This is a genomic window from Streptosporangium minutum, assembly GCF_002149035.1.
GTDB lineage: Bacteria > Actinomycetota > Actinomycetes > Streptosporangiales > Streptosporangiaceae > Streptosporangium > Streptosporangium minutum.
This window is the reverse complement of record NZ_NGFP01000019.1, coordinates 1-54,656: the sequence shown is the minus strand read 5'-3', so window position 1 is coordinate 54,656 and position 54,656 is coordinate 1. Positions and strand designations below refer to the sequence as shown.

At 70.6% G+C, this 54,656-nt stretch carries 56 protein-coding genes, 1 tRNA gene and 2 pseudogenes (1 of these 59 running past the window's edge); 29 read left to right on the top strand and 30 right to left on the bottom strand.

What is annotated here, in order from left to right:
* A protein-coding gene (locus tag CA984_RS06805; RefSeq protein ID WP_086569358.1) for an endonuclease Q family protein crosses the window boundary here: on the top strand, positions 1-1,136 show its 3' portion. It extends 151 nt beyond the left edge of the window; only the last 1,136 of its 1,287 coding nucleotides appear in the window; its start codon lies off the left edge, out of view; its stop codon occupies positions 1,134-1,136.
* Between the two features lie 120 nt (positions 1,137-1,256).
* Positions 1,257-2,369 (top strand): STM4015 family protein, encoded by a 1,113-nt coding sequence (locus tag CA984_RS06800; RefSeq protein ID WP_242675788.1) that lies wholly within the window; start codon positions 1,257-1,259, stop codon positions 2,367-2,369.
* A gap of 63 nt (positions 2,370-2,432) precedes the next feature.
* On the opposite strand, the gene CA984_RS06795 is transcribed toward CA984_RS06800, so the two are convergent.
* From CA984_RS06795 to CA984_RS06785, 3 genes are all read right to left on the bottom strand, one after another.
* Positions 2,433-2,660, bottom strand: coding sequence for a hypothetical protein (locus tag CA984_RS06795; RefSeq protein ID WP_133061568.1), 228 nt, complete (start codon positions 2,658-2,660; stop codon positions 2,433-2,435).
* A gap of 199 nt (positions 2,661-2,859) precedes the next feature.
* On the bottom strand, positions 2,860-3,615 hold the full coding sequence (locus CA984_RS06790; RefSeq protein WP_086569354.1) for an ABC transporter permease: 756 nt from the start codon (positions 3,613-3,615) through the stop codon (positions 2,860-2,862).
* A gap of 2 nt (positions 3,616-3,617) precedes the next feature.
* A complete protein-coding gene (locus CA984_RS06785; protein WP_086569352.1) occupies positions 3,618-4,589 on the bottom strand; it encodes an ATP-binding cassette domain-containing protein in 972 nt (323 codons plus the stop codon).
* Between the two features lie 168 nt (positions 4,590-4,757).
* Between CA984_RS06785 and CA984_RS06780 the strand changes: the two genes are divergently transcribed.
* Both CA984_RS06780 and CA984_RS06775 read left to right on the top strand, forming a co-directional pair.
* Positions 4,758-5,264 carry a MarR family winged helix-turn-helix transcriptional regulator gene (locus tag CA984_RS06780; protein ID WP_207620759.1) on the top strand — a complete coding sequence of 169 codons (507 nt, stop codon included), beginning with the start codon at positions 4,758-4,760 and terminating at the stop codon, positions 5,262-5,264.
* A gap of 46 nt (positions 5,265-5,310) precedes the next feature.
* Complete coding sequence (locus CA984_RS06775) at positions 5,311-6,279, top strand: aldo/keto reductase (protein WP_242675787.1); 969 nt, start codon at positions 5,311-5,313, stop codon at positions 6,277-6,279.
* Positions 6,280-6,450: 171 nt separating this feature from the next.
* Here CA984_RS06775 and CA984_RS06770 read toward each other — a convergent pair whose 3' ends face one another.
* Entirely contained in the window at positions 6,451-6,840 is a 390-nt protein-coding gene (locus tag CA984_RS06770) for a YchJ family protein (RefSeq protein ID WP_086569347.1), read from the bottom strand.
* Positions 6,841-6,968: 128 nt separating this feature from the next.
* On the opposite strand from CA984_RS06770, the gene CA984_RS06765 reads away from it, so the two are divergent.
* Positions 6,969-8,177 (top strand): cytochrome P450, encoded by a 1,209-nt coding sequence (locus CA984_RS06765; protein WP_086569345.1) that lies wholly within the window; start codon positions 6,969-6,971, stop codon positions 8,175-8,177.
* Between the two features lie 277 nt (positions 8,178-8,454).
* On the opposite strand, the gene CA984_RS06760 is transcribed toward CA984_RS06765, so the two are convergent.
* Genes CA984_RS06760 through CA984_RS06750 form a run of 3 tightly spaced genes read right to left on the bottom strand, consistent with a single transcriptional unit; the run spans position 8,455 to position 12,237 of the window.
* A complete protein-coding gene (locus tag CA984_RS06760) occupies positions 8,455-9,546 on the bottom strand; it encodes an ABC transporter permease (RefSeq protein ID WP_086569343.1) in 1,092 nt (363 codons plus the stop codon).
* Complete coding sequence (locus tag CA984_RS06755) at positions 9,539-11,203, bottom strand: sugar ABC transporter ATP-binding protein (protein WP_242675786.1); 1,665 nt, start codon at positions 11,201-11,203, stop codon at positions 9,539-9,541. The genes CA984_RS06760 and CA984_RS06755 overlap by 8 nt, the downstream gene beginning before the upstream one ends.
* Positions 11,200-12,237 carry an ABC transporter substrate-binding protein gene (locus tag CA984_RS06750; RefSeq protein ID WP_086569340.1) on the bottom strand — a complete coding sequence of 346 codons (1,038 nt, stop codon included), beginning with the start codon at positions 12,235-12,237 and terminating at the stop codon, positions 11,200-11,202. Before CA984_RS06750 ends, CA984_RS06755 begins: the two co-directional genes overlap by 4 nt.
* A gap of 442 nt (positions 12,238-12,679) precedes the next feature.
* On the opposite strand from CA984_RS06750, the gene nhaA reads away from it, so the two are divergent.
* The gene (gene nhaA, locus CA984_RS06745) at positions 12,680-14,569 is read left to right on the top strand and encodes a Na+/H+ antiporter NhaA (protein WP_086569338.1); all 1,890 of its coding nucleotides are present in this window, start codon (positions 12,680-12,682) and stop codon (positions 14,567-14,569) included.
* A 40-nt stretch (positions 14,570-14,609) separates the two neighbouring features.
* Here the strand turns inward: nhaA and glpK are convergent, their stop codons facing one another.
* From glpK to CA984_RS06720, 5 genes are all read right to left on the bottom strand, one after another.
* The gene (gene glpK, locus CA984_RS06740; protein WP_086569336.1) at positions 14,610-16,127 is read right to left on the bottom strand and encodes a glycerol kinase GlpK; all 1,518 of its coding nucleotides are present in this window, start codon (positions 16,125-16,127) and stop codon (positions 14,610-14,612) included.
* 42 nt (positions 16,128-16,169) lie between these two features.
* Positions 16,170-16,997 carry an MIP/aquaporin family protein gene (locus tag CA984_RS06735; protein WP_086569334.1) on the bottom strand — a complete coding sequence of 276 codons (828 nt, stop codon included), beginning with the start codon at positions 16,995-16,997 and terminating at the stop codon, positions 16,170-16,172.
* 231 nt (positions 16,998-17,228) lie between these two features.
* A complete protein-coding gene (locus CA984_RS06730; RefSeq protein ID WP_086569332.1) occupies positions 17,229-18,044 on the bottom strand; it encodes an SGNH/GDSL hydrolase family protein in 816 nt (271 codons plus the stop codon).
* 142 nt (positions 18,045-18,186) lie between these two features.
* Positions 18,187-19,023, bottom strand: a complete 837-nt coding sequence (locus CA984_RS06725; protein ID WP_086569330.1) for an LLM class F420-dependent oxidoreductase — start codon at positions 19,021-19,023, stop codon at positions 18,187-18,189.
* 289 nt (positions 19,024-19,312) lie between these two features.
* The gene (locus CA984_RS06720; RefSeq protein ID WP_207620758.1) at positions 19,313-20,224 is read right to left on the bottom strand and encodes a helix-turn-helix domain-containing protein; all 912 of its coding nucleotides are present in this window, start codon (positions 20,222-20,224) and stop codon (positions 19,313-19,315) included.
* 798 nt (positions 20,225-21,022) lie between these two features.
* Here CA984_RS06720 and CA984_RS06715 point away from each other — a divergent pair.
* Together CA984_RS06715 and CA984_RS06710 are read left to right on the top strand one after the other, a co-directional pair.
* On the top strand, positions 21,023-22,219 hold the full coding sequence (locus CA984_RS06715; RefSeq protein ID WP_086569328.1) for an NsdA family TPR-like regulatory protein: 1,197 nt from the start codon (positions 21,023-21,025) through the stop codon (positions 22,217-22,219).
* Between the two features lie 204 nt (positions 22,220-22,423).
* Complete coding sequence (locus tag CA984_RS06710) at positions 22,424-22,939, top strand: hypothetical protein (RefSeq protein WP_133061567.1); 516 nt, start codon at positions 22,424-22,426, stop codon at positions 22,937-22,939.
* Between the two features lie 204 nt (positions 22,940-23,143).
* Here the strand turns inward: CA984_RS06710 and CA984_RS06705 are convergent, their stop codons facing one another.
* On the bottom strand, positions 23,144-23,806 hold the full coding sequence (locus CA984_RS06705; protein ID WP_086569323.1) for a TetR/AcrR family transcriptional regulator: 663 nt from the start codon (positions 23,804-23,806) through the stop codon (positions 23,144-23,146).
* 91 nt (positions 23,807-23,897) lie between these two features.
* On the opposite strand from CA984_RS06705, the gene abc-f reads away from it, so the two are divergent.
* From abc-f to CA984_RS06685, 4 genes are all read left to right on the top strand, one after another.
* Complete coding sequence (gene abc-f / locus CA984_RS06700) at positions 23,898-25,508, top strand: ribosomal protection-like ABC-F family protein (protein WP_086569321.1); 1,611 nt, start codon at positions 23,898-23,900, stop codon at positions 25,506-25,508.
* Positions 25,509-25,749: 241 nt separating this feature from the next.
* A complete protein-coding gene (locus tag CA984_RS06695) occupies positions 25,750-26,658 on the top strand; it encodes a Vgb family protein (protein ID WP_086569320.1) in 909 nt (302 codons plus the stop codon).
* Positions 26,659-26,774: 116 nt separating this feature from the next.
* A complete protein-coding gene (locus CA984_RS06690; protein WP_086569318.1) occupies positions 26,775-26,993 on the top strand; it encodes a hypothetical protein in 219 nt (72 codons plus the stop codon).
* Positions 26,994-27,134: 141 nt separating this feature from the next.
* The gene (locus tag CA984_RS06685; RefSeq protein ID WP_242675784.1) at positions 27,135-27,407 is read left to right on the top strand and encodes a hypothetical protein; all 273 of its coding nucleotides are present in this window, start codon (positions 27,135-27,137) and stop codon (positions 27,405-27,407) included.
* A gap of 306 nt (positions 27,408-27,713) precedes the next feature.
* On the opposite strand, the gene CA984_RS06680 is transcribed toward CA984_RS06685, so the two are convergent.
* Positions 27,714-28,343, bottom strand: a complete 630-nt coding sequence (locus CA984_RS06680) for a nucleoside/nucleotide kinase family protein (protein ID WP_086569314.1) — start codon at positions 28,341-28,343, stop codon at positions 27,714-27,716.
* A gap of 377 nt (positions 28,344-28,720) precedes the next feature.
* Between CA984_RS06680 and CA984_RS06675 the strand changes: the two genes are divergently transcribed.
* On the top strand, positions 28,721-29,050 hold the full coding sequence (locus CA984_RS06675; protein WP_108724537.1) for an isoamylase early set domain-containing protein: 330 nt from the start codon (positions 28,721-28,723) through the stop codon (positions 29,048-29,050).
* Between the two features lie 188 nt (positions 29,051-29,238).
* On the opposite strand, the gene CA984_RS06670 is transcribed toward CA984_RS06675, so the two are convergent.
* Both CA984_RS06670 and CA984_RS06665 read right to left on the bottom strand, forming a co-directional pair.
* Positions 29,239-29,688 carry a DUF6789 family protein gene (locus tag CA984_RS06670; RefSeq protein ID WP_086569312.1) on the bottom strand — a complete coding sequence of 150 codons (450 nt, stop codon included), beginning with the start codon at positions 29,686-29,688 and terminating at the stop codon, positions 29,239-29,241.
* 66 nt (positions 29,689-29,754) lie between these two features.
* Complete coding sequence (locus CA984_RS06665) at positions 29,755-30,867, bottom strand: acetate/propionate family kinase (RefSeq protein WP_086569310.1); 1,113 nt, start codon at positions 30,865-30,867, stop codon at positions 29,755-29,757.
* A 162-nt stretch (positions 30,868-31,029) separates the two neighbouring features.
* Between CA984_RS06665 and CA984_RS06660 the strand changes: the two genes are divergently transcribed.
* The gene (locus CA984_RS06660) at positions 31,030-31,482 is read left to right on the top strand and encodes an ArsR/SmtB family transcription factor (protein ID WP_086569374.1); all 453 of its coding nucleotides are present in this window, start codon (positions 31,030-31,032) and stop codon (positions 31,480-31,482) included.
* Between the two features lie 169 nt (positions 31,483-31,651).
* Positions 31,652-32,017, top strand: coding sequence for an STAS domain-containing protein (locus CA984_RS06655; RefSeq protein ID WP_086569308.1), 366 nt, complete (start codon positions 31,652-31,654; stop codon positions 32,015-32,017).
* A gap of 266 nt (positions 32,018-32,283) precedes the next feature.
* Here CA984_RS06655 and CA984_RS06650 read toward each other — a convergent pair whose 3' ends face one another.
* Positions 32,284-32,880, bottom strand: a complete 597-nt coding sequence (locus CA984_RS06650) for an HAD-IA family hydrolase (protein WP_165781135.1) — start codon at positions 32,878-32,880, stop codon at positions 32,284-32,286.
* 296 nt (positions 32,881-33,176) lie between these two features.
* On the opposite strand from CA984_RS06650, the gene CA984_RS06645 reads away from it, so the two are divergent.
* The 3 genes from CA984_RS06645 to CA984_RS06635 all read left to right on the top strand — a co-directional run bounded on the left by CA984_RS06645 (position 33,177) and on the right by CA984_RS06635 (position 34,802).
* Entirely contained in the window at positions 33,177-33,689 is a 513-nt protein-coding gene (locus CA984_RS06645; RefSeq protein WP_242675783.1) for an SRPBCC domain-containing protein, read from the top strand.
* A complete protein-coding gene (locus CA984_RS06640; protein WP_086569302.1) occupies positions 33,689-34,288 on the top strand; it encodes a TetR/AcrR family transcriptional regulator in 600 nt (199 codons plus the stop codon). The genes CA984_RS06645 and CA984_RS06640 overlap by 1 nt, the downstream gene beginning before the upstream one ends.
* A 241-nt stretch (positions 34,289-34,529) precedes the next feature.
* Entirely contained in the window at positions 34,530-34,802 is a 273-nt protein-coding gene (locus CA984_RS06635; protein ID WP_133061566.1) for a hypothetical protein, read from the top strand.
* 154 nt (positions 34,803-34,956) lie between these two features.
* Here CA984_RS06635 and CA984_RS06630 read toward each other — a convergent pair whose 3' ends face one another.
* Together CA984_RS06630 and CA984_RS06625 are read right to left on the bottom strand one after the other, a co-directional pair.
* On the bottom strand, positions 34,957-35,427 hold the full coding sequence (locus tag CA984_RS06630; protein WP_165781134.1) for an ATP-binding protein: 471 nt from the start codon (positions 35,425-35,427) through the stop codon (positions 34,957-34,959).
* A complete protein-coding gene (locus CA984_RS06625; RefSeq protein WP_165781133.1) occupies positions 35,420-35,701 on the bottom strand; it encodes an STAS domain-containing protein in 282 nt (93 codons plus the stop codon). Before CA984_RS06625 ends, CA984_RS06630 begins: the two co-directional genes overlap by 8 nt.
* A gap of 110 nt (positions 35,702-35,811) precedes the next feature.
* On the opposite strand from CA984_RS06625, the pseudogene CA984_RS47760 reads away from it, so the two are divergent.
* Positions 35,812-38,901, top strand: a pseudogene (locus CA984_RS47760) (SpoIIE family protein phosphatase); the annotation flags it as partial.
* A 47-nt stretch (positions 38,902-38,948) separates the two neighbouring features.
* Here CA984_RS47760 and CA984_RS47755 read toward each other — a convergent pair.
* The gene (locus tag CA984_RS47755; RefSeq protein ID WP_242675790.1) at positions 38,949-39,167 is read right to left on the bottom strand and encodes an EF-hand domain-containing protein; all 219 of its coding nucleotides are present in this window, start codon (positions 39,165-39,167) and stop codon (positions 38,949-38,951) included.
* Positions 39,168-39,332: 165 nt separating this feature from the next.
* Between CA984_RS47755 and CA984_RS06615 the strand changes: the two genes are divergently transcribed.
* Entirely contained in the window at positions 39,333-39,815 is a 483-nt protein-coding gene (locus tag CA984_RS06615) for a GNAT family N-acetyltransferase (RefSeq protein WP_086569292.1), read from the top strand.
* 296 nt (positions 39,816-40,111) lie between these two features.
* Here the strand turns inward: CA984_RS06615 and CA984_RS06610 are convergent, their stop codons facing one another.
* Both CA984_RS06610 and CA984_RS48590 read right to left on the bottom strand, forming a co-directional pair.
* The gene (locus CA984_RS06610) at positions 40,112-40,408 is read right to left on the bottom strand and encodes a putative quinol monooxygenase (RefSeq protein WP_086569290.1); all 297 of its coding nucleotides are present in this window, start codon (positions 40,406-40,408) and stop codon (positions 40,112-40,114) included.
* An 11-nt stretch (positions 40,409-40,419) separates the two neighbouring features.
* On the bottom strand, positions 40,420-40,554 hold the full coding sequence (locus tag CA984_RS48590; protein ID WP_278248988.1) for a hypothetical protein: 135 nt from the start codon (positions 40,552-40,554) through the stop codon (positions 40,420-40,422).
* A gap of 147 nt (positions 40,555-40,701) precedes the next feature.
* On the opposite strand from CA984_RS48590, the gene CA984_RS06605 reads away from it, so the two are divergent.
* Complete coding sequence (locus tag CA984_RS06605) at positions 40,702-41,574, top strand: helix-turn-helix transcriptional regulator (protein WP_086569288.1); 873 nt, start codon at positions 40,702-40,704, stop codon at positions 41,572-41,574.
* A gap of 141 nt (positions 41,575-41,715) precedes the next feature.
* A complete protein-coding gene (locus CA984_RS45925; protein ID WP_165781132.1) occupies positions 41,716-41,955 on the top strand; it encodes a hypothetical protein in 240 nt (79 codons plus the stop codon).
* A gap of 60 nt (positions 41,956-42,015) precedes the next feature.
* Here CA984_RS45925 and CA984_RS06600 read toward each other — a convergent pair whose 3' ends face one another.
* Positions 42,016-42,423: an ATP-binding protein gene (locus tag CA984_RS06600; RefSeq protein ID WP_086569286.1), complete on the bottom strand. Its 408-nt coding sequence runs from the start codon at positions 42,421-42,423 to the stop codon at positions 42,016-42,018.
* Positions 42,424-42,969: 546 nt separating this feature from the next.
* On the opposite strand from CA984_RS06600, the gene CA984_RS06590 reads away from it, so the two are divergent.
* On the top strand, positions 42,970-43,800 hold the full coding sequence (locus CA984_RS06590) for a helix-turn-helix domain-containing protein (protein WP_242675782.1): 831 nt from the start codon (positions 42,970-42,972) through the stop codon (positions 43,798-43,800).
* Positions 43,801-43,821: 21 nt separating this feature from the next.
* Positions 43,822-44,130 carry a DUF397 domain-containing protein gene (locus CA984_RS06585; RefSeq protein WP_086569279.1) on the top strand — a complete coding sequence of 103 codons (309 nt, stop codon included), beginning with the start codon at positions 43,822-43,824 and terminating at the stop codon, positions 44,128-44,130.
* A gap of 23 nt (positions 44,131-44,153) precedes the next feature.
* Here CA984_RS06585 and CA984_RS06580 read toward each other — a convergent pair whose 3' ends face one another.
* The gene (locus CA984_RS06580; RefSeq protein WP_086569277.1) at positions 44,154-44,459 is read right to left on the bottom strand and encodes a type II toxin-antitoxin system Phd/YefM family antitoxin; all 306 of its coding nucleotides are present in this window, start codon (positions 44,457-44,459) and stop codon (positions 44,154-44,156) included.
* 404 nt (positions 44,460-44,863) lie between these two features.
* Here CA984_RS06580 and CA984_RS06575 point away from each other — a divergent pair, with 404 nt between their 5' ends.
* Entirely contained in the window at positions 44,864-45,919 is a 1,056-nt protein-coding gene (locus tag CA984_RS06575) for a lytic polysaccharide monooxygenase auxiliary activity family 9 protein (protein WP_086569275.1), read from the top strand.
* Positions 45,920-46,150: 231 nt separating this feature from the next.
* Positions 46,151-46,636, top strand: coding sequence for a cellulose binding domain-containing protein (locus tag CA984_RS06570; RefSeq protein ID WP_165781131.1), 486 nt, complete (start codon positions 46,151-46,153; stop codon positions 46,634-46,636).
* 28 nt (positions 46,637-46,664) lie between these two features.
* On the opposite strand, the gene CA984_RS06565 is transcribed toward CA984_RS06570, so the two are convergent.
* Both CA984_RS06565 and CA984_RS06560 read right to left on the bottom strand, forming a co-directional pair.
* Complete coding sequence (locus tag CA984_RS06565; protein WP_086569372.1) at positions 46,665-47,480, bottom strand: patatin-like phospholipase family protein; 816 nt, start codon at positions 47,478-47,480, stop codon at positions 46,665-46,667.
* The gene (locus tag CA984_RS06560; RefSeq protein WP_086569270.1) at positions 47,480-47,899 is read right to left on the bottom strand and encodes a PPOX class F420-dependent oxidoreductase; all 420 of its coding nucleotides are present in this window, start codon (positions 47,897-47,899) and stop codon (positions 47,480-47,482) included. Before CA984_RS06560 ends, CA984_RS06565 begins: the two co-directional genes overlap by 1 nt.
* 360 nt (positions 47,900-48,259) lie before the next feature.
* Here CA984_RS06560 and CA984_RS06555 point away from each other — a divergent pair, with 360 nt between their 5' ends.
* Positions 48,260-49,597 carry a UDP-glucose dehydrogenase family protein gene (locus CA984_RS06555; protein ID WP_086569268.1) on the top strand — a complete coding sequence of 446 codons (1,338 nt, stop codon included), beginning with the start codon at positions 48,260-48,262 and terminating at the stop codon, positions 49,595-49,597.
* 352 nt (positions 49,598-49,949) lie between these two features.
* Here the strand turns inward: CA984_RS06555 and CA984_RS06550 are convergent, their stop codons facing one another.
* The 3 genes from CA984_RS06550 to CA984_RS06540 form a co-directional block, all read right to left on the bottom strand.
* Positions 49,950-50,195 carry a type B 50S ribosomal protein L31 gene (locus CA984_RS06550; RefSeq protein WP_086569266.1) on the bottom strand — a complete coding sequence of 82 codons (246 nt, stop codon included), beginning with the start codon at positions 50,193-50,195 and terminating at the stop codon, positions 49,950-49,952.
* A 2-nt stretch (positions 50,196-50,197) separates the two neighbouring features.
* Positions 50,198-50,362, bottom strand: coding sequence for a 50S ribosomal protein L33 (gene rpmG, locus CA984_RS06545; protein WP_012893981.1), 165 nt, complete (start codon positions 50,360-50,362; stop codon positions 50,198-50,200).
* A 246-nt stretch (positions 50,363-50,608) separates the two neighbouring features.
* Positions 50,609-51,166: a hypothetical protein gene (locus CA984_RS06540; RefSeq protein ID WP_086569264.1), complete on the bottom strand. Its 558-nt coding sequence runs from the start codon at positions 51,164-51,166 to the stop codon at positions 50,609-50,611.
* 227 nt (positions 51,167-51,393) lie between these two features.
* Here CA984_RS06540 and CA984_RS45920 point away from each other — a divergent pair.
* A tRNA-Met gene (locus CA984_RS45920) sits at positions 51,394-51,466 on the top strand.
* 124 nt (positions 51,467-51,590) lie between these two features.
* On the opposite strand, the gene CA984_RS06535 is transcribed toward CA984_RS45920, so the two are convergent.
* Entirely contained in the window at positions 51,591-54,155 is a 2,565-nt protein-coding gene (locus CA984_RS06535; protein ID WP_086569262.1) for a glycosyl hydrolase family 18 protein, read from the bottom strand.
* Between the two features lie 256 nt (positions 54,156-54,411).
* On the opposite strand from CA984_RS06535, the pseudogene CA984_RS06530 reads away from it, so the two are divergent.
* Positions 54,412-54,656, top strand: a pseudogene (locus tag CA984_RS06530) (hypothetical protein); the annotation flags it as partial.

The following is a 54,656-nucleotide window of genomic DNA, read 5'->3' as shown; positions in this document are numbered from 1 at the left end:
GGCTCCGCGAGGGCCTCGTGCCGGCGGAGCCCGGGCTGTTCCGGCTCCGCACGGAGCTGGACGGGGAGGCCGCTCGCGGGCTGCCGTCCAGTGTGGCCTCCGCCGAGGTGCGGTTCATGCTGTCGGTGGAGGTCTCCACGGTCTACCGGCGTGGCGGGCGCACCCGCAAGATCCACCACCTGGTGTATCTGCCCGGATTCGACGCGGCGGAGGCGTTCAACCGCGACGTGGCGCGGTTCGGCGACCTGAGCTCGGACGGCCGGCCCACCCTCGGCCTGGACTCCCGCGAGCTGCTGGAGATCACCCTGGCCTGCGGCGACGGCGCCTACCTGGTGCCGGCGCACGTCTGGACGCCGTGGTTCGGCGTGTTCGGCTCCAAGTCCGGGTTCGACACGATCGAGGAGTGCTACGGCGACCTGGCCGATCACATCTTCGCGCTGGAGACCGGGCTGTCCAGCGACCCCGCGATGAACTGGCGGGTCTCCGGCCTGGACCGCTACCGGATGGTGAGCTACTCCGACGCGCACTCGCCGCCCAGGATCGGCCGCGAGACCACGGTGTTCGACGTCGACCTGGACTACTTCGCGGTCCTGCGCGCGCTGCGGACCGGCGCCGGGCACGAGGGGACGGTCGAGTTCTTCCCCGAGGAGGGGAGGTACCACCTGGACGGGCATCGCAAGTGTGGCGTCCGGGTGGCCCCGGAGCAGACGCGCGAGCACGGCGGGATCTGCCCGGTGTGCGGCAGGCCGCTCACGGTGGGCGTGCTGAGCCGGGTCGAGGAGCTGGCCGACCGTGAGGAGGCCGTACGGCCCGACGGCGCCGCCGGTTTCCGCAACCTCGTCCCGCTCCCGGAGATCGTGGGCGAGATCCTCGGGGTGGGGCCGCAGAACAAGAAGGTGCTCGCGGAGGTCGACAGTCTCATCACCGCCCTGGGACCGGAACTGGCGATCCTGGAGGAGGTGCCGGTCGGTGACATCGCGCCCCTCTCCTCGCCGCTCGCCGAGGCCGTCGACCGGCTGCGCCGCGGCGAGGTGATCCGGCAACCCGGGTACGACGGCGAGTACGGGACGATCCGGCTCTTCGGGCCCGGCGAGCCGGGCCCGAAGGACACGGTCACCACCCCGGCGCTTTTCTAGCCGGCGACGGATCGGTCCCGGCACTGTCGGCCGGGTCTGGTAGGACAGGACCTCCCAGTCCCCCCAGGCGAGGATGTCCATCATGATCGAACGCAGCCGGCGCCCCGTGGCGGTGGACGGATGACGGACGACTTTCCGGCGAGGCTGTCCGCAGTCATCAAGGACAGTGAGGTGATCATGCGGCAGGCAGGCCACACGTACGACGACCACGACGAGGAGGAGGATCTCGCGGCGCTCAACGCCGAGACACCGGCTGACCCGCGCGATCCCGGGGAGGCGTTCATCCCCGCCCATGGGGCCTACCACTGGGACATGGCGGGCGCCCACCGCGAGACCTACGCCGGGCTGCCCGTCGCCGAGCCGCACGTGATCGTCCAGCACCGCTCCCCCGACCCCCGGCGGTTCGCCTGGCCTCTCTTCGACGGTGACCCGGACCGCGAAGACGACGACGGCTCCATGTTCGCGGCCGAGCTGGAAGGGCTGCTCGCCACGGTCGACGGTTCCGGGATCCGGGCCATCGTCGTGGCCGGGAGCGGCGCGCCCAACGCTCCAGCCGTGCTCGCGGCGAACGCCCACCGGCTGCCGCGGCTGCGCTCGCTGTTCCTCGGGTTCGTCGAACCGGAGCACTGGGAGATCTCCTGGATCCAGCAGGCCGACGTCACCCCGGTCCTGGAGGCCTTCCCCCGCCTGGAGCGGCTGGACGTGCGCGGCAGCGAGGGCCTGCGGCTGCGGCCTATGCGGCACGGGTCCCTCAAGGTCCTGCGCTTCGAGTCCGGCGGGCTGCCCGGCCACGTCGTCCGCGCGGTCGGCGAGTCGGAGCTGCCCTGCCTGGAGCATCTGGAGGTGTGGCTCGGCGTCTCCCGGTACGGCGGCGACGCCACCGTGGGCGACCTGCAAGGCATCCTGTCAGGCAACGGCCTGCCCGCGTTGCGGCGGCTCGGGCTGCGCGACAGCGAGATGCAGGACGAGGTGGCCGCCGCGGTGGCGTCGGCGCCCGTCGTCGCCCGCCTGGAGGCGCTCAGCCTGAGCATGGGAGCGCTGACGGACACCGGAGCCGAGTCGCTGCTGAGCGGCCAGCCCCTCACCCACCTGCGCCACCTCGATCTGCACCACCACTTCCTCACCGACGACATGGCCGCGCGGGTCCGGCGCGCCCTGCCCAGCGTCGAGGTCGACCTCTCCGAGCCCCAGGCCCCGCTGGACGGGTGGCGCTACGTCGCCGTCTCGGAGTGAGGGCGCGACGACGGCACCGCGCCGCACGCGGTCAGGCCGGAGCGGAGATCCGGGTGGTACGGCTCACTTGTCCTCGCCGGTCTCCCTGACCTCCGGATGGTCGAGGACGATGTCGTAGGTCACCGGGATCAGCCGCCGCAGGCCGGTGTCCACGCCCCCGCCGGGAGCCTCGAACACGACCTTCCCGCCCCGGGTCACATCCCTGACCTGCTCCACGACGTATTCGTGGGCCTGGTCGCCGGGCTCACGGACCACTTCGGGGGCCCGCACACCCTCCCGATCTTCCGACACCGCGACCTCCTGAGTCCGGGCGGGGAACCCTGTCCCCTCCCTTTCACGGTAATCGGTGGACGGCCCGTCAGGGCTTCCGCGTCCTTCCCGGCCCGGGAGTCCGATCGCATGGAGAGCGGCCCGGGACGCGCCTGCCGCGTCCGGGCCGTTCCCGGCCGCGGATCCCCGCTTCAGGTCACGACGGAACCGTCACATGCCCTCAGAGGGAGGCGCGGCGCATGCCCCGGGTCCCGACGGCGAGGCCGACCAGGGCGACCGTGACGGCGGCGAGCACTCCGTACGGCACCGACGGGTGGGAGAGGTCTCCGGCGAACAGGGCCCGCTCCGCCTCGACCACGTAGGTCACCGGGTTGGCGCGGGCCATGCCGTACAGCCAGGAGGGGGCGTCGTCCATCGGCAGCAGCACGCCGGACAGGAGTACGAGCGGGAAGAGCAGCGTCTGCTGCACGCCGTAGAAGATCGACGGCTGCCTGCGGGCCGCGAGGGCCAGGGCGAAGGAGAGTGAACCCAGCCCGACGCCGAGCACGGTCAGCAGGAGCAGCCCGGCCAGCGCGCCGGCGGGGTGGAGCCGGAAGCCGAGCGGCAGCACCACCGCGATGATCAGGACGGCCTGGGCGAGCAGGGTCACGATCTCCTTCATCGTCCGGCCGATCAGCATCGCCGTCCTGCTCAACGGGGTGACCAGCATCCGTTCCAGGGAGCCCCCGCCGCCCTCCACGAGGAGGTAGTAGCCGGCGGACGCCGTGCCGAACAGGCCGAGCATGACCACCACGCCCGGCACGAACCACTGCCAGGGCGACGCCTGCCCGACCCCGGGCGTGCCGGCCAGCAGGGGGCCGAACAGGGCGAGGAAGACGAGTGGCTGGATCATGCCGAAGACGAGGCCGAGGGGGTTGCGCAGCTCGGGGCGTATCTCCCTGGTGAAGACGACGCCGGTGTCGCTGAGGGTTTTCACGTTCAGGCTCCTTCGGAGGCGGGGTCGTTCTCGCGCAGGCTGCGGCCGGTGAGCGAGAGGAAGACGTCGTCGAGGGTGGGGCGCCCGACCTCGGCGGTCAGCGCCTTCACCCCGGCGGCGTCCAGGGATCGGAGGAAGTCGGGCAGTACGGCGTCGCCGCGCGTCACCCGCAGGGACACCGTGGTCGCCTCGGCGGTGACCTCGTGCGCCGTGGGGATCCGTCCGGCGATCCCGGCGGCCCGTGTGGCGTCCGGCTCGTCGCCGACGGTGATGGTGACGCGGTCTCCGGCCAGGTCGGCCTTCAGCCTCTCCGGGGTGTCGTCGGCGATCACCCGGCCGTGATCGATGATCATCACCCGCTCGGCCATGGAGTCGGCCTCGTCCAGGTAGTGGGTGGTCAGGAAGATCGTCATGCCGGACTCCTCGCGCAACCGCAGGATGTGCTCCCAGAGGTTGGCGCGGTTCTGCGGGTCCAGCCCGGTGGACGGCTCGTCCAGGAAGAGCAGCTCCGGCCGGTGGACCAGCCCGAGGGCGATGTCGAGGCGGCGGCGCTGCCCGCCGGAGAGCGTGCCCGCCGGCCGCTTGGCCAGCGTCTCCAGGTTCAGCGCGGCGAGCAGCTCGTCGGCCCGCCTGCGCGACTCCGTCCGGGGCAGCCCGTGGCAGCGCCCCTGGGTCACCAGCTCGTCGCGGACGCGGAAGTTGTCGCCCGCGCCGTTGCCCTGGCCGATGTAACCGATCCGCCGGCGCGTGCCGGCCGGATCGGCGAGCACGTCGCACCCGGCGACGGTCGCGGTGCCCGCGCTCGGCGGGAGCAGGGTGGTCAGCATGCGCAGGCTGGTCGACTTGCCCGCGCCGTTCGGGCCGAGGAAGGCGACCAGCTCGCCCTTCTCGACATCGATGTCGAGGTCGCGCACGGCCTCGACGGTCTCTTTGCCGACCCGGAAACTCCTGGTCAGCCCACGCGTATGAATCATCTTTCCTCCAGTGTCCGAGGCCGGATCCGGGCATGCCGAAGAGAGGCGTCGCCATGGGGTGGGGTGGACGCCGCGGCCGATGCCCGGCGTGAAGCTCGAAAAGCTTAGGTCCGAATTACGTTATTCCGTCAGGGTCCCTGACAATGGCCCCTGTGCCATGGTGGGGACGTGTACCAGCCGTCGAAGCCGCCCATCCCCTACCTGCTGGCCTATGCCTTCACGCTGGCCTCCCGCAGGGCGGACGAGGAACTGCGGCCCCTCGGGCTCACCGTCCGGCAGTTCGGGCTGCTCACCCAGCTCCAGCTCGAACCGGAGCTGACCATGTCCGAGCTGGCCCGCCAGCTCGGCGTCTCGCGCCAGTCCCTGCACGAGATGATCGGCGAGCTGGAACGGGCCGGGCGTCTGGGCCGCCTGCCGGGCGCCTCGGGCCGTACCCGCAGGCTCGCGCTGGCCCCGGGCACCGAGCGCCTGCTGTCCCGGGCGCGGGAGTCCCTGACGCGGGCCGAGGCCGCCTTCCTCGGCGGCATGGGCCCCCACGAGGTCGAGATCCTCCGCCGGCTGCTGCAGCACCTGCTCGCCCAGGCCACCGACGACGAGTCCTGGCTGCCGGAAGCCGGTGACGCCGCCGCCCCGCCGTCCCCCTCCCGGAAGCCCGGAGGGACGGCCGGGCCATGACCCGGCCGTCACGGAGGACTTCGCACCGGTTCGTTATGTTGTGGGGGTGGAGGCACTCGTCCAACGGCCGCTGGGCCGGACCCACCTGACGGTGACGCGGCTCGGCCTCGGCCTGGCCGCGCTCGGCCGCCCCGCCTACATCACGCTCGGCCGCGAGGAGGACCTCGGCGACGACCGCGGCGTCGCCGCGATGCGGGCGCGGACCTGGGCCGTGCTCGACGCGGCGTGGGCGAGGGGCGTGCGCTACTTCGACACGGCGCGTTCGTACGGCCGCGCGGAGGAGTTCCTCGCCGGCTGGCTGCGCGAGCGCGGGGTCGCGCCGGGAGCGGCGACGACCGGCTCGAAATGGGGATACGCCTACGTGGGCGGCTGGCGGATGGACGCCGAGCACCACGAGGTGAAGGAACTGTCGGCCGAGCGGCTCCGCCGCCAGCTCGACCAGACGCGCGAGCTGCTCGGCGAGCACCTGTCGCTCTACCAGATCCACTCGGCGACGGTGGAGAGCGGAGTGCTCGAAGACGAGGGTGTGCTCGGCCGGCTGCGCGCGCTGCGGGCCGAGGGCGTCGCGATCGGGCTCAGCACGACGGGCCCGCGCCAGGCGGACACGATCGCGCGGGCGGTCGAGATCGGGACGTTCGACACGGTGCAGTCCACCTGGAACCTGCTCGAACGTTCGGCCGGCGGAGCGCTCTCCGGGGCGCACAGGGCGGGGATGGGCGTGATCGTCAAGGAGGGGGTGGCGAACGGGCGGCTGACCGCCCGCGCGGCGCCCGCCCCGCTGGCGGCGGCCGCGCGCGATCGTGGGGTGACACCGGACGCGCTCGCGCTCGCGGCCGTGCTCGCACAGCCCTGGGCCGGGGTGGTGCTGAGCGGCGCGGTCTCGGTCGAGCAGCTGCACAGCAATCTGGGCGCGGCCGAGGTGGGATGGGACACGGAGCTCGACGGACGGCTCGCCGGGCTGGCCGAGGACCCCGAGACCTACTGGGCCGGACGCGGCGCGCTCGCCTGGGCCTGAGCCACCAGGACGGAGCCGGACGCCTGAGCACGCGGGACGCGGACGGACACCTGGACCTGAGGCGCAGGGCGGGGACGCTCGCCTGAGCCTGAGTCAGTAGGACCGAGGGGGACGCCTGAACACGCAGGACGCGGGCCGCCGCCCGTGCTGCCGGCGGATTCGCGTCGCGTCCTACACGACGCCCGCGTAGACCCAGCGGCCGTCGAGGCGGACGAAACGGCTGTGCTCCTCCATCTGCCCGGGTTGTCCGCGATCAAGGTAGTGGGCGCGGAAGCGGACCGTCCCCTCGTTGTGGAAGACGTTGCCGCCGGAGGTCTCCAGGATCTCCAGGCGGACCCAGCGCAGCTTCTTGTCGAGCCCGACGTGGGCCGGACGGTCGGCGGGGTGCCAGGTACGCAGCAGGTATGCCTCGTCGCCGACGCCGAACGCGCTGAAACGGGACCGCATGAGCAGCTCGGCGGTGGCGGCCGAAGCCTCGCCCCGGTGGAAGCGGGCACAGCAGTCCTGGTAGGAGGCCGGCAGGCCGCAGAGGCAACCGGCGGCGGAGACACGACGGGACATGCCCCCTATTGTGCCCGAGCAGGCTCGGGGTTTTTCCGCCGTACTGCCGGGGCCGTCTTGCCGAACGCGTCCGCAGGTGACACGTTCGACAGTGGCCCTGCCGTCGAGCCTGGGGGTGCTTCCCGGCCATGGACGACCAGAACACCGACCACACCGGTCACACCGACGACCTGCCGAGACTGCCGTTCACCCGCGACGACCCGCTTGAGGTTCCGGAGATGTACCGCGCGCTGCGGGCCGTCAGGCCGGTGACCCGGGTCCGCACCCAGGCGGGCGACCTCGCCTGGCTGGTCTCCGGTTACGAGGAGGCCAGGCAGGCCTTCGCCGATCCGCGCCTCGGACGGTCGGCCCCCGACCCGGAACGGGCCGCCCGGATCTCCGGCTCCGTGCTGCTCGGCGGCCCGCGCGGCGACATCGAGACGGAGAAGGCCGAGCACGAGCGGATGCGCCGGATGCTCGCTCCGGCCTTCTCCGCCCGCCGGATGAGCGCCCTGGGGCCCCACGTCCAGCAGCTCGTCGACGAGCTGCTGGACCACATGGCCGAACTGCCGCGCCCGGCGGACCTGCGGGAGGCGTTCTCCGTACCGCTGCCGGTGCTGGTGATCTGCGAGCTGCTCGGCGTGCCGTACGCCGACCGCGGGCACTTCAGGAAGCTGGCCGAGGCGATGACGGATATGCGCGACCCGCGGCACGCCGAGGCGGCGATGACCGAGCTGGCCGACTACACCCGCGCCATCCTGGTCGACAAGCGGGCGAACCCGGCCGACGACGTGTTCTCCGACCTGGCCACCATGGAGGCGCCCGACGAGGAGATCGCCACGCTCGCCGCGGGACTGCTGTTCGCCGGCCATGAGACGACGGTCAACCGCATCGACTACGGCGTACTGCTGCTGCTCGGCAACCCCGGGCAGCGCGACGCGCTGATCGCCGACCCGTCGCTGACGGCCCCGGCGGTGGAGGAGATCCTGCGGATGGCCGCGCCGGGCAATCACGGCCTGCCCCGGTACGCCCACGAGGACCTGAGCATCGGCGGCGTGACGATCAGGCGCGGCGAGGCGGTGCTCATCGTCACGACGGCGGCCAACCGCGACGAGCGGACCTTCCCCGAGCCCGACCGTTTCGACATCGGCCGCTCCCTCGGCGACCCGCAGCTCGCCTTCGGCTACGCGGCCCGCTACTGCATCGGGGCGAGCCTGGCCCGGGTGGAGCTGCGATCGGTGTTCGGCACCCTGTTCCGGCGCTTCCCCACCCTGGAGCTCGCCGTGCCCGCCGGGGAGCTGGTGGAGCGCGAGTCCTCCCTCACCGGAGGGTTCACCCGCATCCCGGTCACCTGGTGACGAGGGGCCTGGGCGGGCGGCGCCCGCTGGCACGCGAGCAGAGCGTCGATCCGGGTGCTCCGGACCGACGCTCTCCCCCGTGTCCCGGCGGGCCCCGGTAAGGGAGACGCCCCCGCTCGGGCACTGGTCGCGACAGGCCTCCCGGTGTTCGGCCCAGGACCGCCTCCCGGTGTTCGGCCGGCGACCGCCTCCCGGTGATCAGCCGGCCGCGGCCGACCTCCTGGTGTTCAGCTGGCGACCGCCTCCCGGTGTTCGGCCGGCGACCGCCTTCCGGTGGTCAGCCGGCCGCGGCCGACCTCCTGGTGTTCAGCTGGTCGAACCCGACCGCGACCAGGATCAGCACGCCGATGGCGATCTGGAGGTAGAAGGCGTTGATCGCGAGAAGGTTGCCTCCGTTGTTGAGGACACCCATGATGAGCGCCCCGGTGGCGGCGCCGATCGCGCTGCCCTTCGCGCCGAACAGGCTCGCGCCGCCGATGACGCAGGCGGCGATCGCGTTGAGCTCGAAGCCCGTCCCGGCGGTGGGGATGCCCGCTCCCAGCCGGGAGGCGAGCAGCACCCCGCCGAGGCCGGCGAGCAGGCCCGAGATCGCGTAGACCGAGATCGTCACCATGCGCACGGGCACCCCCGCGAGGCGGGCCGACTCGGGATTCGAGCCGACCGCGTAGATGTAGCGGCCGAAGACCGTCCGGGAGAGCACGAACCACATCACGCCCGTGACCACGATCGCGATGATGAGGAGGTTGGGAATGCCCAGGATCGTGCCGTTGGCGATGTCCTGGAACCCGGCCGGCAGGCCCTGTACCGTCTGGGCGTCGGTGGTGACCAGGACGATTCCCCGGGCGATGCCGAGCATGCCCAGGGTCGCGATGAAGGGCGGCAGCAGGGCCCGGGTCACCAGCAGGCCGTTGACGATCCCGAGCACGGTGCCGATCGCGACCCCGAGCAGGAACGCCGGCCAGATCGGCATGCCGGCGACCAGGAACTGCGCGGTGGACGCGCCGGACAGGCCGAGGACCGAACCGACGGACAGGTCGATCCCGGCGGTCAGGATGACCAGGAGCTGACCGACCGCGATGATTCCGAAGATCGCGACCTGCCGGGCGAGGTTGGCCAGGTTGTTGCCGGTGAGGAACTCGTCGCTGGCGAGTGTGAGGATGCCGACCGCCACGAGCAGCACCACGAGCCCGCCGCTCTCGCGTCCCGCGATGTCTCCCAGCGTGACGACCCGGCGCGGGGCCTCGGCCTTCGGCTCGGGCTCCGGCTCCCTGGCCCTGGGTACCGCGTCCGGTCCCAGTTCCTCGCCGGTCGGCTGCCTGCTGGTGATCGTGGTGGTGGCGATCGGTTCGCGCCAGATCAGCTTAGGCATCTCGGCTCACCTCTCCTGGGTCGTCTGGGGTCGGCGGGACGGCGGTCCCCGCCCCTTTGGAGGACGCCGGGCCCCCTTCTCCGGGCGCTGGTCTGGAGGACGCCGGGCCCCCTTCCCTGGGCGCTGGGATCTCCTCCTGGAGCACCGGTTCGGCGGCTCTGCCGCCGCCGCTCGCCAGGCGGAGCACGTCCTCCTCGGTGGCGGTTCCGGGAAGCTCGCCCGCGACCCGCCCGTCGCGCAGCACGAGGATGCGGTCGGCGAGGCCGAGCAGCTCCGGGAGATACGACGAGACCACGATGATCCCCAGCCCCTTGGCGGCCAGGTCGCCGATGACCGTGTAGAGCTCGCCCTTGGCGCCGACGTCGATGCCCTTGGTCGGCTCGTCGAAGATCAGCACTTTCGGCTTGGTGAGCAGCCAGCGGGCGAGCAGGACCTTCTGCTGGTTGCCGCCGGACAGCGTCGAGACCGGCTGGTCGTAGGAACCGGCCCGCAGCCGCAGGCTGTCGAGCAGCCGGTCCGCCTCCTCGGCCTGCTCCCGGGGGGGCAGCAGGCCGTGCCGGGAGCCGCTGCGCAGGCTGGCGATGGTGACGTTCTCCCGGATCGACAGCTCCGGCAGCAGTCCCAGCACCTTGCGGTCCTCGGTGAGCAGCCCCACCCCGGCGTTCATCATCGTGCGCGGCCCGGACGGTTTCACGGGTTTGCCCCCGACCTCCAGCTCACCGGCCACGATGGGGTCGGCCCCGAAGATGGACAGCAGCAGCTCGCTCCGCCCCGATCCCAGCAGGCCGCCGATGCCGAGGATCTCCCCGGTTCCGACCTGCAGGTCGATGCTCGGCGAGTCCTGGAAGCGGCGCAGTCCCCGGACCCGCAGCGCGGGCGTGCCGGCGTGCCGGTGGGTCTCCGGATAGAGTGAGCTGATCTCCCGCCCGACCATCGCGGTGATCAGACGGTCCTCGTCGTAGTCGCTGATCGGCCCCGCCTCGGACAGGCTCCCGTCCCGCAGGACGGTCACCCAGTCGCCGATCTCGAACATCTCCTCGAGCCGGTGGGTCACGTAGAGCATCGCTATGCCGCGCTCGCGCAGCCGCAGGATGTATTCGAGGAGCCGCGCCGACTCCGCCTCGGTGAGCGCCGTGGTCGGCTCGTCGAACACGACCACCTTGACGGAGTCGGCGGTCAGCACCTTGGCGATCTCCACGAGCTGGCGCGTGGCCGCCGGGAGCCGTTCCACGATCGCGTCCGGACTGAGGTCCGTCAGACCGACCTCGTCGAGTGCCTCCCTGGCGCGGGCCCGCAGCCGGCCCCTGGCGATGACCCCGGTGCTCGCGGGGAGGCGGCCCATGAACAGGTTCTCCGCGACCGACAGGTGCGGGAGAAGGCTGAGCTCCTGGTAGACGGCCTGGACACCGGCCGCGCGCACCGACGCGGGTGTCGGCGAGGTGACCGACCGGCCGTCGATCTCGTAGGAGCCGCTGTCACGGCGCAGCGCACCCGTCAGCACCCGGATCAGGGTCGACTTCCCCGCACCGTTCTCCCCTGCCAGGCAGTTCACCTGGCCGGGGATCAGGCGGAGCGAGACGTCGGTGAGCGCCTGCACGGGACCGAAGGCCTTGGAGACGTCGCGCAGTTCGACGACGGGTTCTTTCGCCTTCATCATTCCGCCTTCATCGTCGGCGGGTTGAGCAGCAGCTTCACATCGGGGTCGTTCATGTTCCGCTTGTCCGCCACGACGGCCCCGGGGTCGATGTCACGCGGCGGGATGCGACCGGTCGCGGCCATTCCGGCCGCCAGAACGCCCTGGTATCCGAAGAAGTAGGGGTTCTGCACCACCAGCGCGTCAATGGTGCCGGCGGCGAGCGCGGCGTTCTCCTGCGGGTCGGAGTCGAACGCCACGACGGGGACGGTGGCGGTCACGTTGTTGTCCTGGATCGCGCGGGCGGCGCCCACCCCGGAGGTGTTGTTGTCGGCGAAGACCCCCGCCAGCTCGCGGTTGGCGGTCAGCGCGTCGTTGACCTGCGACGCCGCGGTGTTGATGTCGTTGTTGTTGTAGCGCTGCAGCGACACCTTGACCTGCGGGCAGTTGTTCGCGAGGCCCTGCTTGAAGCCGGTGTCCCGGGCGACCAGCGACTGGATGCCCGCCACGGAGGACTCGATCATGACACTGCCGCTCGTCTTGTTCTGGGCCTTGAGCAGCTCGCACATGCGCTTGCCGGCCTGCATCCCGGCCTTGAGGTTGTCGGTGCCGATGAACCCCTCCGAGGCGGTGGTCACGCGGCTGTCCACCGTGATGACCTTCAGGCCCGCCTTGCGCGCCCGTTCGATCGCCGAGTTCAGGGCGCTGGAGGAGTTGGGCGCGATGACGAGGCCGTCGACGCCCCGGGAGATGGAGTTCTCAACGAGCTGCACCTGCTGGTCGATGTTCGTCTCCGACGTGGGACCGAAGGTGCTCACCTTGAGGCCGAAATCCCCGCCCGACTGCTTCGCACCGGCGATCATCGTCTGCCAGAACGAGGAGTCGCTCGCCTTGATGATCACATCGATCTTCTTGCCGCTCGCCGCCCCGGCCGCTCCTCCCCCCGTCGACTGGCTGGCCGAGCTCGTCGCCCGGCCTCCCACCACTCCCAGCACCAGCGCCACCAGTGCGATGGCGGCGACGAGCGAAAGGGAGAAGACGATACGTGAGCGAGCCATAACGACCTCCTGAATGCTGTTCAGGGGGAGCCCGGCAGGCGTCTCAGGCGGCTGCCGTCATAGATCTACGGATGACGGAGGTGTGCCGACGGTGGTGAGGGGAGGCACACGGAGAACTTTTCATTCAACAAAGACTCGTGACGGTCGGTTGTTTCCAGCAAAGCCCCGGACGCGTTGCGGTTGAAACTAGTAAAGAGAAAAGAAGTCATTACTCTCGGCGGGACCCGCCCATCCCGTCCGTGCTCGACGGCCCCGACTGGCATGGTGCGGCGGAGCGCCCCGGCCTGTCGGCCTGAAGGGTCACGCCGGGCACCTCGCCGGGCCGTGCCCGCTCCGGTGCCGCCTCGGCCCGCGTGATGACCCTCCTGGACAGCTTCCCGTCGGAGACGTACGGCAGGCCCCGCCTCCGGGCGGGACGGGCGGACAGGGGATACCGTCAGGAATGACCGAACCACGGGAGGCCGGCGCGCCGTTCTCCGGGCGGACCGCATGGGCGCAGGGTCTCAGCACACCGCTGCGCGAGTTCCTCCGGACCGAGACCGGCAGCGCCATGATCCTGCTCGCCGCGACGCTGGCCGCGCTCGCCTGGGCGAACGCCGGCCCGTCGTCGTACGAGGCCGTCTGGCGGACGGTGCTGTCCATCCGCCTCGACGGGCTGGACGTGTCGCAGGACCTGCGCCAGTGGGTCAACAACGGGCTGATGACGTTCTTCTTCTTCGTCGTCGGTCTTGAGGCGCGCCGCGAGTTCGACATGGGCGAGCTGCGCGACCGTCGGCGGCTCGTGCTGCCGCTCGTCGCCGGCGTCGGCGGGATGGCCGTGCCTGTCGCGATCTACCTTGCCGTCAACGCGGGCAGCCCCTCCGCGCACGGGTGGGGCGCGGCGATGTCGACGGACACCGCGTTCGCGCTCGGCATGCTCGCGCTCTTCGGGTCCCGCTTCCCGGCACGGCTGCGCACCTACCTGCTCACCGTCACCGTCGTCGACGACCTCGTCGCGCTCGGGGTCATCACGGTCTTCTACAGCGAGCGGGTCGTGCCGCCGGCGCTGCTGGCCGCGGCCGTGATCTTCGCGGTGATCCTGCTCGTCCGCGCCGCCGGCGTGCGCCGCGGCCTGCCCTACGCGCTGCTCGGAGCGGCGGCGTGGGTGGCGCTCCTCAAGTCCGGCGTGGAGCCCATCGTCATCGGCCTGGCCATGGGGCTGCTGACCTACGCCTCCCCGGCCGCGCGCGGGGATCTCGCCCGCGCGACGGACCTCTTCCGGCTCTTCCGGGAGCAGCCGACACCGGAGCTGGCCCGCTCGGCCAGCGTGGGGCTCGCCTCGACGATCTCGCCGAACGAGCGGCTGCAGCAGCTCTACCACCCGTGGGTGAGCTACCTGGTCGTGCCTCTTTTCGCTCTCTCGAACGCGGGGGTGACGATCAGCGGCGAATTCCTGGCGCGGGCGGTCACCTCCCCGATCACGCTGGGCATCCTGCTGGCCTACGTCGTGGGCAAGCCCGTCGGCGTCATCGGGTCCTCGTGGCTCGTCACCCGGCTGAGCCGCGGCCGCGTCCGCCCGCCCGTCGGCTGGGCCTCCGTCGCGGCCGGCGGCACGATCGCCGGCATCGGCTTCACCGTGTCCCTGCTGATCGCCACCCTCGCCTTCGACGGCCCGCAGCTGGAGGAGGCGAAGCTCGGCATCCTCACCGCGGCGCTCTGCGCGCCCCTCATGACCTGGGCCGTCTACCGCGTGACCGCGCTGTTCCCCAAGCGGCTGCGGATCCGGGCGCTGCTGGGCACCGCCGAGAGCATCGTCGACCTCGCCGCGCCCGTCGACCCGGACCGCGACCACGTGCGCGGCCCCCAGGACGCGCCGGTGACCGTGGTCGAGTACGGCGACTTCGAGTGCCCCTACTGCGGCCAGGCGGAGCCGGTCGTCCGCGAACTGCTCGCCGACCTCGGCGACGTCCGCTACGTCTGGAGGCATCTGCCGCTGCACGACGTGCATCCCTACGCCCAGCTCGCCGCGGAGGCCGCGGAGGCCGCCGCCGAGCAGGAGGCGTTCTGGGAGATGCACGACCTGCTGCTCGACCACCAGGACGAGCTCCGGGTCCGCGACCTGATCGGCTACGCCGGGGAGCTCGGCCTCGACGTCGAGCGGTTCCGCGACAGCCTCCGCGACCACGCCGGCGCCGCCCGGGTCGCCGAGGACATCGACTCGGCCGACCTGAGCGGCGTGTCGGGCACACCGACGTTCTTCGTCAACGGGCGCAGGCACCACGGCGCCTACGACGTCGCCACCCTCTCGGCCGCGGTGCGGGCCGCCCGTGCGCGCGCGGCCCTGAGGACGTGACCGCGGATCCGCCTGCCCCTCGGGACGGGCGGATCCGGCCTCAGGACAGGTCGACCCAGTCGAGAGTACGGTCGACCGCCTTCTTCCAGCCGGCGTAGCCGCCGGTCCGCCGCTCGTCGGACCACTCCGGCTGCCAGCGCCGGTCCTCCTGCCAGTTCTGCTTGAGCTCGTCGGTCGACTTCCAGAAGCCGACGGCCAGACCGGCCGCGTAGGCCGCGCCCAGTGCCGTGGTCTCGGCCACGACCGGCTTGGAGACGGGGACGCCGAGGATGTCGGCCTGGATCTGCATGCACAGGTCGTTGGCCGTGACGCCGCCGTCGACGCGGAGCACGTCGAGAGCGACTCCCGAGTCCTGCCGCATCGCCTCGACGACGTCGCGGCTCTGGTAGCAGATCGCCTCCAGGGTCGCCCGGGCGATGTGGGCGTTGGTGTTGAAGCGCGACAGGCCGACGATCGCACCCCGGGCGTCGGAGCGCCAGTACGGGGCGAACAGGCCGGAGAAGGCGGGCACGAAGTACACCCCGCCGTTGTCGTCGACCTGCCGGGCCAGCGCCTCGCTCTCGGCGGCCCCGGAGATGATGCCGAGCTGGTCGCGCAGCCACTGCACGGCCGAGCCGGTCACCGCGATCGACCCTTCGAGCGCGTAGACCGGCCGATCGGCGCCGAACTGGTAGCAGACGGTGGTGAGCAGGCCGTTCTTCGAGCGCACCAGCTCGTGGCCGGTGTTGAGGAGCAGGAAGTTGCCGGTGCCGTAGGTGTTCTTGGCCTCGCCGACCTCGAAGCACACCTGTCCCACGGTCGCCGCCTGCTGGTCGCCCAGGTCGCCCGAGAGCGGCACCTCACCTCCCATCGGACCGCTTCCCCTTGTCAGGCCGTACAGGCCGGGGTGCGAGGAGGGCCTGATGGCGGGGAGCATCTGCCGGGGGATGCCGAAGAACGACAGCAGCTCGTCGTCCCACTCCAGCGTCTCCAGGTCCATCAGCATGGTCCGGCTGGCGTTGGTCGGATCGGTGACGTGCACGCCGCCGTCGGTCCCGCCGGTGAGATTCCACAGCAGCCAGGTGTCGGTGTTGCCGAAGATCGCATCCCCCGCCTCGGCGGCCTTGCGCACCCCGTCGACGTTCTCCAGAATCCACTGGATCTTGCCGGCCGAGAAGTAGGTCGCCGGGGGCAGGCCCGCCTTGCGGCGGATCACGTCGCCCCGGCCGTCACGGTCCAGCGCGGCGGCGATGCGGTCGGTACGGGTGTCCTGCCAGACGATGGCGTTGTAGTAGGGCCGGCCGGTGATCCGGTTCCACACCACCGTGGTCTCGCGCTGGTTGGTGATGCCCAGCGCGGCGAGGTCGGCGGCGGTCAGGTTGGCCCGGGTCAAGGTCGTCTCGATCACCGCCCTGGTCCGCTCCCAGATCTCCAGGGGGTTGTGCTCGACCCAGCCCGCCCGCGGCAGGATCTGCTCGTGTTCGAGCTGGTAGCGGGCGATCTCGTTGCCACCGTGATCGAAGATCATGAAACGGGTGCTCGTGGTGCCCTGGTCGACGGCTCCGACGAAGTCAGCCATGGAGTGATGTCTCCTTCAAGGGTCGGCTTGGGGCGGCGGTTGTCAGGCGGTCTCGTAGTCGGCCGGTGACGGCACCCGGCCCACCTCGGGCCCGGTTCCGGGCGGCAGGAAACGGGCAACCACGACCTGGTAGAGGCCCGCGCCGATCAGTCCGCCGATCACAGGTGCCACGATAGGCACCCAGAAGTAGAGCTGGCCGTACTGATCGCGCCAGGCCGTCCCGTAGCCGGTGAGGAACGAGGCGAGCCGGGGCCCGAAGTCACGCGCCGGGTTGATGGCGTAGCCCGCGTTGGTGCCCCAGGCCATGCCGATCGCCACGACGACCAGTCCGACCACGAAGGGGGCGAGGTTCGCCGCGGGCGGCGAGTTGCGCACGTCGGAGACGGCGAGGATGAGCAGGAGCAGGATCGCGGTGCCGATCACCTGGTCGCGGAACGCGCCCCACGTGCCGACGGGCAGGGTGCCGTTGCCTGGCAGGGTGGAGAAGACCCCCTGGGTCTTGATCGTGTGACCGGGGTCGGCCTTGGCGAGCACCTCCGCGTAGTTCCACCGCACGATGAGCGCGGCGACGAACGCGCCCGCGGTCTGCGCCAGGGAGTACGGCAGCACCTTGCGCCAGGAGAACCCCTTGAAGACCGCGAGCGCGACCGTGACGGCCGGGTTGAGATGCGCGCCGCTGATGCGGGCCGCCACGTAGACGCCCAGGGTGACCCCGAGCCCCCACGCCCACGCGATGCTGTCGTGGTCGCCGATGCCGGCCGCGGCGACCTGGGCGACGACCCCCACCCCGAACAGGATCAGGATCATGGTCCCCACGAACTCGGCGGCCATCTCACCGAGCAGTCCCCGGGCTTTCAGCCGTTCCGCCATGTGCTCTCCTCACGGTGCCGCGTTGCGTCACAAGCCCGCGCCCGCTCTCCGGGCGGGACCGGAATACCACCGGACGGCCGTGGAGGAATCCCTCTCGAAGAGGCGATCCTCCCGGCTGCTCGGGACGCTAGGCCCGAAAGGGGGCAAGGTCAACGGCAAGTTGACGACAATTTCGGACACCGGTCAGAGGTTAGAGTCGACAGCGGTGCCGGCGAGCCGTACCGCGTGGCCCTACAGAACGGCACCGGCCGTATAGGTGATCTCGGCGAGGAGCCGCTGGCCGGAGGCGTTGGGGTGGAAGTAGTCCCAGCGGCTCAGCTGGGACAGCGTGAACGGGTGGCCGAAGACGGCTCCTCCGTCGTACCGGCAGGTGATCTGCTCGGCGCAGACCCGGGCCAGCACCGCGTTGAAGTCGGCCACGCGCCCGCGCACCCGATCGCGCCTGTCGATGTCGGCCTGGTCGGTGGAGCGTGGTCTGGCCAGCATCGACTGGCAGATGCCGAGGGTGGACCACGCGGTGCGCGCGGAGGAGCTGTCCTTGCCGACCTCCCAGAGCCGCTTGACGTCGGGAATGCTGGAGACGAAGATCCCCGCATCGGGCAGGCCGGTGGTGAGCGTCCGCACCGCCGTACGGAACCTGGCCTCGAAGTCGGCCACCGAGGTCATCCCCGCCTCCGACGACGCGCAGGCGTCGTTGGCCCCGATCAGGATCGTGACGTAGTCGGCTCCCTGGGAGACCGCCTGCTGCGCCTGACCGGCCATGTCGGCGACCTTGGCGCCCGACCGGCCGTCGTTGTGGACGGCGAGGGAGGGGTTGTCGGCCAGCAGACGCCGGTAGTGGCTGTCGACCGCCGCGTCGGACCCGGTCGACCAGGACCGGGAGGGGCAGTCGAGGTAGAAGCCGCAGGCGTTGAAACCACGGGTGATGGAGTCGCCCATCGCGGCCATGGTGCCGGGGACCGCCGAGGCGTCCGCCACGGCCGTCGTCGGGGCGGACGTGAGGGTCACCGCTGCGATGAGGGCGAGGATCCGGCGGGGGACGTTCAAACTGACCTCCTGGGCTCTCCCCCGAGCGGCTCCGTTGTTCAAGAATGTCGGCCCGTTCCGCCGTATTTACAAGCGTGCATTACAGGTTAATGACTCATCGGTAAGGAAGGTCTCCGGTCGCACCCGGAAGGCGCGGCCGGGATCATTCCCCTCGCATCTCCGCGAGCGCCGTCTCGAAGGCGTCCATCTCGCGTTCGAGGCGGCCCAGACCCGCCGAGGGCAGCCACGGCAGCACGACGTCCACCCCCGCCTTCTCGCACTCCTCCAGCACCGCGGGGTCCGAGGGCACCGACATCATCACCACCCGCACCGGTCTGCCCTCCTCCGCGGCGCGCTGGAACAGCTCCCGCACGCGCTCCAGGACGCCGGGCCCGTAGTTCGGCAACCAGCCGTCGCCGTAGGACAGCACGCGGTCGAACACCCGGGGTCCGGTGCCGCCGACCAGCACCGGCGGGTAGGGCCGCTGGGCCGGCTTGGGCCATGACCAGATCGGGTCGAACGACACGAACTCGCCGTGGTAGTCGGCCTCGTCGCGGGTCCAGATCCGCTGCGCCGCCTGGATGTGCTCCTTCATCACCGCGAACCGGCGCGCCGGGTCGACCCCATGGTTGCGGATCTCGGGTTCGAGCCAGCCCGCCCCCACGCCGAAGACGAACCGCCCGCCGGTGAGGGCGTCGACGCTCGCCACCGACTTCGCGAGAGCGATCGGGTGGTGCTGGGGGACCAGGCAGACGCCGGTCCCCACGCGCAGCCGCGTCGTGGCCAGGCCGGCGGCGGTGCACGCCACGAACGGGTCGTAGGTGTGCCAGTACTTGCGGGGCAGCGCGCCGCCCTCGGGCCGCGTGGGCGGCGGGCCCGCCGGGATGTGGGTGTGCTCGCTGAAGAGCAGCATCGCGTGACCACGCTGCTCGATCACCTGGGCGATCCGGGCGGGATCGACCGCGTCATGTGTCGCGAAGTACCCAAAGCCAGAGTCCATCGCCCCAAGCTATCCCGGCATGGCCGCACACCCCGGACGACACTCGGACGCCTCTCCCACGAGGGGGACCTGCCGGCGAGCGGCCACGTCAGGAGGTCGTCCGGCACCCCGGCGAGCGGCCACGTCAGGAGGTCGTCCGGCACCCCGGCGAGCAGAACCGGGACCTCGGGCCGGCCCGACGTCAAGCGGACGGTGACGCGGGTCCGGTCTCCCCGATGACGCTCGCGCCGATGGACCGCATGGCGGCCGGAGCCGTCGAGCCGACCCCCCGGGCGGCGTCGGCCGGATGTCAGCCCGGCAGTTCCGCACGCAGGTCGCGGAGGAACCTCCTGCTGTCCGCGACGGAGTAGGCCTGGACGCACAGGCGGTCCATGACCTGCATGTAGTGGTCGGTCTCCTCAAGTTTGTCGACGTAGAGCGCGCTGGTGAGCTGCTCCAGGTAGACCACGTCGGGCAGGTCCCGCTCGGGGAAGCGCAGGATGGAGAACGGGCCGCCGGCCGCCGCGTGGCCGCCGCGGTGGAACGGCATGATCTGCAGCCTCACGTTGGGCATCTCGGTGGCCTTCAGCAGGTGGTCGATCTGCGCGCGCAGCACCTGGGGCCCGCCGATGGGGCGCCGCAGCACGGCCTCGTCCATCACGGCCCAGAGCGTCCTCGCGTCGGACCGGGTCAGACGCTCCTGCCGGATCATGCGGAGGGCGACACGGCGATCGACCTCCTCCGCGGAGGCGGCACTGTGCACGAGCATGATGACCGCCCGGGCGTACTCCGGACTCTGCAGGAGGCCGGGGACGAACTGCACCTCGTAGGTCCGCACGATCGAGGCGGCCTCCTCAAGGCCCACATAGACCTCGAACCAGCTGGGGAGCAGGTCGCCGTACTTGTGCCACCAGCCCGGAGCGTTGGCCTGACGGGCCAGGGCGAGCAGCGGCGACCTGTCGCCGGGGTCGGTCACCCCGTACAGCGTCAGCAGGTCGGCGACGTCGCGCTCCTTGAAGCCGACCCGTCCCAGCTCCATGCGGCTGATCTTGGCATGGGAGGCGCGGATGGCGTAGCCGGCGTCCTCCCGGGAGACTCCCCTGGCCGTGCGCAACCGCCTCAACTGGGCGCCCAGCAGGATCCGCAGGATCGTGGGACCGCCACCGGCCCCGGCCAGGACACCACCGGGCGCCACGCTGCTTTCGAGGTGCTCCGTGCTCATGATCACTCCCCGTCGTGCCACCCGGACGGTGCGACCGTTCCGCTTTTTTCAATGAGAATCGGACAACCATATTCTGACGCATGTATCGAGCGCTTACTTCCCATACACGCAGCGTAAAAACGGTCCTTTAAGACAACTTGCCCGCCTTAGACAGAACGCCCGCCCGGTGGGGCGTGCACCCTTCCGTCGGCCCGCACCCTCCACCGGCAGGCATCGGCACGGAGATCCCCGCACCGGGAAACTCCGGAGACTCCCGCGGTCGAATTCAAGCAGATCCATCCATGAAAAAGTATGAAATACATAAAGTTCTCTGACATGTGAAAAAACTGGCTGTCATTTTCGATGGTCATGGGCGCCCTGCCGCCGGACGACGCGGCACATCGCAACCGGCCGAGGGCCCCTGGGAAACCCGTCCGAGCAGGAGGATCCCCCCGCATGACATCGTGACCGCCGGGCCCGGACAGGCGGGCCCCCTCGGCCGGTCGGGGAACAGTCGGGATTCCCCTTTCCCGGCCCGCGCACCCCCTGACGGGCGGCGCCTCCGGAGAAGGGACGCCCCGCCCGTCGCTCGCGCACCGGCGACCGGGACCCGCCCGCACGGGGCGGGCGGGGCCCTCTTCGGCCCGCGGGAGGCGATCAGCGCCGGTGATGCCCGAACCCCGATCACGCGTCAAGGCCGTCGCCTGAGTTTTTAGCATTCTTATGAGAACGGCGAGCAGCCGACAGGGGAGAATGGGAGCGGATGTCCCTGAGTGGGTGGAATGTCTCTTCCCGCCCGTCTGTCGAGAGGATGCACCGATGGCTGCCATCGACATTCCGACCTGGGCCGCCCGCCTGCGCGCCTGGCGGCGCGGCCGCCTGTGGAGCCGGAAGGACCTCGGCGAGCAGCTGACCGAGGCCGCGGACGAGACGACCCGTGACCGCCTGCCCCCGCGGGAGAAGCTCTCGGAGATGGTCCGCTCCTGGGAGGCCGGGGAACAGCGGCCCGACGAGCTGTACTCCGAGCTGTTCTGCCGGGCGTTCGACATGAACGAGGCGGAGCTGTTCAGCGGCGAGGCGGCCGGTACGACGCTCTGGCACCATCTGACCGGCATCCCGCTGATGGCGGGGATGTTCTCCGCCGAGGAGGAGGAGCGCACCGGCCGGGCGATCGAAGACCCCAAGCGGGCCGACGACCGGACCGCCGCCTACTTCGAGACCGTCCTGCGGGCCTACTCACGGCCGGATCTCCGTCCGGCCCGCACGATCGACGCCCTGTCTCCCGTCTTCACCGTGATCGACGGACTGCGCCGTGACTCCAGGTCGGGCATCCATCGGGCGCTGCTCCGGATCAGCGCCCAGGACGCCGAGCTGATCAGCCGCATGCACTACGAGACCGGCGACCTCGACGAGGCGCTGGCCTGGTCGGACCGGGCCCTGCTGGCCGCGCACCAGGCGGGCGACGAACGGCTCGTGGCGTACGCCCTTGCCCGCCGGGCCGGCCTTCAGGACAACCGGAGCAACCCCGAGCAGGTGATAGGCCTCGCCGTCGCCGCCCGCGAACACGTCCTCTCCCCGCCGCCGCTGGAGGCGATGGCCCGCCGGCACGAGGCCCAGGGCCACGCCCTCGCCGGAGCGGAGGACATGTGCCACCGCCGCCTGGAGGAGTCCGCGGAGGCGCCCCGGGAGGGCTCGAAGGACGACACGCCCATCGTGTTCGACTATCCCGCCTGGCTCCACAACGCCCTGGCCGCCGGATGCCTCATCCAGCTCCACCATCCCGCCGACGCTATCGAGATCCTGGAGCGGGACCTCTCGGCGGCTCCGTCGAACTACCTCACGGCCTACAACCTGGCCCGTCTCGCCCACGCCTACGCCGACGCGCACGAGAGCGAGCGCTCGGCCGGTATCGCCCGCCAGGCTCTGACGCTGTCGCGGCAGACCGGCGCGAGCCGCGCCATGGAGGAGCTCCGCCTCATCCGCGACGACCTCCACCGGTGGTCGCACGCGCATTAGCCGCCGGCGCCGACGCCGGGCCACGTCCCGTCGCCCTCGTGACGGCGGGGGGACCGGATCCGTTCGGGGGGCGGCGAAGGTCTCCCCACCGTCGCCGTCGCGCACCGGACGGCCGTTGTCGATCCCCCTTGTGGGGGAGCCGGTTGGCCTCCCGGGGGGAGGTTCCGGACCCGGGGTTGTTCCAGGCTCGGCAGCATGACCTCGATGAAGTCCCTCAAGGCTGTGTGGCTCGGAATCGCCGCGCTGGCTCCGTACATCCTGATGAAGACCTACTGGGCGTTCGGCGGGAACGCCGGCCGGCCGGCCGGTGATCTCGCCACCGGGATGCGCGCCAACGGCGCGCCCGAGGCGCTGGTGTGGATGGAGCGGCACGGGATCGACTTCACCGTGCTGGGCGCCCTCGGCGGGGTGTTGCTGCTGGCGGCGCTGGCCCGGCCCTGGGGCGAGCGGCTGCCGCGCTGGGCGCTGCTCGTCCCGGGCTGGGCGGGCGCGCTGGCCCTCACTCCCTACGGATTCGCCACCTTGATCGCCTCGGCCGTCGGCTTCACGGTCGGCGACGCCGAAGGCTGGTCCCCTTGGGTCGGCTACGTGGGCGGACTCGCCTTCGCCGGCCTGGGCCTCTCACTCGCCCTCTGCACCCGCTCCTACCAGCGCCGTACAGGTGCTCGTCCGGGCGGTGCCGATAGATCGAGAAGTGGAACTCGCGGTTGGGCGCGGTGAAGGGGGCGGGGATCAAGCGGATCGACGAACTGCCGGCTCAGAGCGGGAAGTGGCCACATGACCCTGGAGCGCCGTATCGGCGGGCCCATGTCGCGAGCGTCTCGGGCGCGACCTTCAGCGCGCCGGAGCCGGCGAGCGACGAGACCTACCTGACGGTCGCCGCCGGCGGCCCGGAGGCCAACGCCCCCGCCGGGGCAGGCGCGGTCACGCGCTCTCCGGGCCGGCCGCGCGGAACACCCCCGCGCGGGCGGCGGCCAGGGCCGAGGCGGCGGCGCGGTCGGCGACCGCCGTGTCCACCGGCTCGCCGCTGACGAACAGCCGGTAGTACAGCGGCGCGACGGCGGTCCGGACCACGTCGGCGGCGTCGGTGCCCTCGGGCAGCTCGCCGCGCTCGATCGCCCGGGTGACGAGCACGGCCGACTGCTCGTGGCGGGCGGCGAAGAACGCGTGCAGCGCTCCGGCGACGACCGGGTTCCGCCCGGAGGCCGAGATGAACGCGGTCGAGACCGGCCCCGCCTCGGGGTCGGCGAACCCGGTCAGCACCAGGCGGGCGAGCTCCCGCAGGTCTCCTTCGATCGTGCCGGTGTCGGGGATCGGCCACGGCTCGCCGCCGGCCAGGTCGAGCGCGTCGGCGGCGAGCCCCTCCACGCTGCCCCAGCGCCGATAGACCGTGGTCTTGTGCACGCCGGACCGCAGGGCCACACCCTCCACGGTCAGCCCCTCGTATCCCTTGTCCGCCAGCTCGGCGAGGGTGGCCTCGCGTACGGCCTCGCGCACCCGCGCGGTGCGCCCGCCGGGCCGCACGTTCCCGGTGGAAGTCACGACACCTCCGCTTGCATGAGTTCCGACACATCGGGCATACTCCATCTTAATGCAACTCAGTAGCGTTAAGGTAGAGATCAAGGGAGCGCAGCAGCCATGAGCCTTTCACCGAACACCGCGACGACCTGTCCACATCGTGTTTCGGAGGCCTGTTCTGTCTACTCAGCTCACTCTGCGGGGAGTCTCCAAGGCGTACGGCGACCAGCCGGTTCTTGACCACGTCTCCTTCACCGTCCGGCCCGGTGAGCGCGCCGGGATCGTCGGGGAGAACGGCTCGGGCAAGTCCACCCTGCTGCGGCTGATCGCCGGCATCGAGACGGCGGACGACGGCGAGGTCACCGTCTCCGCCGGCGGCGGGATCGGCCATCTCGGCCAGACCGTCGGCCTGGCCGCCGACCAGACCGTCCAGCACGCCGTCGACGCCGCGCTCGCGGAGCTCCGCGCCATGGAACGGCGGCTGCGGACCCTGGAGGACGACCTCACCGAGGACCGGCTGGCCGAATACGGCGACCTGCTGAGCGCGTACGAGGCGCGCGGCGGCTACGAGGCGGACGCCCGCGTGGACAAGGCGCTGCACGGTCTCGGGCTCGGGCACGTCGGCCGCGACCGCCCGCTGGGCAGCCTGTCCGGCGGCGAGCAGGCCCGGCTCGGCCTGGCCTGCCTCCTGGCGGCCTCCCCGGAGATCCTGTTGCTCGACGAGCCGACCAACCACCTCGACGGGGCGTCGACGGCCTGGCTGGAGGAGCACCTGCGGGCACACCGGGGCACGGTGGTCGCGGTGTCGCACGACCGCGTCTTCCTCGACCGGGTGGCCACCTCGATCCTGGAGGTCGAAGGCGGCGGGATCACCCGGTTCGGCGGCGGCTACAGCGGGTTCCTGGCCGAGCAGGCGGCGGCCCGGCGGCGGTGGGAGCAGGCCTACGCCGACTGGTGCGAGGAGATCAGGCGGCTGGAGACCTTCGCGGCGACCACGGCGCACCGCGTCGCGCACGGCCGGGACATCAAGGACGGCAACAAGATGGCCTACGACCGCCACGGGGGCCGGGTGCAGAGCTCGGTCGCGGGCCGGGTCCGCCAGGCGCAGGAGCGTCTGCGCCGGCTCCAGGACGACCCGGTGCCCCGGCCGCCGGAGCCCCTGCGGTTCAGTGGCCTCTTCCGGCGCGGCACGGCCGACGGGCCGGTCGCCGAGCTGCGGGCCGTACGCGTGGGAGACCGGCTCGCCGTGGACTCCTTCACCGTCGAGCCGGGACAGCGGCTGCTGGTCCACGGCCCCAACGGCGCGGGCAAGTCCACCCTCCTGCGCGTCCTCGCCGGTGAACTCGGACCCGACAGCGGGACCGTACGGCATCGGGGGCGGATCGGGTACCTGCCGCAGGAGTCGCAGTGGGGCCGGCCCGGGCGGAGCGTCCTCGACGCGTTCGCCGAGGGCCGGCCGGGCCATCCCGAGGAGCACCGCGCGAGGCTGCTGTCGATGGGCCTGTTCCGGCCCGACAGCCTCGGGACACCGGTCGGGGCGCTGTCGGTCGGTCAGCGGCGGCGGCTCGCCCTGGCCAGGCTGCTCACCGGCGAGGCCGATCTGCTGCTGCTCGACGAGCCGACCAACCACCTCTCGCTCACCCTCGTGGAGGAGTTGGAGGAGGCTCTCGCCGCCTACCGGGGCGCCCTCGTCGTGGTCTCCCACGACCGGGCGCTGCGCGGCCGGTTCACCGGGACCGAGATCGAGATGCGTGACGGCCGACCGGCCTGACGTCCCGGCGGGCCCACCGGCCGACGCGCCCGGCACGTCCGTCGCAGGCGACCCCGGCCCCCGGAACCGGGCCGAATCCGTCACAGACAACCCCAGCCTTCGGGACCGAACCCGATCCATCACAGACAACCCCGGCCTCCGGGACCGGGCCGAATCCATCACAGACAACCCCAGCCCCCGGGACCGAACCCGATCCATCACAGACAAGCTCGGTCCCCGGGACCGGGTCGAAGGAGAATCCATGTCACCCGACCTGACCGTGTCGATCGAAGAGCTCCCCGTGTCCGGCCGGGACGCCGGGCCGTACGGGATCACGGCCGGACCGGACGGCGCCCTGTGGTTCACGATGGTCCACCACGGCCGGATCGGCCGGATGACCCTCGGCGGGGAGCTCACCTCCTACCGGCTCGATCCGGCCTCGTGCGGGCCGACGGTCATCACCTCCGGCCCCGACGGCGCCCTGTGGTTCACCGAGTACCGGAGCCACCGGATCGGCCGGATCACCACGGCCGGGGAGATCGGCTCGTTCGCGCTGCCGTCGCCGGACGCCGGGCCCTTCGGGATCGCGGCGGGAGCCGACGGCGCGATGTGGTTCACCGAGACCAACGCCGGCCGGATCGGCCGGATCACGACCGGCGGCGAGGTCACCGAGTTCCCGCTCCCGGTACCGGGGGCGTACCCGTCCGCGATCGCCGCCGGCCCCGACGACGGGCTGTGGTTCACCTTGAACCAGGCGGACGCGATCGGCCGGATCGGCCTGGACGGCGACGTGACGGTCCACCCGCTGCCGACCGCCGGCGCCGCCCCCGTGGGCATCACCGCCGGAGCCGACGGCGCGATGTGGTTCGTCGAGATCGGCGCCGGCCAGATCGGGCGGATCACCCCCGACGGCCGGATCGACGAGTTCCCGCTCCCCGACCGCGGGGCGCGTCCCCACGCCATCGCCGTCGACGGGCACGGCGACTGCTGGTTCACCGAATGGGGCGCCAACCGCGTCGGGCGGATCACCCCCGGCGGCCGGATCGACGGGTACGGGCTGCCGACCCCGGCGTCGGAGCCGCACGGCATCGTCGCCGGGCCGGACGGCACGCTGTGGGTGGCACTCGAGATCGGCGCCCTCGCCCGGCTCACCCCTTCCGGCCCGCGCTGAGAACCGGCCGTGCTGACCGCCCTCGTCTCCGGGACGCGCCTCCCGGCCGGCGGCGCCGACCACGCCGGGGCCGGGGGCTCTGGAGTCGGGGCTCACGGCGGGGGTATGGACACCGGATGAGCATTCAAGAGGAACTCCACCAGGTTGAAAAGGAGCTGGCGAGGCTGCGGGGCGAGGCCGCCGAGCTGCGCAGGCAGGTCGGCGAGATCGGTCCGACGGATGCCGCCGAGCGGTCGACGTTGATCACTATGGCCGACCAGCAGGAGGCCTTGGCCGACGAGCTGGAGGGACGGCGCCAGGCGCTGCTCCAGCAGGTAGGCGGCCCGGACACGTAGCCCCCGATCCCCCTGGCGTTGCCCGTCCGGGCGCGACGCACCGATCCGCATTTTCGGACGTCCGATTACACAACAGCCCAAAGGGTAACGATAAGAACGAACACTCATCAGGGGGACGAAATGATCAACATGCTTCATAAGATGGGCATACGGTCCGGCACGATGTACGCGGCCGGGGTCGCCTCCATCGGCCTGTCGTTCGCGTCATGGCTGACCTCGCAGACGATGGAGAAGGCCGGGACCGACAGGGCTGACCGGTGGGGGATCTTCATCGGCCAGTGGGCGCCGACCTTCTTCGCTGTGGGCATCGCTCTGCGGATCGAGGAGACACACGCCGACTCCCGGGCGATGAGCGGGGGGACGTTCGAGGAGACCTACACCGAGGGCAGGATGCCCTCGCGTGCCGGGGTCTAGCCAGGCGAACAGGCGAGCAGGCGAGTTCGGGCGGGCCGTGTCCATGGGGACGCGGCCCGCCCGCGGCAGGTGAGGCGTCACGGGGGACGCCGGTCCGATGAGACGTCACAAAGGACACCGGCCCGGTGAAACGGCGCGGGAGACGCCGGCCCGAGGCGTTCCGGGGGACGCCGGCCCGGTGAAACGTCACAAAGGACACCGGCCCGGTGAAACGGCGCGGGGGACGCCGGCCCGGTGAAACGGGGCGCGAGACGCCGGTCCGAGACCGTTCCGAGAGACGCCGGTCCGCGGCGGGCGGGTGCGGCCTCACGGCCGCCTGACGATGGCCGGATGCCTCGGGTCGTCGACGCGGACGACGACGTCGGCGACGTCGACCGGCCCGATCTCCCGCTCGTACCGGGCGTAGGCGGGCAACGTCCACCGCCACTCCCCGGCGGTCCGCCGGCTGAGCGCGCCCGGCGACAGCCACAGATGCACGGCAAGGTCGAACGGCAACCCCTGCCCCAGCAGCAGGGCCCCGTCCAGCAGGAGCACCCCGCCGCGCGGCACGGTGACGTAGGGCGCGCGAGTGGCCCTGTCGACGGCGCTGTCCCAGAGCGTGGGCAGGACCTTCCCCGAGTGGCCGGGGTCGAGCGGGCCGAGCACCTCGCGTGTCAGCGCTCCGTAGTCGATCCAGTCGGTGTAGAAGGCGTCCGGATCGGTCCGGCCGTACTCGAAGCGCAGCGACGCCGGACGCAGGAAGTCACCGGAGGACACCCGGAGAACCTCACGGCCGCGGAGCCGGAGCGGGTCCACCAGGGCGTCGGCGAGCCGCCCCGGCTCCGCCGCGGGAGCACCGTCGAGCGCCACCCGCACCCAGGAGTCCGGAACCGCCGAGGCCACCCGGTCGGCGAGCTCCTCGACCAGCAACGACGGTGAGATGGGCCGTATGTCCATAGAGCCATCCTTCACCGGCGCGCCGGCACGCGCGCGTTCCCGGACCGGCGGGTGCGGAGGTCTCCCTTACCCGGTCCCACGCGGGGGGTAGAAGGGGAGAAACGGCCTTTCCATGGCTCGTGGGCCGCTTAATCATCTTGATCTAGTCAAAGTCGGACGTTATCCCGCCCAAAAGTTGGCGCACCGTGTTGCCGTGCGGTCACTTGCGGTAACGATCCATGTGGATCGTACCGGCTTGACCGTGACTGAGCGCCGGTCTTCCGATCGTGCACGTCCTGAAGGACACACGGGCGGGAGGCCGGCGTGACCTTCGCGTCTTACCGTCACCACGATCACGGCAGGCCACCCATGAAGACAGTGATGTCAGGAGAACTTCGATGATCAAACGTGGTAAACCCACCAAGAACGGCCAGGTCAAACTCACCTTCACCGTGCCGGCCGACCAGCCCCTGGGCGGGATCTCGCTGGTCGGCGACTTCAACGACTGGGACCCCTACGCCCACCCCATGCAGCGCAAGGACAACGGCACCTACCAGGTGAGCCTCACCGTCCCGTCGCAGCAGCCCATCCGCTTCCGCTACCTGGCGGACGGCGGCGTGTGGTTCGACGACGCAGACGCCGACCACCACGACGAGCACGGCGGGCGCATCAACCCGGTGCTCCGGCAGGACCTGGCGGGCGGGGGCATTCCGTCACCCGTCATGTAAAGAGCACCACGACCGCTCGCAGCACTGCGGGCCGCGTCACAGGACAGAGTTCCGCCGTCTCCACGATCGCCATTCGCCGGGGCGGCCTCCCCCCTCTCCTGTCCCGCGCGGCCCCTCCCGCCCGGCGCCGCGCCCGCGGCCCTGACGGAGGCCGGCAAGGATCTCTCGGCCGAGCGGACCGGCGGTCCTCACTCCTCGGCGGCACCGCCGAGGCGGTTCACCGCCAGGACCAGCACGGTTCCGTACACGACGTGGCCGGCGGCCATCACCGCGGGACGCCCCGGCCGGTCACCGGAGATCGGCGGCAGGATGCCCAGACGCGGCACCCAGCCCTGGTAGCTGACCAACCAGATGGCCAGCCCGTAGCCGGCGCCCAGGAGGATCGGCGTGCGCCGCCGCCCCCGGACCAGGGCGTAGAGGGCGCCGCAGGCCGCCCCGAAGCCGAAGTGAGTGACCGCGCCCAGCATCTTCTCACCGGACTTGGGCCGGTGCCGGTGGCCGGGGAGGACCGCGCGGGCGATCCGCTTGGGCGGCTGGTCCGGCATCAGACCCATCCGGTCACCGGCGAGCATCACCACGCTCATCGCCGCGGTGGCGAGCACCCCGCCGACGGCCCCGTTCACGAGGTCACATGTCACGATCTCTCCCCCTTATATGGGTTCTCCTACCCGATTGTGCGGATACATCTACGGGATGCCGCCGAGCTACGGGATGTCGCCGAGCGCGCCAAGAGTGTCGCGGGCCAGCTGCAACTCCTCACGCGGCCGCACCACCAGCACGGGCACGGCGGCGTCCGGCCGGCTCACGGCCCCGTCGGCCTCAGGATCGGCGTGCGCGGGCGGCTCGACGCCGAGAAGCCCGAGCCTGCGGCAGACGGCCTCACGGATCTCCGGCTGGTCCCAGCCGATCTCCCCGGTGAACACCAGCGCGTCCAGCCGGTCCAGGCTCGTCGCGGCGGCGGCGATCTCCCGGCTCACCCGGTGGACGAACACCTCCAGCGCCAGGGCCGAGGCGTGGTCGTCCGCGCTCACCAGGTCCCTGGTATCACCGGACCTGCCGTCCGACAGCCCGAGCAGCCCGGACCGGTGCTCCAGGCCGTCGCGCAGTTCCTCCAGGGAGAGCCGGGAACCGGACAGGAGCCAGAGCAGCATGCCGGGGTCGACACTGCCCGACCGTTTGCTCATCGGGACCCCCTCAAGCGGGGTGAACCCCATCGAGGTGTCCACGCTGCGGCCCTCCCGGACCGCGCACACCGATGAGCCTCCGCCGAGATGGGTGAGGACGAGGTGCAGGGACCCGGCGGGCCGTCCCAGCAGCTCCGCCGCCCGCCGCAGCGTCCATGCGTAGGACAGCCCGTGGAAGCCGTAGCGGCGCAGGCCGTACCGGCTCCTCCACTCCGGCGGCAGCGCGTAGGTCGAGGCCCGCTCGGGCAGTCCGGCGTGGAAGGCGGTGTCCGGGCAGAGCACGTGCGGGATCTCGGGCAGCCGTCGTCGGCAGGCCTCGACGAGCGCGAGCGCGGGCGGCACGTGCAGCGGGGCGAGGTCGGCGCGCTCGCGCACCGCGGCCAGCACGTCGTCGTCGACGACCGTCGGCTGCCGTACGGCGTCGCCGCCGTGCACGAGCCGGTGACCGGCCGCCACGACCTCGCACCCGGGCGCGGCGTCGAGGAAGTCCGACAGCGTCCGTTCGACGCCGGCCGGATCAGGGCTTTTCTCGCTCTGTTCGGCGCGCAGGACCCGCCCGTTCCGGACGAGGTGGAGCTGGAGGCTCGATGATCCCGCGTTGACGGTGAGCACCGCCGGATCGGTGGTTCCCATGGTTTCCGGGTGCCCCCGGTGGCGTGGGGCAAACGATCCGTCCCGCTCGGGTCTGCCGGAGGGCCGCACATCTCCCGCGACGAGGGGCGGCGCGCGAGACGTGCGTGACCGGCGCGCTCCAGGAATTGATCTATATAAGCACACACTCATACAATGGCGTCCATGCACGCCTTCGACGTTCTCGGCGATCCGGTACGCCGCCGGCTCCTGGAGCTGCTCGCCGACGGCGAGCGCTCCGCCGGTGAGCTCGGCGCCGTCGTGCAGGAGGAGTTCGGGATCTCCCAGCCGGGAGTGTCGCAGCACCTGCGCGTGCTGCGCGACAACGGGTTCGCGACGGTCCGGGCCGAAGGCACCCGGCGCCTGTACTCCGTCGATCCCGCCCCCCTGCGGGAGGTCGACGTCTGGCTGGAGCGCTACCGCCGGTTCTGGACCCAGAGGCTGGACGCCCTCGGCACCGAGCTCGCACGGGGAAAGCGCGAACGCCGCATGAGAGGCGGCACGGACTCCCCTGCCGACGCGGGCCACGCCGACGCCCCGGACACCCCGGAGACCACGGGCCGTACCGGAGGTCGCACCGGGGCGGCGCCCTCCGAAGAGACGGCCGGTGGGCGCTGACCTGCCCGCGAGTGCCGTCGCCCGGGCCCCGGACCTCCTGGTCGCGGGTGCCCCCGCCGACCCGTTGAACTGTCCTGAGACACCGGCGTACCGTAGTGATAGTGGTTTCCGTCTTTGCGCGGCTCCCTATGAGGGCGCTGTCTCCAACAGCCGTGGACAGCGGGGCATCATGACTCGACTTTCCGTCACGGTGAGCGACCATCCACAGTTCTCTGTGGTGTCACTCGTCGGTGATCTTGACAAACTATCGACCCCACAGTTCGAGGAGGCACTCGCGGAGCTGCTGACGCAAGGACATGTCCGGATCATCATCGACACGGCGGGCCTGGAGTTCTGCGATTCCACCGGCGTCTGGGCGCTGCTGACGACGATGCGCCGCACCTACGAGCAGAACGGCTGGCTCCGCCTGGCCGGCGTCCACGGGTTCCTCGGCCGGCTGCTGGAGCTGACCCGGCTGGGCGAGGCCTTCCCCATCGACGCGGATGTGAGCGAGTCCCTGCGTCAGGCCTCCATGAGAAGCGTCTCGGCCCCCTGACCGGCCCTACCCGGCCGCGCCGGGACAGCGGGCCCGCCCACTTCCGCCCCTTTCCGCCACACATGCCAGGCACCGCCACACATATCCCCGTCACGCATACCAGCACCGCCACGCTTGTCCCGGCACCCATACCGACGCCGCCGCACACCTCCCCGCCGTGGCGCCCACACCGCACACGCCGCCACGCGTTCCGGCCGACTTCACCGCACCTCCGTGACGGCCGCCTCAGCGCACCTCCGTGACGGCCGCCTCACCGCACCGGCGGGTTACGGCTGGGCGCGGTAGAGAACAGCGTTGATCCCGAGCGCCGCCGCGGCGTGGACGTTGACGGCCCTGTCGTCGAGGAAGGTGACCTGGCCGGGGTCCGCGTCGAGGCCGCGGAGAACCCTTTCGAAGATGGCGGCGTCGGGCTTGGCGAGGGCCAGACGGCAGCTGTAGAAGCGATGCGCGAACATCGCGGCCCAGGGGGCCCCGTCGATGGCCGCCGCCAGCGGCTCTGGGGCGTTGGACAGCAGGGCGAGCCGGTGGCGGCCGGAGAGCTCCCGGAGCATGTCCAGGCCGGCGGGGGCGAGGTGGGACCAGCTCGCGACGTCGGCCGCGTTGAGCCCGGCGACGACGGGGTCGTCGGCGGCCAGGTCCCGGCCCAGCACGTTGCTCCAGTACAGGTGGGGGGCCTGACCGCGATCATAGGGATCCCGGTGGAGCCAGTAGCGGTCGCGGAAGACACCGGGGTCCTGGCCGGCCAGGACGGCCATGGCGGCCACCTCCTCGGCCGGCTGGGGCAGGGAGATCACCTCGCCGTAGTCCAGCAGCATCCAGCCGGTCACGGTCTCTCCCTGATCGGTCGGGCGGAAGGCGGTCACGTGTTCTCCCAGGTCGGTCCGGGGAGAGCGGACAGCCGGCGGCGGCCGGTGAGGACCACGGCGTCCGGTGCCGCGCTCGCGCCGCCAACGCCCACCCTCCCGATTCGAAAGCATGTCAAGTTCATTCGAACACGTTTGATGTTCGCGCGCAAGCGAGGATTCGCTCCTCGTCACCGCGAGGACATCACCCCGGCCCCGGCCGTCGCCCCGGAGTCGCACCCCCTTCCCGCCATCGGGCACTTGCGTAGCTAACTTTGTTAGCCTAGAGTCTGGCTAACAAAGTTAGCCATGGAGGAATGATGGTCAAGCGCATCCTGCTCGTCGTCGTAGCACTGCTCGTCGCGGTCCCCGCGGGCCTCTACGCCTGGACGCGGATCGCTCCCCACCAGATCCGCACGGAGGTCGAGATCGACGCCTCACCCGAGCGGGTGTGGCAGGTGCTGACCGACTTCGGCGCCTATCCGCAGTGGAACCCGTTCATCGTGAGCGCGGTGGGCGAGGCCCGGGTCGGCGCGGTGCTCACCAACCGGCTCTCCGACCAGGGCTCGATCACCATCTTCACCCCCACGGTCCTCGCCGCCACCCCCGGCCGGGAGCTGCGCTGGATCGGCCGGTTCGGCGTGCCTGGGATCGTGGACGGCGAGCACTACTTCCGCATCGAGGACCTCGGCGGCGGCCGGAGCCGCCTGACGCAGGGCGAGACGTTCACCGGCGCCCTCGTACCGCTGGCAGGCGGCGCCCTGGATGTGGCCGACAACTTCGCGGCGATGAACACGGCGCTGAAGGCCCGTGCTGAGAAGATGCCCTGATGAGCACCGAGCCGGAACTGAGCCCCCTCACCCCGCGGGCGGCGGAGATCGTGTCAGCCGCCCGGGTGCTGCTGGAGGAGGAGGGACGTGACGCGCTCACCGTGCGGGCACTGGCCGACCGGCTCGGCATCCGGGCCCCGTCCCTCTACAAGCATTTCTCCGACAAGGCCGCCGTCGAGGCGGCACTCATGGAGCGGGGGCTCGCCGAGACCGGGGCGGCCCTCCACGCGGCGCTCGACGCGGCCCTCCACGCGACTCCCCCCGGGGAGCCGATCGGCGCGGTGCTCCGCGCCTACCGGCGCATCGGCCTCGCCCATCCCAACCTCTACCGCCTGACGACCTCGGGCCCGCTCCCCCGGCAGCGGCTCGCCCCCGGCCTGGAGGAGTGGGCGGGCACTCCCTTCTTCCTGGCCGCCGGCGAGCCGTACCTGGCCCAGGCGCTGTGGTCCTTCGCGCACGGGATGGTGATCCTGGAGCTCGACGGCCGTTACCCGGAAGGCTCCGATCTCGACCGGACCTGGGCTGAGGGCGCCCAGGCCTTCACCGCGCGCCGCCCCCGGGGAGGCGTCGAGCGGCCCGGCGCGGAGGCGCGGGGGTGAGATGGCGTCCGTCCCGGCCGCGACACCGGCCACGAACAGGTAAAACAGTCCGGGCCATCGACCCGCGTGTGGCCCGTGAATGGCGCGCCCTGGTGATCCGTCATGGGACGCCGTGAGACACTCCCTCAGGACCGGAATCACGTTTTAACAGGTCAGGACATAGATCAGTCCCTTGATCTGGTCGGAAACGGCCTATCGGCACCGGTCCCGTGAAACCTATGTTCTTCGGGGGGAATCGAGGATGTCTCGCATCCGTATCACCATGGACAACGCCGCCCTTCGCGACGTGGCCATGCGCACCGCCGCCGGGAAGAGGCCGCAGTTCGACGCACGGACCACCCAGGTGCTGCAGCGTGTCAGCGCCTCGCACGGCGGCGGGCCGGTCGACGAGGTGGACCAGGCCCTGCGGGCGGCCCTGCTGCAGCTTCCCGGGATCCAGCAGTTCGACGGAGCGCAGATCCGCAGGTGGGCGACCCGTATCAGCGAGCGGCAGGACCCGCTGACCGAGCCCTAGACGGGGTCGGGCGCACAGGACGGCTCGGACCGCCGGCCGAGCCCTGGACGGGGACGGGCGCACAGCACGACAGGCCGGACCGCCGGCCGAGGCCTGAACGAGGACCGGGAGCACAGGACGACGGCTCGGACCGCGGGCCGGTGCCCGGACGGGGTCAGGCGCGCAGGATGGTGAGCCGGATCGTCGATCCGGCCGGGTCGTGGAGGATCTCCACCCCGTCGCACATCTGGCGCATCAGCCAGAGCCCGTAGCCCCGGCGGGAGCCGACCGGCGGCGGGACCATGCCCGCCTCGGTGTCGGTGAGCAGCCCCGCCCGGTCGCTTATCTCCGCGACGATCCGGCCGGCGCCGCGCCGAAGGACGATGGTGCCGCCGGTGCCGGCGTGGTCGAGCACGTTGTTGGCGGCCTCGCTGACGGCGAGGATGAAGTTCTTCTCCCGCATCTCGTCGAGGGCCTCCGGCTCCAGGAACCGGCGCACCAGCCTCCGGATCCCGGCGAGATCTCCGGCGATCGGGAGGCAGAGCGTCCGGACGCCGTCCGCGGCCGTCTCGCCCTCCGGGGGCGCCTGCGCGGCCTCGGGGCTCTCCTGAACCGTCCATACGCCCTCGCGGGCCGCCTCAGCCACGGGACTCTTCGACAATCCGTACGACCTGGTCGAGAGCGGAGATCTGGAAGAGCGCCCGCAGGTGGTCGCTGACGTCGGCGAGGACGAGCTCCGTGCCCAGGCGCGCCGCGTCGGCGTGGGAGTCGAGCAGGGTGACGATGCCGGAGGAGTCGCAGAACTGCACGTGCGTCATCTGGATCACCAGTCTGCCGGGCGGCTGGGCGAGGCTGTCGGTCACCGCGCCGGCCAGCGTATCCGCCGCGTCACGGTCGAGGTCACCGATCGGGATGATCACGCGCGAACCGTCGGGATCCGTCCGCCTTTCAAGGTGAATGCCCATGTCCTCACCGCAGGATCTCTCGTCGCACCAGGTATGGTCACATTACCTGATACGCGGGGAGTGAGATGCAGAAGGAGACCCCCTCCAGCGGTGGTGAGATGGGCTCACGGATCCGCGAGCACGACTGGGGGTCGACTCCCCTCGGTCCGATGGACCGGTGGCCCGCCCCCCTCAGAGGCGCCGTCGACATCGCGCTCTCCTCCGGCATGCAGATCGTCGTTTTCTGGGGGCCGGACTACCTCCCCCTTTACAACGACGCCTACATCCCCACCATCGGCGACAAGCATCCGGCCGCCCTCGGCCGCCCGGCCGTGGAGAACTGGCGGGAGACCTGGGACGTCCTGCGCCCGCTGCTCGACGGAGTGCGCGAGACGGGCGAACCCTTCTGGGCCCGGGACCACCCCTTTCTCCTGGTACGGCACGGCTTCCTCGAACAGACCTACTTCGACGTCTCCTACAGCCCCGTACGGCTGGACGACGGAACGGTCGGCGGAGTGCTGTGCCTGGTCAGCGAGACGACCGGCCGGGTCCTCGCCGAGCGCAGGCTGCGCACGCTGAGCCGGGTCGGCGTGGCGGCGAGTGGAGCGGTCACGCGGCGGGAGGTGGCGCGGGCCGTCGTCTCGGTCCTCGGCGAGGCAGGCGACGACGTGCCGTTCGCCCTCGTCTACCTCATGGACGACGACGGGGGCCTGCGGCTCGCCGTGCCGCACGACACGGCTCCGGATCGGATCCAGGCGGGTGACGATCTCCTGCGGTCCATGACGGGCGCGGGCAGCGTGACGGAGCTCTCCGGCGAGCCCTTCGGCGCGTCCGGCCCGGCGGTCGCCCTGTCCCTCACCTCGGGCGCCCGTGTCCTGGGCGTGCTCGTGTGCGGCACGAACCCGATGCTCCAGGCCCGCGGGCCGTACCAGGAGTTCTTCGAGGTGCTCGCGGCCGGGGCGTCGCGGGCGCTGTCCGCCGCCGAGGCCCACGAGCACGAACGCCGCCGGACGCGGGATCTCGCGGAGCTCGACAACGCCAAGACCGCGTTCTTCGCCAACATCAGCCACGAGCTGCGCACCCCGCTGGCGCTGATCCTGGGCCCGCTGCAGGAGTTGCTCGAAGACCCCTCGCTCGGCTCCGAGCAGCACACCGTCCTCCGTACGGCCCGGCGCAACGCGATGCGGCTGCTCACGCTGGTCAACGACGTGCTCGACTTCACCAGCGTCGACTCCGGCCGGACCCGCGCCCGCTACCAGCCGACCGACCTGGCCGCGCAGACCGCCGAGTTGGCCGGCGTGTTCCGTTCGTCCGTGGAGAGCGTCGGGCTCACCCTGCGGATGGAGGTCGAGCCGCTGCCGGAGCCGGTCCACCTCGACCGGCACATGTGGGAGCGGATCGTCTTCAACCTGCTCTCCAACGCGTTGAAGCACACGTTCGCGGGCGGTGTCACGGTCGGCGTCCGGTCGGCTGAGAACCACGCCGTGGTCACGGTCTCCGACACCGGGGTCGGCATCCCCGATCACGAGATCCCGAACCTCTTCGAACGCTTCCACCGGGTCAGCGGCTCGCCGTCGCGCAGCCTCGAGGGGACGGGCATCGGCCTGGCGCTCGCGCGCGAGCTGATCGCCCTGCACGGCGGCCGGATCGAGGCGGACAGCCGCCTCGGCGAGGGGACGACCTTCACGATCACCCTGCCGTACGGCTCGGCGCACCTCCCCCAGGACCAGGTCGCCGACGCGGCGACGCCGTACGGAACGGGACCGGGCGAGAGGCTGTGGCTGCCGGTCCCGGACGAGCGGGCGGACGGGAGGGCGACGGGCGGAACCGCGGCGGAGCACTCCGCCGGCCGTCCGGCCGTCGAGCGGATCCTGGTGGCCGACGACAACGCCGACCTGCGGGAGTATCTCGTCCGCCTGCTCAGCCCGCACTGGACGGTGACGGCGGTGGCCGACGGGGCCGCCGCCCTGAACGCCGCCAGGGAGCAGAACCCCGACCTGGTCATCGCCGACGTGATGATGCCCGGGATGGACGGGCTGGAGCTGGTGCGCAGGCTGCGCGCCGACCCCGGCACCCGGAGCGTGTCGATCATGCTGCTGTCGGCGCGGGCCGGCAAGGAGGAGTCCCTGACGGGACTCACCGCGGGAGCCGACGAATACCTGGTGAAGCCGTTCTCCGCCAGGGAGCTGCTCACCCGGGTGCGCGGCGTCCTGCGGCTGACCGCCACCCGCTCGCGCCACAACCGCCAGCTCCGCGAACTGACGGATGCGGCCCTCGCGATCAACGAGGCGTCGTCGGAACCCGAGGTGCTGGCTCTCACGGAGAAGTACGGCCGGCTGCTCGCCGACTCCCCGGGCGCGAAGGTGACGCTCACCTCCGGCGACGGCCTGCGGGTCGAGCCGGCGAACGCCGCCGTCCCCGGCGTCGGGGACGACACGGTGCTCCGGCAGCTCGCCCAGCTCACCGCCGCGCGCCTGGAGAACCTGAAGCGGCTGGAGCTGGAGCACCGGATCGCGACCACGCTGCAGCTCGCCCTGCTGCCCGAGGTTCCCCGCATCAGCGGTGCGGAGATCGTCGGCCGCTATCGCCCGGGGAACGACGAGTCCAGCGTCGGCGGCGACTGGTACGACGTCATCCGCGTCTCCGGCGACGAGGTGGTGCTGGTGATCGGCGACATCGTCGGCAAGGGGGTCAAGGCCGCCGCGACCATGGGCCGGATGCGCAACGCGCTGAGGGCGTACGCCCTGGAGGACCCCGACCCGGGCAGGACCCTCAGCCGCCTCAACCGGATGACGGCCGGCCGCTACGACCGGATGCACGGGACGGTCCTGTGCGTGCGGCTGTCGCTGTCGACCGGGCGCCTGCAGTACTCCAACGCGGGCCATCCGCCCGTCCTGATCTGCCGGGCGGACGGGAAGGCCGACTACCTCGACGGGGCGCTCGCCCCGCTGGTCGGCGCCCTGCCGTCCACGGTCTTCACCACGGCGGAGACCCGTCTGGAGCCCGGCGACCGGCTGCTCCTCTACACCGACGGGATCGTCGAGAAACGGTCGGCGGACATCCTGTCCGGCATGGCCAGGCTCCGCTCCGAGATGGTGAAGGCGGCCGGGCTGGACCTCGACGCCCAGCTGGAGTCACTGCTCACCCTGGTCGGCGACGAGGACACCCGCGACGACGTCGCCCTGCTCGGCTTCGCCCTCGCCGGGGGTGAGAGCCGGCCGGGTCAGTCGGCGGACACGAGCCGGACGAACTCCTCGAAGGAGAACCGGCCGTCGCCGTCGGAGTCGGCGTCCCGGTTCAGCGATCCGATGGCTTCGGCGGGCAGGTCGGGGAAGCGCTCACCGAACTCCCGCTCCGTGATGAAGCCGTCGCCGTCGGCGTCGATGGCGGCGAATGCCTGCTTCAGCTCGGCCAGCCGCTCACCGGTGGGCTCTGTCGACATGATGGTCCGCCTTCCTCGACGACCTGTGAACGCCCTGCGTTCGATCAGCAGACAACTTACGGGAGACCCGTCCACGGAGCCACCTGCCCCTAAATATGGCCTTTTATCATTGATCGGGCGCTTTGCCGTGCCGGTTCCCTCACCGCGGAAGCCTAGACTTCCCCCATGATTCGTCCCGCAACGCCGGACGACGTTCCGGCGATCATCGACATGATCCGTGGGCTCGCGGAGTACGAGAAGGCGCTCGACGAGGTCGAGACCACCGCCGAGCAGCTCCACGACGCCCTCTTCGGACCGTCCCCCGCCGTGTTCTGCCACATCGCCACCGACGGAGAGACGGTGACGGGGTTCGCGCTCTGGTTCGTGACCTACTCCACCTGGCTGGGCAGGCATGGGATCCACCTCGAAGATCTCTTCGTGCACCCCGTCCACCGGGGAGCCGGGTATGGAAAGCAACTGCTCGTCGAGCTCGCCCGCATATGCGTGGAACGCGGCTACGGCCGGTTCGAATGGGCGGTTCTCGACTGGAACACCCCGTCCATCGAGTTCTACCGGGCACTCGGCGCCGAGTCGCTCGACGAATGGGACACCTACCGGCTCTCGGGACCGGCACTGGAGAAGCTCGCCGCGACGGAGTACCCGCGATAGCCGCGCGGCGATGCGGACGGCGGTGGAGCGGATCCAGCGGTTGTCGGACGAGCATTGAGGATGCGCCATCACGAATTGCCTGGTCAGGGTCCTTGTGTGGGTGATGTGGGGGTGCTCGTGCGGGTGGCGGGCGGGTTTCGGATCGGGTGATCGTCTGCCGGGGTGATCTTCCCCCCTCTCGACGTACACGTGGCGTGAGGGGGGAAGATCATTGCGGTCGCTGGGCCGGGTACGGGCGTCCGGTCCCGGGTCAGTGTCCGCAGGTCCATTCTGCTTTTTGCTGGGTGCCGTCCAGGTCACCTGGTCTCTGGGTCGATGAGGTGGCGGATCGTGAACGGCTTGACCAGGAGGGTGTCCAGGACACCCGCGACGTGTTCGAAGTGGGGGGTGGTGAAGTGCAGGTCGAGTGCTTCCGTGCTGGTCCATTCCTCGATCAGGACCATCCTGGTCGGCTGGTTGGGGTCGGTGTACGGCTCGTAGGCAAGGCAGCCGGCCTCCTCGAGGGAGGGCTCGATCATTCCTTCGAGGGCGGTGCGCAGGTCGTCTTCCAGGCCAGGCTTGGCTTCGAATCCGGCGATGACGGTGAGAGTCATGGTGTGCCTCCTCAGGCGTTGTCGTTGATGCGGGCGCCCTTGATCAGCCAGGTGGGGCCCTCGGCAAAGGTCTGGATGATGTCGAAGAAGCGAGCGAAGTGCGGTCCCTTGACGTGGACGTCGAAGCTGACGGCGATGTGGTACACGGGTTTCTCACTCCATTCGGCTCGATCACTTTGCTGCTCTCGCGATGTCTTCGATGGTGCTACGGAAGCCAACGACCACCCAGGGCTGAGGTTCTCCTGAGAACCGGCGAACCTGGGGACTGCCAGAACCCCCATAAAGTGACCGTCATGAACGGCAAGGCAGAACTGGCGGCGTTCCTGCGCTCACGACGGGCACGGCTGAAGCCCGAGGACGCGGGGCTGACCAGCTACGGCGAACGCCGCCGCGTGCCGGGCCTGCGCCGCGAAGAGCTCGCTCAGCTCGCGGGTGTGAGCATGGACTACTACGTACGGTTCGAGCAGGGCCGCGGCGACAATGTCTCCGACGAGGTCATCGACGCCGTTGCCGGTGCCCTGCGCCTGAGTGAGGCTGAACGCGCGCACCTGCACAACCTGGCCCGTGCCGTGAAGCAACGGCCCATGGCCGCATCGCAGCGCCAGGACCTGCGCCCAGGACAACGGCGCCTGCTCGACTCCATGACTGGGACACCCGCCTATCTGGTGGGCCGCCGCACCGATGTCCTGGCCTGGAATCCCGTTTACGCCGAACTGATCGGCTCACTGGCCACGGTGCCTGCGAGGCATCGGAACACGGCCTGGCTGGTCTTCCTCGACGAGGAGGTGCGCAGCCGGTATGTCAATTGGGAGACCAAGGCCAGGAACGTGGTGGCCTACCTGCGCATGGACCTGGGACGGCACCCCGCAGACCCGGCCTTCGGGGCCCTGATCGAAGAGCTGTCCGACCGCAGCGAGGACTTCCGTCGGCTCTGGGACGGCCAGGAGGTCGCAGATCGGACCCACGGTGGTTACCACATGCGCCACCCCGCCGTCGGCGAATTCACCCTGGCCTACGAGAGCTTCCAAGCCAGCGGCGACCCCGATGTCTCCCTGATCGCCTACACCGCGGAACCCGGCTCCCCCTCCGAAGCATCCCTCCGCCTTATAGCCGAACAAGCCGACCTCACCGCAGCCCCCGAACCCACTGAGCCCGTGTCAACCTGAATCGCCTAGTCGAGGGCATTGTGGGTGGGTGTGATGGTGCGGGTGAGAGCGGTGTTCCGGGCCGTCTGAGCAGAGCCGGGGGCCGGGACGCCGGTCTCGCCGGGCCGCGAGAGACAGCGCCGGCGGGGTCCTTCCGGGGTTGTGAAGACACGAGAAAACCCCGCCGAAGGCGCCGATCCTCATTGGTGGGCGCTCGATCCCTCCTACCGCCTGATGGACCGAGTAGTGGCCAGGTTCAGCTGCGGGGGCAAGCAGAGGATCATCACCCTCTACCTGGCACAGGTCGCCAAGGGCAGGGATGGGATCAGGGACATGATCGAGCTGATGCGGATCGCTCAGAAGCGCTATGGCCGGCTCTACGCGTGCACGCCCGGTAAGTAGCGGGGTGAGCCGAGTGCGCGGTGACTCGGTCCGTTCCCCGGCGTCGTAGGGAGTGCCGCTTCACGGCCCCGTCAGTTGGAACCAGACGACGCGGCCGGTCGGGGTCTCCTGCCAGCCCCAGGCTGACGACAGTTCCTGGACCAGCCAGAGGCCGCGTCCCCCGCCGCTGTCGAGGCCGACGTCCGTACAGAGCCGGGGCTGGTGTCCGGTCGATCCAGCGTCGATCACGTCGATATGGAGCGTTCCATCGCAGTTGGCGACGGCCACGGCGACCCGCCCGTCGGGGAGCCGCCCGGAGTCGGAGTGGCGCACCGCATTGGTGACGAGTTCGCTGACGAGCAGCAGCGCGTCGTCGGCCTGGGCGTGTTCCACTACCTGCAGCAGGAGGCGGACGTACTGCCGCGCTATGGGTACGGAGTCGACCTGGGCGGGTAAGCAGATCTGCCCCAGCAGGCAGGGGGGCTTCACCGCGCCACCTCCATGAGCCGCTCGGCCGCCTCCCGCATCCTGCTGCGGCCCGGCTGATCGCGGCCCCTCCGGTCACGGCCTGGACGGTCGCCGCCCCGCCGGTCACGGTTCGGCCGGCCGTGGTGGCGGTCCCAGGTGAACACCGAGGTACGGCCCCGCTGTGTCGTGGTGACTCTCGCCTCCGGCGGAACGAAGATCTCCACACTCGGCCGCCGGCCGGGAGCGAGCCTGACCACGGAGTCAAACCCAAGATCGTTCAACTCCCAGGCCAACTCCACCAGTTCCCCACCCCACCCTCCAAGATCGCGCACTTTCATCCCTCGCCCGCCCTCCATGACTCGGACACCCTTCGGCACTAGCCACGCACACCAACCTCTACCAAGAGTTACTGAACGCACACGTAGAGCATGCATCTGGACGGCCCGGATGCGCCACTGGAAAAGCAAATTTGCTCTTCTAAAAGCGTCGACACTCTGTGTAGGCAAGCCACTACCCTGGGCTCCAATCCAAGGGAGGCTGAACATGAGGCAAACAGGGAGTCCCACCGTGCGCAGGCGTCGCCTGGCCTCAGAGCTTCGTCACCTACGTGAACGTGCTCAGTTAACCCTGGAAGAGGTTGGTCGCCAGCTCGGGTGGTCCACTTCGAAGATCTCGCGGATCGAGACCTCCCGGGTGGGAGTCACCCTCAAGGACATTGGGCGTCTTCTGGAGCTTTACAAGGTTGATGGCTCTAGGAGGGATGAACTGCTCAAACTAACGCGTGACGCCCGGAAAAGAGGTTGGTGGCACGCCTACAACGATCTCTCCGACGAGTACGCTGCCTACATCGGGCTTGAGGCCGAAGCCGCCTCGATGCGAAGCTTCGCCTCCGTCGTTCTTCCCGGTCTCCTCCAAACAGAGGACTATGCTCGCGCTGTCATCCGCGCCGGACTGGTTCTCTCGCCTCCGGGTGAAGTCGAACATCGCATCGAGATCCGCATGGCCCGACAAGCGCTACTTTCGCAGACCGAGCCTCTACGGCTCTGGGCCATACTGGACGAAGCCGTCATCCGGCGCGTTATCGGTGGGCCTGCTGTGATGTGCTCCCAGCTCCAGCGGCTACTTGATATCACTGATCTGCCGAACGTCACGGTTCAAGTGCTGCCCTTCGCCGCCGGGGCGCATTCGGGCACAAGCGGCGCATTCCAAATCATGGAGTTTCCTGAGCCCGCCGATCCAGATGTGGTGTTCCTGGAGAATCTGACAGACAGCCTCTATGTAGAGCGCGACGCGGATGTATACCGTTATACAGTGGCATTTGACCACCTGCGCGCCAAAGCGCTGGATCCGGACGACTCCCGGCGTCTCATTATGGAGACGACTGCTCAACGCGGTTAACCGTTGCGAAGGAGATGCGGAATGTCGGAGAGAGATCTGTCTCACGTCATGTGGCGAAAGAGTTCTCGCAGCGGCGCTGGCCAAGACTGCGTCGAAGTGGGGGTCTGGCACAAGAGCCCCCTCAGCGGTAATGGCCAAAACTGCATCGAGGTCGCCCTCGCCGATACCTCTCCCCCTGGAGCCGGCCCCACCCTCGAGGTCGACCGCCTCTTCCTGGTCCGCGACTCCAAGGACCCCGACGGCCCGGTCCTGGCCTTCTCTCCCGCCGAGTGGAACGCCTTCCTCATCACCATCAAGAACGGCACCCTCACTACGGATCGGGCGCTCTAACGTCACCGAGCGAACACAGCGACTCAGCGGCATCCTTGCGATGCGACCACGTCGATCCCGAGGGAGCCGGCGACCTCCTCCAGAGTCAGGTCGGGGCTCGCCTTCTCATCGGCCAGACGCTCCCGGATCAGCGGGACGAGCTGGATCTCGTCGATGAGGTCGGCGAGCTTCTCGTAGAGCTCGAAGCTAATGAGGACGGCCTCGGGCTTGTATCGGCGCCCGATGACGACGGGCTCGGCCTGGAGGCCCTGCTCGCCGATGCGGGCGACGGTCCCGCTGAGCTGGGCGCGAGCGGAGGAGATGGGCTCGACGCGCACGAATTTCGTCATGATGTGAAGCTAGCGTCACCGACAGTAGTTGTACAAGTAGTCGTACAACTAGCTGTACAGATTCCATCTCCGGGCCGCCGCTTCGGTGTCCTCGGCGGAATCGCGGCATGATCGTGCAGGCCGTACGTGAATGCGGCCGGGAGCGCTTGTCTGCCGTGGCCAACTGTGCCGAGATCCTTTTACGCACCCGAGCCGCCTGCCGGGCAGAAGCCGGCGGCGACTCTGAATGTTTCATCGGCCGCGCCCCTTCAACACCTCTCCGACCTGCGCAGATGCCCGGCGTCCACCCCTGGGGAAAGCGCGTCGTTTACACCCTGATAACAGCGATTTAGAGTTCGTTTCGCGTGAGCGCCTCACCGCCATCGATCAGTAATTCCTCATCCTCCGAAAGGGAGGGTAGTTCTGTGAGTAAATGGCGAAGTATCGCTGTCGCCGCTGCGGTCGCGCTCATGTCCACCCTGCTCGCCGTCGTTCTCGTGCCCGGTCCGGCATCGGCGCACGGCGCCATGATGGTGCCCGGCAGCCGCACCTACTTCTGCTGGCAGGACGGCCTGTCGTCAACGGGGCAGATCATTCCCATCAACCCCGCCTGCGGAGCGGCGGTGGCCCAGAGCGGCCCCAACTCGCTGTACAACTGGTTCAGCGTCCTGCGCTCCGACGGCGCCGGGCGGACCTCGGGGTTCATCCCCGACGGCCAGGCGTGCAGCGGCGGCAACCCCGGCTACAGCGGGTTCGACCTCCCGCGCGCCGACTGGCCGGTCACCCACCTGACCTCCGGATCGCAGATCCAGTTCAAGTACAACAAGTGGGCCGCCCACCCCGGCTGGTTCTACCTCTACATCACCAGGGACGGATGGAACCCCAACCAGGCACTCACCTGGGGTGATCTTGAGTCCCAGCCCTTCCACACCGCCGACCACCCGGACAGCGTCGGCTCTCCGGGCACCAACGACGCCAACTACTACTGGAACGCGACGCTGCCCTCCGGCAAGTCCGGCCGCCACATCGTCTACTCGGTCTGGAAGCGCTCCGACAGCGCCGRGACCTTCTACAACTGCTCCGACGTCGTCTTCGACGGCGGCAACGGAGAGGTGACCGGCGTCGGCCGACCAGGCCCCAACCCGACCCCCACCCCGACGCCCACCGTCACGGGCGGACCGGGGAGCGGGTGCACCGCCACCTACCGGACCGTCAACTCCTGGTCGGGCGGGTTCCAGGCCGAGGTGACCGTGGCCAACCGGGGCTCCTCCAGCCTCAACGGCTGGACGGTGAACTGGACGCTCGGCAGCGGCAGCACCGTCAACAGCCTGTGGAACGCCACGTACACCACGTCCGGGTCCGGTGTCACCGCCAAGAACGCCGACTGGAACCGGACGATAGCGCCCAACGGCTCGACCACGTTCGGGTTCACCGGTGGAGGCACCAGCGGCTCCCCCACCCTCACCTGCACCAGCCCCTAGGAACACCACGTCCCGCACCCTGGCCGGCCCCAGGAACATCGGGTCCCGCACCCTCACCAGCCCTAGGAACACCGGGTCCCGCACCCTCACCAGCACCGGTCCCAGGAACACCGGGTCCCGGCCGGTCGCCGCCGGCCGGGACCGCCGTCCGCCTCCCGTGGACCGCTGCCCCCCTCTCGCGGAAGGAGCCCCGTGGTGTCCGGAAAGGCGGTGCCCGGAAAAGGAAAACCGGTGCCCGGAAAGAGGGTCTCGTCATGGCTGGGTCTCTTCTCGCTGGGGGCCGCGGCCGCCCTGGTCGCGGCGGCCTGCGCCGGCGGGGAGCCGCCCGCCCTGCACACCGCCGCGCACCCGCCGGCCCGGAACACCACCACGCACCCGCCGGGCCGGCAGTCCGTCGCGCACCCGCCGGTCCCCCCTTCCGGGTGTACGGCCACGGTCACCCTCGTCGAATCGTGGCCGGGCGGCTACCGGGGTAGCGCGACGATCCGCAACGCCGGCGGCCGGCCGATGCGGGACTGGTACATCCAGTGGATCATGCCCCGGGGTGCGACGCTCACCCAGGCCTGGAACGGCACCCCCATGCAGAGCGGCCCCGTCGCGATGATCCACGCACCCGCCGGGAAGCCCGTCCTGTCCCCGGGGGCCACCGCCTCCGACATCGGGTTCGTGGGCGCCGCCGCCTCACCCCCGGCCTTCACCCAGATCACCTGCGGCTAAGGCATGTCCCATGATCTTGGGCATCCTGTCACGTGATCACCGAACACGCTCTGATACGCCCGGCGGCCTCCGGAGCTTGTCTGACGCCGGCCTGATATGCGGGCTCCCAAGTGGCGTGATCGGTGACATCCGGCCCGAACGCCTCGATCGCCTCGGCGTCCGGAACCAGCCGCACGACCGTCCCTTCGCCTGCCGTGACACCGTCCGTGCCGAACATGTGCGCCATCGGCTCAGCGACGATCAGGACGCGCGCGTCACCGGCCAGATCGACGTTGGTCCCGGCCCTGAGAGCACCGTCGATGTAGCGACGCCCGTCGATGGTGATCGGCGGCGCGGTCGCGGGGAAGGCGATGCCGGCGGCCACGGCCTCGGGCAGTGACGCGGAGCCGTACCGGTCCCATATCACCGCCTCGCCGGTCTCGGCGTCCACCGTCGGGATCAGGAGCGGCCGGTCCGGCCATTCCACCGCGCCGACCAGGAACCGCATCCGGGCGATGGAGGCATCCTCGCCGCCGGTCGAAGCGGTGACAGCGAGCCGGCCGACCCGGCGCAGGGCCTCGGCTCGCTCAAGCCCGGTGTCGCCGAGCGTCGCGAACACTTCCGTGAGTCTCTGCGGATCAGTACGCACGCCGCCAGGGTCGGTCGGCGGGGGCCGTACGGCGAGCCGGTCGAGGTCTCCTCCAGCGGCCAGGATCGCTCCCACGATCGCGCCCGCCGACGTGCCGACGATCAGGTCGGCCGCGCCGAGGTCGACCCCCTCGCGGCGCAGTCCCGCCGCGAGCCCGGCCAGCCACGCCGTACCGACCGGACCACCAGGTCCCAGAACTACCGCGGTCTCCACCATCACTGACCTGCCTCCTCACGTGTGATGTCTCTGCCGTAGAAACCCGGCCGGTCCGGATCGATGTTGTAGGCGGCGATCCGGCGCGGGTGGATGCGGATGAAGCTGGTGCTCATGTGCTCGTCCGGGGGTAGGGCCAGTACCGCCGCTTCCGCCCGGCCCCGGATCTCCAGGAAGCGCACACCGGACGGCCCGTCGCCCACCGCGTCGTCGACCACGAAGGACACATCCGGGCGGAGCTTGATGTTGCGGAACTTCGCTGACGACTCCATCTCGAAGCCGTAGATGTCGATCGTGCCGAGCTCGGCGTTGTGGTCGAACCCGACGGGCTTGTTCTGCGGTGTGCCGTCAGGCGCGACCGTCGCCAGCCGTCCGCGTTGCTGACCGGCCAGATACGCCGCTTCGGTAGGGGTGAGAGCCATGGCTGGACCCTAAAACGCATCAACCACATCCTCATCAGCCAAAAGCCCCGGCCATCTCCGGGACGATCGGCCTAGGTCTTGTCCCGTCGCATGGTCTCGGGACACGTTCGGTGCCGCACCGCGTCAGTCGGTGGAGGGCGCGGTGAGCCAGGCGGTGGGATCGCCTCAAGGGCGCCGGGGAGGACGGCATCGTGGTCCGGCGGGAGGCCGTCCCCCCGCTGGAGCAAGCCGTACCGGATGCCGGGCGTCGAGGTCTGGTCGACACTTCCGAAGTCGCCCAGACTACGGATCATCACGCGATAGCGTCACTTCGGGCGCATTCGGAGTGCGCCCGAAGTTTCCCGACAGAGAAGGACAGTGATGCGCGTATCCGTGATCGGCTGCGGCCACCTCGGCGCTCCGCACTCCGCCGCGATGGCGGAACTCGGCCACGAGGTGATCGGTGTCGAGCTGGACCCCGACAAGTGCGAAGCACTGAGCGACGGCATCGCCCCCTTCTACGAGGCGGGCTTCGAAGACCTGCTGTCCAGGCACACCTCCTCTGGCCGGCTCCGCTTCACCACCGACCTGGCCGAGGCCGCGGACTTCGCCGACCTGCACTTCGTCACGGTCGGCACTCCGCTGCGCGAAGACGGACGCGGCTACGACGTGTCCCAGGTGATCGGCGCGGTGCGGTCGCTGGTCCCGCTGCTGCACAGACCGGCCACGATCGTCGGCAAGAGCACGGTGCCGGTCGGCACCGTCGCGCGGCTCCAGGAGATCGTCGACGCCGGCGCGCGGGTCTCCGGTGTGGAGCTGATCTGGAACCCGGAGTTCCTGCGCGAGGGCCACGCCGTGCAGGACTCCCTGTTTCCCGACCGGATCGTGGTCGGCCTGACCTCCCCGCGGGCCCGCGAGATGGTCGAGGAGGTGTACGCGCCGATTCTCGCCCGCGGGGTGGGGTTGATCGTCACGGACCCGCCCACGGCAGAGGTGATCAAGTCGGCCGCGAACTCGTTCCTGACCACCAAGATCTCATTCATCAACGCGATAGCCGAGGTGTGCGAGTTCGTCGGCGCGGACGTGAACATGGTCGCCCACGCGATCGGCATCGACACGCGGATCGGACACGGCGGGATGCGACCGGGCATCGGCTACGGGGGTGGGTGCCTGCCCAAGGACGTGGCGGCCTTCACGCACCGCGTCGGCGAGCTGGGCGCGCGGCACGCGCACGGGCTCCTGTCGGCCGTCGAGTCGGTCAACGCCGGCCGGCCCCTGGCGGCAGTCGAGCTGATCGAGAAGGCGCACGGCGGCCCGATCAGCGGTCGCGTCATCGCGTTCCTCGGGGCGTCGTTCAAGGCCGGAACCAGCGACGTGCGCGACTCGCCCGCCCTGCGCCTGGCCGGGCAGCTGGCGGAGCGCGGAGCAGTGCCGGTCATCTACGACCCCGAGGCCCTGGCCGCCGCCAGCGCGCTGTACCCGGAACTCGCCTACGCCGACACCGCCGAGCAGGCTGTCACGGACGCCGACCTTGTCGTGCTCGCCACGGAGTGGCCGGAGTTCACCACCGACCCCACGCTCCCCGTGGCCGCCGCCGACCTGGTGCGCCGCAAGGTGCTGGTGGACGTGCGCAACGCCGTCGAGTCGGGTATGTGGCTCGCCGCCGGGTGGGAGGTCTGGCAGCTCGGCCGCCAACCCCAGCTGCCGGAGGCGCATTGACCGCAACAGCCGCCCGGCCGCCGGAATGCTTGATCGGCTTCGCGGCGACGGCTCACTAAGGTGGGGCGTTCGATCGCATTCCCCCGGATCGCATTCGCCCCCCGGTAAATGGCACATGCCCCGCCGTCACCGTTCAGGCATTCCCGCCCTGCTCATCGTGAGTGTCTACGCCGTCGCGCTGGCGGTCGCCGCCGTGATCGCGCCGACCGCCGGCGACCTCGGCGTGTTGTGGCGGTTGTCGCTGTTCACGGAGGCGGGCCACCGTTCTGTACGGCGTCGCCTCCGCCCCTCCCGGCGCGGCCGTCGACGCTGTGACGGCCGCAGCCGGGTCCTACAGCCGACGGGCCGGCCGTCAGCGCTTCCCGTAGCGCTGCTTGAAGCGCTCCACGCGACCGGCGGTGTCGATCACCCTGCCGCGCCCGGTGTAGAAGGGGTGGCTGGCGGAGGAGACATCGACGTCGACCAGCGGGTAGACGTTGCCGTCCTCCCATTCGACGGTCTTGTCACTGGACATGGTCGAGCGGGTCAGGAAGGCGAAGTCCGCGCTCGGGTCGCGGAAGACGACGGGTCGGTAGTCGGGGTGGATGCTCTGCTTCATGGCTATCGGTCCTCTCTAAACAGCACGTGCTTGCGGAGGGTCGGGTCGTACTTGGTGAGCGTGAGACGGTCCGGGTCGTTCCGCCGGTTCTTGCGGGTCACGTAGGTGTAGCCGGTGCCCGCGGTCGACCGCAGTTTGATCACGGGGCGCAGCTCGTTCCTGGCCAAGCTCGGCTCCTCTCTGGTTGACGGACCATGCGACGCCATCGATAACCGTTTTCATTGCTGCGGCATTCCCACGGGAAGGTGCCGCCTCCGCGGTTCTCATCGCCGGCCCGCGGGGCCCCGCCCGGCCGCCGAGGGCCCGGCTCGGGAAGACCCCGGGGCATCCTGCGGCCGGCCACCGTGTTCACCACCCCCGGCACCGGCCATCCCGGCGGGGTGGGAGCACGGCCGCCGGCCGGGGGCCTCGGCTCAGCAGGCGGGCGGGGCGCCGCCGACCCGGTGCAGGGCGTCGAGATACCCTCCACCGGCGTCGATCCTGGTGGTGTCGTCGAGCCGGTGCCTGACGCACGCGGGCTCCCAGTGCGCCTTCGAGCTGATCTCCTGGAGGAGGAGCCGCTTCTTGCGGATGACCCCCCGCGCGTGGCCGACATACATGACGTCCGGGTCGACCTCCTCGACATGCAGGCCGAGCAGCGGGAACCCCCTGCCGAGCGTCTCCGCCAGGCCGGTCGTCGAGTCGAGGTCGGCCTCGGGCAGGGGGCGGGGCGGCTCGCCGGCCGTCCGCAGGGCCCGGTGCACGAAGCCCGAGCCCGCCCAGCCCGTGTCGGAGGCGGATGTGACGTCGCGCAGCCGTACGGCCGCGTAGCCGTCGAGCCGGATCTCGGAGGAGATCTCGTGAAGGAGCACCCACCTGCGCCCGATGCCCACGACGTAGCCGTCTATCCTGTCCGCTCCCTTGATCCCGCGGCGCACCCTGACGGGGCGCCCCGCCCCCAGCGCCCTGCGAAGGTCTTTCCTGATGCCCATGGAGAATGATTCTTCCTGCCGGCGGGCGCCGTTCTCATCTGGATTTCCCGCACCGAAAACACGTTGCGCGACCGGAGGCCGACCGGCCATTCTCGACTTATTCGGACCATGTACGGAGAACGAATATGAACCAGCGGATGAGCATGCGCGAAGCGGCTCGCGTGTGACGATTGGCGACGTCACGCGCGAGCCGTCCCGGACCTGTCCGGGACGGCTTCCGCATTCCCGGCGGGTGAGGGCGCTGGTGTGCCCGGCGGTTTCATAAGCCGCTCCGGGTGGGTTCGATTCCCACACCCGCCACCCAGGCGCTCCCCCTCGGCCGGTCGTCGCCGGCGATCACCGGCAGGCCGGCTCCGGACATGACTGTGGCCGGACCACCCTCGCGGCATCGGATGCGGCGAGGGCGGCCCGGCCACCGGAGGGGTTACCTCAGGCCGGCGTCGACGGCGCTGGTCAGGGCGCCCGGGTCACCGGACATCTCCCAGATCATCACGCCGAGCAGGCCCTTGCTCCGCAGCCACGCGGTCTTCTTCGCGATCGACCAGGCGTCGTCGAAGGTCCACCACTGGCCGCCGTTGCCGGTGAAGCAGTAGGTCGCGACCGACTGCTCGTCGTGCTTGATTGTGCAGCCCGGCACGCCGGCCAGCAGGTTGCTGTACCCGCGGGTGCCCGCCTCGTCCGGGAACTGCCCCGGCGCCGCGCCGGTGGCCGACTGCCACTCGCCGGACTTGCCGCCGTCGGCGACCCCCTGCCAGCCGCGCCCGTAGTAGGCGAGGCCAACAGTGATCTTGCGCGGGTTCACCCCGGCCTGCAGGTAGGCGTTGACCGCGTTCTCGACGCTGAAGTGGAACGAGTACGGGTCGTCGGTGTCGGCGTACAGGTTGCCCTGGTGGCCGGCCCGGTTGGGCTCCCACGAGTTGTCACTGCCCGAGCCGTGGAAGTCGTAGCCCTGGACGTTGAAGATGTCCAGGGACTTGGCGACCTCGGGCAGGTCCCAGCCGGCCTCGATCTTCGCCGGGTCGGCGGGGGTGAACGCGGTGAGCTGGTAGCGCTTGCCGGTCTCCTGGGTCAGGGCGTCGAGCTGCTTGCGGAACTCGGCGATCAGCAGCGTGTTGTTCGCCTTGTCGTTGGCGCCGATGTGGTTGCCGGCGTGGCCCTCCGAACCCGGCCACTCCCAGTCCAGGTCGATGCCGTCGAAGATCCCGGCGGCGCTGCCCGGACCGCCCGCGGCGTTGTAAGCCGGCAGGTTGCCCTTGATGTAGGTGTCGATGCAGGAGCTCACGAACTTCTTCCGCGCGGCGTCGGTGGCCGCCACGTCGGAGAAGTACTTGGAGTAGGTCCAGCCGCCGAGCGAGATCAGCACCTTCAGGTTCGGGTACTTCGCCTTGAGCTTGCGGAGCTGGTTGTAGTTGCCGCGCAGCTTCTCCCAGCCGGTGTCGGCGACGCCGTCCACCGACTGCGCCGCGCTCATCGGCCTGCCGTAGTCGGCGTCCGCGTCGCCCGCGCCGTCACCCTGGTTCGGGTCCTGGGGGTTGGCCGTGGTGCCCTTGGTCACGCCCTGAAGGCAGGTCAGGTTCACCGGGTCGATGTTGCCGAAGGCGTAGTTGAGGTGGGTCAGCTTCGCCGCGGCACCGGTCGTGTCGAGGTTGCGCACGAAGTACTGCCGGCCGTAGATGCCCCACTGCACGAAGTAGCCGACCCTGGCGTAGCCGCTGCCGACGATGTCGTCGGTGCTCACCTTCAGCGCGTTGCTCGCGGCCGAGAGGTTGTCGTACAGGTCGCGGGCCTTGACGGTGAAGGTGTACTCGGTGGACGGCGACAGCCCGCTGACCGTGGCCGAGGTGTCGGTGACCGTGGCCGCGAGGGTCGCGCCGACGTAGACCTCGTAGCCCGCGATGCCCTTGTTGTCGGTCGAGGCCCCCCACGCGAGGGAGACGCTCGACGAGCTCTTGCCCGTGCTGCGCAGGTTGGCGGGCACGGTGGGCGGCTGGGTGTCGTCACCGGCGTTGTTGGTCGTCACCTTCAGCGCGGCGCTGGCCGGGGAGAGGGTCCCCTTCCTGTCCTTGGTCTTGACGGTGAAGGTGTATTCGGTGTTCGGGGTCAGGCCGGTGAGGGTCGCGGCCGTCCCGGTGACCGTCGTGGCGAGGGTGGCGCCGTTGTAGACCTGGTAGCCGGTGATCGGCAGGCTCCCCGGGGTCGCGGCGTCCCACGCCAGCGACACGGTCTTGGTGGTCTTGACCGGTGAGCGCAGGTTGCCCGGCGCGGCGGGCGCCGTGTCCGCCGCGCCGTCGCACCTGACGTCGTTGATCCGGCAGTTCTCCGGCTCGGCGGACGCGCTGAGCCGGAACGAGGGGCTGTAGGGCTCGGTGGACCCGCGCGCCGCCACCGTCGTGTTGTAGTGGGCGGGGCTCAGCGTGACCTGGCGCCCGCTCTGGCTGATCGAGGCGTTCTCGGCCCCGCTCGCGGTGACCCCGGCGGGCAGGTCGAAAGTGATCGACCAGCCGTTGAGCGCGGCGTCGGTGTTGTTGTTGACCACGTACTTGCCCTGCGTCCCACTGGCCGAGTAGGTGGCGGTGACGGGCGCGTCCGGCGGCGGTGGGTCGCCGCTGCCGTCACAGTTGGCGTTGTTGATCGTGCAGCTCGTCGGCTGGACCGCCGAGCTGAGGGTGAACGTGGGACTGTAGGGCTCGGTGCTGCCGTTCGCACGCACGGTGTTGATGTAGAAGGCGGGTGTCAGCTTGACCCGCGTCCCGCTCTGGGTGGTGGTGGCGTTCTGGGCTCCGCTGACGGTGACCCCGGCGGGCAGGTCGAAAGTGATCGACCATCCGGTGACCGGGGTGGTGCCGGGATTGCTCACCACGAACTTGCCCTGGTTGCCGGCCAGGGTGAAGGCCGCCGTCAGGCGGGCGGCGGCGTTGGCGGGAGCGCTGATGGCGGCGAGGGCGGTCGCCAGGACGAGAACCAACAGCACAGAGGCGGTTCGGCGCATGCGTGGACTCTTTCTTAAAGGAAAGTTTCCTAACAATTACGCGGATCGTAAACCTGGCGCTCCATGTCGGCAAGACCCAAAACAGCGCAGTTCGATCGGATGCGGGCGCGGCGGATCGGACGCCCCCGAGGGTGCCGCCGGACACGCCGTGGTCGAGGCACCGCTCGATCATCGCCACTCGGCGGCCGTCAAGATGACCCCGGCAATGACGTCACAAGGGTTGCCATGACGTCAAAATGACGTCATAGTAATGCTCATGGACGTCACGCCCTTCGTCGAAAACCTCCGCCGCGCACTGGTCGCGTCGGCGGCGGTCGCCGCCCCCGAGACCCGGGCCGCCGTGGAGAACCTCACGACGGCACTGGACTCCGCCGTCAGGCTCACACTCATCGACGCGCTCTCCRCGGCGGCCGACGAGGTCACCAGGGAGCTCGCGCCCGGCTCCGTCGAGGTACGGATCCGCAACCGCGAGCCCGAGTTCGTGGTGACGCCACCCCCGCC

What these genes read in the sequence shown, in the direction of transcription:
- CA984_RS06800 (WP_242675788.1), top strand. Translation starts at nt 1,257, where the DNA reads ATGACGGACGACTTTCCGGCGAGGCTGTCCGCAGTCATCAAGGACAGT.
- CA984_RS06785 (WP_086569352.1), bottom strand. Translation starts at nt 4,589, where the DNA reads ATGATTCATACGCGTGGGCTGACCAGGAGTTTCCGGGTCGGCAAAGAG.
- CA984_RS06770 (WP_086569347.1), bottom strand. Translation starts at nt 6,840, where the DNA reads ATGTCCCGTCGTGTCTCCGCCGCCGGTTGCCTCTGCGGCCTGCCGGCC.
- CA984_RS06765 (WP_086569345.1), top strand. Translation starts at nt 6,969, where the DNA reads ATGGACGACCAGAACACCGACCACACCGGTCACACCGACGACCTGCCG.
- CA984_RS06760 (WP_086569343.1), bottom strand. Translation starts at nt 9,546, where the DNA reads ATGCCTAAGCTGATCTGGCGCGAACCGATCGCCACCACCACGATCACC.
- CA984_RS06755 (WP_242675786.1), bottom strand. Translation starts at nt 11,203, where the DNA reads ATGATGAAGGCGAAAGAACCCGTCGTCGAACTGCGCGACGTCTCCAAG.
- CA984_RS06750 (WP_086569340.1), bottom strand. Translation starts at nt 12,237, where the DNA reads ATGGCTCGCTCACGTATCGTCTTCTCCCTTTCGCTCGTCGCCGCCATC.
- nhaA (WP_086569338.1), top strand. Translation starts at nt 12,680, where the DNA reads ATGACCGAACCACGGGAGGCCGGCGCGCCGTTCTCCGGGCGGACCGCA.
- glpK (WP_086569336.1), bottom strand. Translation starts at nt 16,127, where the DNA reads ATGGCTGACTTCGTCGGAGCCGTCGACCAGGGCACCACGAGCACCCGT.
- CA984_RS06735 (WP_086569334.1), bottom strand. Translation starts at nt 16,997, where the DNA reads ATGGCGGAACGGCTGAAAGCCCGGGGACTGCTCGGTGAGATGGCCGCC.
- CA984_RS06725 (WP_086569330.1), bottom strand. Translation starts at nt 19,023, where the DNA reads ATGGACTCTGGCTTTGGGTACTTCGCGACACATGACGCGGTCGATCCC.
- CA984_RS06720 (WP_207620758.1), bottom strand. Translation starts at nt 20,224, where the DNA reads ATGAGCACGGAGCACCTCGAAAGCAGCGTGGCGCCCGGTGGTGTCCTG.
- CA984_RS06715 (WP_086569328.1), top strand. Translation starts at nt 21,023, where the DNA reads ATGGCTGCCATCGACATTCCGACCTGGGCCGCCCGCCTGCGCGCCTGG.
- CA984_RS06710 (WP_133061567.1), top strand. Translation starts at nt 22,424, where the DNA reads ATGAAGTCCCTCAAGGCTGTGTGGCTCGGAATCGCCGCGCTGGCTCCG.
- CA984_RS06705 (WP_086569323.1), bottom strand. Translation starts at nt 23,806, where the DNA reads ATGGAGTATGCCCGATGTGTCGGAACTCATGCAAGCGGAGGTGTCGTG.
- CA984_RS06695 (WP_086569320.1), top strand. Translation starts at nt 25,750, where the DNA reads ATGTCACCCGACCTGACCGTGTCGATCGAAGAGCTCCCCGTGTCCGGC.
- CA984_RS06690 (WP_086569318.1), top strand. Translation starts at nt 26,775, where the DNA reads ATGAGCATTCAAGAGGAACTCCACCAGGTTGAAAAGGAGCTGGCGAGG.
- CA984_RS06685 (WP_242675784.1), top strand. Translation starts at nt 27,135, where the DNA reads ATGGGCATACGGTCCGGCACGATGTACGCGGCCGGGGTCGCCTCCATC.
- CA984_RS06680 (WP_086569314.1), bottom strand. Translation starts at nt 28,343, where the DNA reads ATGGACATACGGCCCATCTCACCGTCGTTGCTGGTCGAGGAGCTCGCC.
- CA984_RS06675 (WP_108724537.1), top strand. Translation starts at nt 28,721, where the DNA reads ATGATCAAACGTGGTAAACCCACCAAGAACGGCCAGGTCAAACTCACC.
- CA984_RS06665 (WP_086569310.1), bottom strand. Translation starts at nt 30,867, where the DNA reads ATGGGAACCACCGATCCGGCGGTGCTCACCGTCAACGCGGGATCATCG.
- CA984_RS06660 (WP_086569374.1), top strand. Translation starts at nt 31,030, where the DNA reads ATGCACGCCTTCGACGTTCTCGGCGATCCGGTACGCCGCCGGCTCCTG.
- CA984_RS06655 (WP_086569308.1), top strand. Translation starts at nt 31,652, where the DNA reads ATGACTCGACTTTCCGTCACGGTGAGCGACCATCCACAGTTCTCTGTG.
- CA984_RS06645 (WP_242675783.1), top strand. Translation starts at nt 33,177, where the DNA reads ATGATGGTCAAGCGCATCCTGCTCGTCGTCGTAGCACTGCTCGTCGCG.
- CA984_RS06640 (WP_086569302.1), top strand. Translation starts at nt 33,689, where the DNA reads ATGAGCACCGAGCCGGAACTGAGCCCCCTCACCCCGCGGGCGGCGGAG.
- CA984_RS06635 (WP_133061566.1), top strand. Translation starts at nt 34,530, where the DNA reads ATGTCTCGCATCCGTATCACCATGGACAACGCCGCCCTTCGCGACGTG.
- CA984_RS47755 (WP_242675790.1), bottom strand. Translation starts at nt 39,167, where the DNA reads ATGTCGACAGAGCCCACCGGTGAGCGGCTGGCCGAGCTGAAGCAGGCA.
- CA984_RS06615 (WP_086569292.1), top strand. Translation starts at nt 39,333, where the DNA reads ATGATTCGTCCCGCAACGCCGGACGACGTTCCGGCGATCATCGACATG.
- CA984_RS06610 (WP_086569290.1), bottom strand. Translation starts at nt 40,408, where the DNA reads ATGACTCTCACCGTCATCGCCGGATTCGAAGCCAAGCCTGGCCTGGAA.
- CA984_RS06605 (WP_086569288.1), top strand. Translation starts at nt 40,702, where the DNA reads ATGAACGGCAAGGCAGAACTGGCGGCGTTCCTGCGCTCACGACGGGCA.
- CA984_RS06585 (WP_086569279.1), top strand. Translation starts at nt 43,822, where the DNA reads ATGTCGGAGAGAGATCTGTCTCACGTCATGTGGCGAAAGAGTTCTCGC.
- CA984_RS06580 (WP_086569277.1), bottom strand. Translation starts at nt 44,459, where the DNA reads ATGACGAAATTCGTGCGCGTCGAGCCCATCTCCTCCGCTCGCGCCCAG.
- CA984_RS06565 (WP_086569372.1), bottom strand. Translation starts at nt 47,480, where the DNA reads ATGGTGGAGACCGCGGTAGTTCTGGGACCTGGTGGTCCGGTCGGTACG.
- CA984_RS06560 (WP_086569270.1), bottom strand. Translation starts at nt 47,899, where the DNA reads ATGGCTCTCACCCCTACCGAAGCGGCGTATCTGGCCGGTCAGCAACGC.
- CA984_RS06555 (WP_086569268.1), top strand. Translation starts at nt 48,260, where the DNA reads ATGCGCGTATCCGTGATCGGCTGCGGCCACCTCGGCGCTCCGCACTCC.
- CA984_RS06550 (WP_086569266.1), bottom strand. Translation starts at nt 50,195, where the DNA reads ATGAAGCAGAGCATCCACCCCGACTACCGACCCGTCGTCTTCCGCGAC.
- CA984_RS06540 (WP_086569264.1), bottom strand. Translation starts at nt 51,166, where the DNA reads ATGGGCATCAGGAAAGACCTTCGCAGGGCGCTGGGGGCGGGGCGCCCC.
- CA984_RS06535 (WP_086569262.1), bottom strand. Translation starts at nt 54,155, where the DNA reads ATGCGCCGAACCGCCTCTGTGCTGTTGGTTCTCGTCCTGGCGACCGCC.